Here is a 55477-nt window from a genome sequence, read left to right as displayed (position 1 = left end):
TCGGGGTTGACCTCCCGGGAGACCACGATGTCGTCATCGGTGGGCTCGGGAGACGGGGCCGGCGTCGCCGGCGGGCCGGACGGTGATGCCTTCTCCACCACAGCTCTGGTCTCCTCGCCGACCTGGTCGAGCCTGCCCGCGGAGGCGGCCGCCGCGACTGAGACGCCGGCGATGACGATGGCGCCGATGATGGCCGCGGATGCCCACATCTTGCGGGTCTGGTCCATGAAGGCTCCCTCCTTCTCCCCACTCTGACGCAGCCGCACCTCGTCAGGTTCCTGCTTTCAGCCGTACCAGATCGGTCTTGCCGTTCGGCAGCAGCGGCAGTCCGGTGACCAGGCGCAGCTCGCGCGGGGTGGCGTGAGGGGGAAGCCTATCGCGGCAGTATGCCCGCAATTGGGCAAGCGTGAGTGGCGTGTCGGGGGCGGCGGGGACCACGACCGCGGTGACGAGCTCGCCCCATTCGGGGTCGGGCACGCCGATCACGGCCACGTCGGCGATCGCGGGGTGGGTGCCGAGCACGGCGGCCACGGCGGCGGCCATGACCTTCTCGCCACCGGTGTTGATGACGTCGTCTGCCCGGCCCAGCACCCGCAGCCGCCCGCCGGCCAGCTCGCCCAGGTCGGAGGTGACGAACCAGCCGCCGTCGAACGGGGCGGGCTCGCCGGAGCGGTAGCCGGAGAAGAGCACGGGACCGGCGATCCGGATCAGCCCGTCCTCGCCGATCTTGAGATCTACATTGTAAAGGGGCTGGCCGTCGTACACGCAGCCGCCGCACGTCTCGCTCATCCCGTACGTCGTCACGATCCGGCCGCCGAGGTCCCGGGCCCGCTCCAGCAGGCCAGGACGGGGCGCGGCGCCGCCGAGCAGGATGGTGCGGAACCCCGACAGGTCGGCCTCCAGCTCCACGAGCCGGTGCAGCTGGGTCGGCACCAGCGAGACGTGGTCGGCGCCGGAGTCCAGGACCGCGCGCGGGTCGAAGCGCGGGTGGATGATCGGCTCGCTGTCCGACAGCAGGGCGCGCACCAGGACCTGCAGGCCGGAGACGTGGGAGACGGGCAGGCAGCACAGCCAGCGCTCGCCCTTGGAGGCCTCCACGCGCCGCAGGGAGGCGGCCGCGGAGGCGCGCAGCGCGGTGGCCGAGAGCATCACGCCCTTGGGCGTGCCGGTGCTGCCGCTGGTGGCGATCACGACCGCCACGTCGGCGGGCACGCCGGCGCCGCCGTCCTGGGGCGTCCCGTCGACGTGGGTGGGGCGCAGCGCGGCCAGCGCGGCATCGGCCTGGCCGGGAGGCAGGGGGAGGACGGCGGGTCCGTCGCCGGTCAGCGCGTCGCGGACGGCCGTGAACAGCGCGGGTCCCGGAGGCTGCACAATGGCATGCAGCGGACGGTCCGGATGCGACGGGTTCCTCCACATGCTCGTAAGGTTAATGGCGACACGTCGGACAGCGGCGCAGGGAAGCGGGGAGGGTCGTGGCAGGTTCTCCCGAAGCTCCCGGGGTTCCCGCGGTCTTCCGAATCCCGATGCGCCTGCGTTTCCGGGGACAGACCGTCAGAGAAGGGGTGCTGCTGCGCGGCCCGGCGGGGTGGGGGGAGTTCTCCCCGTTTCCGGAGTACGGCCCGCGCGAGTGCGCCCGGTGGCTGGCGTGCGCCCGCGAGGCGGCCTTCGAGGGCTGGCCGGAGCCGGTGCGCGACAGCGTTCCCGTCAACGCGACGGTGCCTGCGGTCGATCCCGAGCGGGCCTACGAGCTGGTGCGGCGCTCCGGCTGCGGCACGGCCAAGGTCAAGGTGGGCGAGCGGGGGCAGACGTTCGACGAGGACGTGGCCAGGGTGGAGGCCGTGCGTGACGCGCTCGGCCCGGCGGGCAGGCTCCGGGTCGACGTCAACGGCGCGTGGAGCGTCGATGAGGCCGTGCGGCGGCTGAAGCGCCTGGACACCTACGACCTGGAGTACGCCGAGCAGCCGTGCGCCACGCTGGAGGAGCTGGCGGCGGTGCGGCGGGCCTGCGACGTGCCGATCGCCGCCGACGAGTCCATCCGGCGGGCCGAGGATCCGCTGCGGGTCAGGGCGGCCGAGGCGGCCGACGTCGCGGTGGTCAAGGTACAGCCGCTGGGCGGGGTGCGAAACGCGCTGCGGGTGGTGGAGGCGTGCGGGCTGCCCGCCGTGGTCTCCAGCGCCGTCGAAACCTCTGTAGGTCTCGCGGCGGGGCTGGCGCTGGCGGCGGCGCTGCCGTCGTTGCCGTACGCGTGCGGGCTCGGCACGCTGCCGCTGCTCGCGGGCGACGTCGTGGACGACCCGCTGACGCCCGTGGACGGGCGGCTGGCGGTGCGCCGCCCATCGGTGGATGATCAGCAGTTGTCGGCTTTTGAGATTGAATCTCCCCAGTGGCTTCGCCGGATGCAGGAGGCGTCACGTTGAACCCCGCGACCGCGCTGGCCACCGTGCTGGTCGACGAGCTGGTGCGCTGCGGCCTGACCGACGTGGTGCTGGCGCCCGGCTCGCGCTCGGCCCCGCTGGCGCTGGCGCTGCACGCCGAGTCGCGGGTGCGGCTGCACGTGCGCATCGATGAGCGCTCGGCGTCATACCTGGCGCTCGGGCTGGCCAAGCGGTCCGAGCGGCCGGTCGCGCTGATCTGCTCGTCCGGCACGGCCACCGCGAACTTCCACCCGGCCGTGATCGAGGCGAGCGAGTCGGGCGTGCCGCTGCTGGTGCTCACCGCCGACCGCCCGCCCGAGCTGCGCGGCACCGGCGCCAACCAGACGATCGACCAGATCAAGCTCTACGGGACGGCCACGCGCTGGTTCGCCGAGGTCGGCGTGCCGGAGGACCGCCCCGGGCAGGTGGCCTACTGGCGGTCGCTGGCCTGCCGCGCCTACCAGCGGGCCGCCGGCCCGGCGAACCCCGGCCCTGTCCATCTCAACCTGGCCTTCAGGGAGCCGCTCATCCCCGACGGCGACACCACCTGGTGCGAGCCGCTCGACGGCGGCGCCAACGGCCCGTGGGTGCGGGCCAGGGTCGCTCCCCCGCCGATCGCCCTGCACATCCCGCCGACCCGGCGCGGCGTGCTGGTCGTCGGCGACGGCGCCGCGAACGTGCGCCGCTACGTGGCCGCCGCCGGCATGGCGGGCTGGCCCGTGCTGTCGGAGCCGAACGGCGGCGCCCGGTACGGCGACCACGCCATCTCGACCTACCACTACCTGCTGGGGACGCCCGAGTTCGCCGACGCGCACCGGCCCGATGTGGTGGTCACCTTGGGGCGGCCCGGGCTGTCGCGGCCGCTGCTGTCCTGGCTGCGGCGGACCGCGGAGCACATCGTGGTGGCGCCCGACCTGGACCGCTGGCCCGACCCGACCAGGTCGGCCACACAGGTGGCGCAGGCGGTGGAGATCCCGGTGGCCGCGGGCGACGACAGCTGGCTGCACGCCTGGCGACGGGCGGACCTCGCGGCCAGGTCGGCCGTGGACGAGGTGCTCGACGTCTCGGGTGTCAGCGAGCCGCGCCTGGCCAGGGACCTGGTGGACGCGCTGCCGAACGGGGCGCTGCTGTTCTGCGGGTCGTCGATGCCGATCAGGGACCTGGACCAGGCGATGCGGCCGCGGCGCGGCATCAGAGTGATGGCCAACCGGGGCGCCTCCGGGATCGACGGCCTGGTCTCGACCGCGATGGGGGCGGCGCTGGCGCACAACGGGCCCGCCTTCGCGCTGCTCGGCGACCTGTCGTTCCTGCACGATCAGAACGGGCTGATCCTCGGGCCCCGCGAGCCCCGGCCCGACGTGTGCTTCGTGGTGGTCAACAACGACGGGGGCGGGATCTTCTCGCTCCTGCCGCAGGCGGCGGTGCGCGACCCGTTCGAGCGGGTCTTCGGCACGCCGCACGGGGTCGATCTCGGGTATGCGACGGCCGCGACCGGGACGCCCTACACGCTGGTGTCGGAGATCACGGAGCTGCCGAAGGCGCTGCGCGGCGAGGGGCCGCGCGTGGTCGAGGTGCGTACCGACCGCGAGGAGAACGTGCTCGTGCACGCCCGCCTGCGTGAGGCCGCGCAGGCGGCCGTCCGCGCCCTGCTGGCCGCCTAGCGGCGCCCTGCTGGCCGCCTTGCGGCGCGCGGCGGTCAGCCGCCCAGCACGTCGAGGAGGCGGTTGAGCGGGCCGTCCAGGCCGTAGCGGTCGGCCAGGCGCACCAGCGCCTCGGGGTCGCGCGGCTTGGCCGGCAGCGCCAGGTCGGCGGCCGGGAGCGGGGCGTCATGGGCCACCTTGACCACCGCGGGAGCGGCGCTCAGGTAGTCGCGGGCCGCGGCCAGCCTGGTGCGGCTGCCGGCGGGGAAGCCATCGGTCACGCCCCCGTCCAAGGCCTCGAGCAGGGCCTCGAGGGAGCCGAAGCGGGTGATGAGCGCGGCCGCGGTCTTCTCGCCGACGCCGCTCACGCCGGGCAGGCCGTCGCTGGGGTCGCCCCGCAGCGTGGCGAAGTCGGCGTAGGCGCGGCCGGGGACGCCGTATTTGGCGGTGACGAACGCCTCGTCCACGATCTGCAGGTTGCGGATGCCGCGGACGGTGTAGAGCACGCGGACCGGTCGGGCGTCGTCGACCAGCTGGAACAGGTCGCGGTCGCCGGTGACGATGTCGACCGCGCCACCCGACCGGTGGGTGAGCGTGCCGATGACGTCGTCGGCCTCGTAACCGGCGGACTCCAGGCGGGCGATGCCGAGCGCGTCGAGCACCTCCTGGATGACGGCGATCTGTGGGACGAGCGCGTCGGGCACCACTTCGGTGTTGCCGTGGGCGACGCGGTGCGCCTTGTAGGTCGGGATCGCCGCCACGCGGAAGGCCGGACGCCAGTCGGCGTCCATGGTGGCCGCGAGCTCCGCGGGGGAGTGCTTGCGCACGAGAGTGGCGATCATGTCGATGAGGCCGCGCACGGCGTTGACGGGCGAGCCGTCGGGGGCCGTGATCGACTCCGGTATGCCGTAGAAGGCGCGGAAGTAGAGGGACGGGGTGTCCAGAACCATCAGCACGTGTCTATGGTCGCACTCCCGACGGGTCCTCGCTGGTTACGCAAGCTGCCGCTCTCGGACTCTGCTCGTTGCTCCGGTCTATGCGCAGGGATCCCCCAGGATGCCCACTCCCAGGAGACAGGCGTCGTCTTCGGGGTTGGGCCCGCCGATGTCGGACAGCAGGCGGTCGAGCCCGGACTCCAGCTCGTTTCCCCGCACGTCGGCGGCGGCGGCGAGGGCCAGGTCGAGGCCGACGTCGATGTCGCGGGTGCGCCGCTCGACCAGGCCGTCGGTGAACAGCAGCAGCACGTCCCCGGGCCGCAGCCGGGTCGTGGCCAGCTCGTACGGGCGCCCGCACGCGGCGCCGAGCAGCACGCCCCTGGGCTGGCCGAGCCGACTGGCCACCCCGTCGCGGACCAGGATAGGCGCCAGGTGGCCGGCCTGGCTCCAGGCGAACACCCGGGTCCGCGGGTCCAGATGCCCGATGACCGCCGTGGCGGTGGTGTCGTTGAGCTGGTGCAGGACCAGCTCGTTCAGCCAGTCCAGTAGCCGGTTGGCGGGCCGGCCCGTCATGGCGAGGCCCACCAGGGCGTGGCGGAGCTGGGCCATGTGCGCGATGGCGGGCAGGCCGTGGCCGGAGACGTCGCCGATGGCCAGCAGCAGGCGGCCGTCGGGGGAGGGAGCCGCCTCGAACCAGTCGCCGCCCAGGTTCGCGGTCTTCTCGGCGGGCACGTAGCGCACCGCGATGTTGGTGTCCGGCAGGCCCGGATAGCAGGCGGGGTCGGGAAGGATCGCATCGCGCAGCGCCAGCATCACGTGGCGCTCCTCGGCGGCCTGCTCGCGGGCCTCCAGGAGCTGGCGGCGCGATTCCGACATCAGGCGCTCGGCGCGGCGGCGGCCGGTGATGTCCTGGATGACGCCGTGCAGGCCGATGGGGCCGCCGGGAGCCATCAGCGGCTCGAGCACCATGCGAATGTCACGCAGATCCCCGGAGCTCGCGCTGCGTCTGATGCGGAACTCGGCCTGGACCGGCTCGACACTCTGCACGGCGGACCACAGGAGCCGGTCCAGCGCGGCCACGTCGGCGGGCTCGACGTGCTTGGCGAGCTGGGGCAGGGCGATGGGACCCTGGGCCGGGTCGCGGCCGAAGATCGTATACACCTGCTCGGACCAGATCGTCTGGCCGGTGTGGAGGTGCCATTCCGCCCAGCCCATGTTGCCGAGCCGCTGCGCGTGCGCCAGCCGTGCGGCGAGCAACTCCGCATCGGATTTGTGCCCGAGCAGCCCGGCCGCGCCTATGACGTCGACCATAGTCTCACTCTCAAAGTGCAGTGGATCTGAACAATTGTCCCCACACTACGTGATCGTTGTTGAACGGAGTGTAGCGAGTGCTTCCCGTGTTGTGAGAGCTTTTCGCGGATAGTGGGAGACCCGGGGCGGAGTAGATTTGGGCCTGTGACGTCCTCAGACCTGTATCCCGTGTCCCGCCTGGCCGCCGTGCAGGAGGCCACCGCCAAGAGCGGCCTTGACGCCCTGCTGCTCACGCCAGGGCCCGATCTGCGCTATGTGAGCGGCTATGACGCCAAGCCGCTGGAGCGGCTGACGTGCCTGGTGGTGCCCGCGGCGGGGGAGCCGTTCATGATGGTGCCCCGCCTGGAGCTGCCTGCCGCCGAGGCCTCGCCCGCATCGCGGCTCGGGCTGGAGTTCGTGGCCTGGGACGAGACCGACGACCCCTACGCGATCGCGGCGGCCCGGCTGGGGCAGGCCGGCAAGGTCGGGCTGGCCGACCGGATGTGGGCCATGTCGTCGCTGCGCTTCCGCGAGGTGCTGCCGGGCGCCGAGCAGGTGCTGGCCGGGAGCGTGCTGCGGCAGTTGCGGATGCGCAAGTCCCCGGCCGAGGTGGCGGCGCTGTGCGAGGCGGGGGAGGCGATCGACGCCGTCCACCGGCGGGTCCCCGAGTTCCTGCGCGCCGGGCGGAGCGAGCGCGACGTGGCCAGGGACATCGCCGAGGCGATCCTGGCGGCCGGGCACGCGACGGTCGACTTCGTGATCGTCGCCTCCGGCCCCAACGGGGCCAGCCCGCACCACGACGTGTCCGACCGGGTGATCCAGAAGGGCGAGCCGGTGGTGGTCGACATCGGCGGCCAGCTGCACAGCGGCTACTGCTCCGACTCCACGCGCACCTACAGCGTGGGCGAGCCGCCGGCCGACTTCAGCGCCTACTACGAGGTGCTGCGCCGCGCCCAGGAGGCGGCGTGCGCGGCGGTGCGGCCCGGCGTCTCGTGCGAGTCGGTCGACGCGGCCGCCCGCGAGGTGATCGCCGAGGCCGGATACGGCGACTACTTCATCCACCGGACCGGGCACGGGATCGGGATCGAGACGCACGAGGAGCCCTACATCGTGGCCGGCAACGGGGAGCCGCTGGAGCCCGGCTTCGCCTTCTCCGTCGAGCCGGGCATCTACCTGCCGGGGCGGCATGGGGCCAGGATCGAGGACATCGTCGTGTGCACCGACAGCGGAGGTGAGCGGCTCAACAACACGCCGCGCGAGCTCGTGATCGTGTAGGCGCCGTCAGTCGAGGAGCTTGTGGACCTCCGGGTCCACCTTCAGGCCGAGGTCCGGCTGGTCCAGCCAGTCCAGCCGGACCCGCGCGTCCTGCGCGCGCCGGGCCAGCTCCAGCCGCAGCTTGTGGACGCTCAGCAGCAACGCCTGCAGGGAGTCGACCCCGAAGGCCGCCCCGGCCCGCTCCTCGCCCAGCCCCGCGATCTGATGGGGGCAGCGCCAATCCCCGTGTGAGCTGAGCCGGTCCGGCCTCGGCCTGCCGATCCGCACCGTCACGGGCGTACGGGCGCCGTCCTCGGCGACGGCCTCCAGCTGCCGCTCGGCCACGACGTCGCCGAGCTCGTAGGTCATCGTCATGAGGGCAACTGTGGCACAGTCGCTGTCATGTTCGCGGAGGTCACCTACGCCACCCGTCCCGGCTCGGCCGACCGGCCCAACGAGGATCTGGTGATCGCCGGGCCGTCCTGGATCGTCGTGCTCGACGGGGCCACGGCGGCGGCCGGGGTGGACAGCGGCTGCGTGCACGACGTGTCCTGGCTGGTGGCGCGGCTCGGCGGGGCGCTGGCGGCGCGGCTGGCCGCGGACGGTGACACGCCGCTGGCCGGGGTGCTGGAGCGGGCCATCGAGGAGACGGTGGCGGCGCACGGCGGCGGGTGCGATCTGGGCAACCCGGATTCGCCGTCCGCCACGGTGGCCATGGTGCGGATCGGGCGGGGGCGTGTGGAATACCTCGTGCTGGGCGATTCGCCGGTCGTGCTCGCGCGGGCGGATGGCGGGGTCGCAGTGGTCGCCGACGATCGGCTGGAGCGGCTGCCGGGCGGGCGGCCGTACACGGTGGAGCTGGTGCGGCGGATGCGGAACGTGCCGGGCGGCTTCTGGGTGGCCGCCGCGCGGCCCGAGGCGGCCGGCCAGGGCGTGGGCGGGGCGGTGGACGTACGGGAGGTGCGAGGGGTCGGGGTGTGCACCGACGGGGTGGCGCGGCTCGTCGACTGGTACGGCTGGAACTGGGACGACGTGGTGGCCGTGCTGGACGGCGAGGGGCCGGATGCGGTGATCGGGGACGTGCGGGGGCTGGAGGAAGCGCGTGGGCCGGTCCGGGGGAAGCGGCACGACGACGCCTCCGTGGCGTGGGGGCGGGTGCGGCCTGTCGCGGGCTGACCGCATCTGGACAGACCGGCGTGTATCAGGCATTGCCCACCTTGCTCTGACATGGGGGAGGGAGCGGGCATGTTCGTCGGCAGGACGGCGGAGCTGGCCCTGCTGCGCGCCGAGCTGCGCGCGGCGGGCGGGGGCCGCGCCAGGAGGGTCGTGGTCCAGGGCCCTGAGGGGATCGGCAAGACCGCCCTGGTCCGTCACACGCTCGGTGGGGAGGCGGGCGTGCGGGTGCTGGCCGCCGGCGGTGAGGAGGGGGAGCGGTGGCTCGCCCTCGGTGTGCTGCGGCAGCTCGCGGACGATGCGGCGGGCCCGGACGGACGTGCCTCGGCGCTGGAGGGCCTCGAGGCGGCCGGGCTGGAGGCGGCCGGGCTCGATGCGGCCGGGCAGGACCCGTGCGCGGCGGGGCAGGTGATCTGCGAGGTCATCGGGGCGTTACAGGCGCACGGGCCGGTGGTGGTGCTGATCGACGACGCCCAGTGGGCGGACCGGCCGTCGCTGCACGCCCTGGGATACGTGCTGCGGCGGCTGCGGGCCGGGCGGGTGCTCGTGCTGGTCGCCGTCCGCGACGTCGCCGACCCCTGGCTGCCCGACGGGCTGCGACGCCTCCTGACCGATGACGACACGCTCCGCATCACGCTCGGCGGGCTGAGGGCCGCCGACCTGGCCGAACTGTCCACCGCCCTGGCGCCGCCATCGGGAGTGCTCCCCGGCAAGCCGCTGCCGCTGCCGCTGCCGCGGCTCGGCGAGGAGGCGGCCGAGCGGCTGCGCGAGCACACGCGGGGCAACCCGCTGCACGCCTGCGCCCTGCTGGCGACGGTGACCCGGCCCGTCCTCGATGACGCCGCCGTATGCCTGCCGGCTTCCGGCACCTACCTGCGGCCCTTCGCGCGCCGCCTGGACGGCTGCGCACCGGCCGCCAGGCAGCTCGTCGCCGCCTGTGCCGTGCTCGGGGAAGGGTGCCCGCTGCACGTGGCCGCGGCCGTCGCCGGTGGGCTCGACGACCCCCTGGACGCCCTGGAGGAGGCCGTCGCCGCCGGGCTGCTCCGGGAGCTGCCCGGCCGGCTGATCGGCTTCCCCGAGCCTCTCGCCCGGGCCGCCGCGTACGACGGGCTGGGCCCGGGCACCAGGGCCCGCCTGCACCTCGCGGCGGCCGCGCAGGCCGGCGACACCAGCACGGCGCTGCGGCACCGGGCCGCGGCGGCGAGCGGACCCGACGACGTGCTGGCCGAGGAACTGGCCGGGTACGCGGCCAAGGCCGCACAACACGGGCGGTGGCGGGAAGCCGCCGCCCATCTGGAGCCGGCCGCCAGGCTCATCGACGCCGCGCGCGCCCCCGCTCGCCGCGACGAGCTGCGTACGGCCGCGCTGGAGCACGTTCTCATCGGAGGTGACGTGCTCCACGCGGAACGGCTCGCCGGAGCCTTGGCCACACGCGACCGGGAAGACGCGGCGCCGGCGCGCTGGTACGTGCTGGGCCGGCTCGCGCTCGTCTCCGGGCGCTTCGACGAGGCGTCGGTTTTGCTGGACGAGGCGTGGCGGGTTCGGGAGCCCGGCCTGGCCGCCGACGTGGCCGAGCAGCTGGCCTGGCTGCACCTGGTGACGGGGGATCGCGCGGGGGCGGTGCGCTGGGCCCGCCTGGCGATCGAGCAGCCGATCCAGGGCACGATCGCCAGGCCGTACGACGTGCTGGCGCTGGCAGGGGCATCCAGCGTCGGCGCCCCGCCCGGCAGCCTCGCGGCGGCCGTCGCCCACCTTGAGCGGGACGCGCCGGAGCAGGCATGCGCCGTGCTGAAGCAGGTCGTGGCTGAGGCCGAGAAGGCGGGGCTGCCACACCATCGGCTGCCGGCCACCGCGCTGCTGGCCGCCGCCGAGCACACGTGCGCCCGCTGGCACGACGCCGCCGCCCGCGCCGAGCGCGCGCTGGCCGAGGCGGCGGCGCTCGGCCAGCGGTGGCTGCTGCCCTGCCTGGAGGCGGTGTGCGTGGCGCCGCTCGCGGCTCTGGGCGAGCACGAGCGGGCGCTCGCCCACGCCGGCGCCGCGATGACCGCCGCCCGCCGCATGCGCCACGCCCTGGGGGAGACACAGGCGGGCCTGGCCCTGGCGCTCCTCGGCATCGAGGATACGTCGCGGGTGGTAGGCGCTGCGGACGCGTCGTGGGTGGTGGGTGCTCCCGACGCGTCGGCGGTGGTTGGCGCTGCTCACGTGTCGTCGGTGGTCAGCGCTGCTGACGCGTCCAGCGTGGTTGGCGCTGCATACGAGTCGTCGGTGGTCGGCGCTGCCGAGGCGTCGCTGGTGGTCGGCGCTGCAGATGGGTCATCGGTGGTCAGCGCTGCTGAAGCGTCGTTGGTGGTCGGCGCTGCCGATGCGTCGGCGGTGGTGGGCGCTGCGGACGTGTCGTCGGTGGTGGGCCCGTTCATCCCCGACGCTTTTGTGCCCGACCCGCGGCCGCGCCGGATCGAGGCGCTGATCGCCGAGGGCAGGCTGCCCGAGGCCGAGCGCGCCTTCGCCGCTTTCGGCAAGCTCGGCGCGGCGTGGCAGTCCGACAGGGCCGGCGGGGCGGCGGGGCCGCGCCGGCAGGCGGAGCGGATCAGGCTGGGGGCGCTGCTGCTGGCCGCCGGGAACGTTCCCGCGCAGGCCGAGGAGGACTTCGTCAGTGCCCTGGCGCTCGTCGAGCGGGGGGTGTGCCCGCTGGAGGAGGCGCGGGTGCTGCTGGACCTCGGACGGCTCCTACGCCGCACAGGCAGGCGCAGGGCGGCCGCGGAACGGCTCGGCGCCGCCCGCGCGATCTTCGAACGCCTGGGCGCGCGTCCGCTCGTGGACCGCTGCGCGCAGGAGCTGGCGGCGTGCGGGCTCGAACCGCAGGCCACGGTACGGCTGGGGCTGACGCCCCAGGAGCTCAGCACCGCCACGCTGGTGGCCCACGGCCTGACCAACCGTCAGATCGCGACAGAGCTGCTGATCAGCGTCAAGACGGTCGAGTACCACATCGGCAAGATCTACACCAAGCTCGGCATCAGCTCCCGCGTCGCGCTCGCCGCCAAGGTCGCGACCGACGCCCGATCGACGTGACCCGGCTTACCCGCCTGACAGGCGGCCGCGCCGGTCGCGGCCGGACGCCTGCTCGACGGGGCTGCGCCGCGTCCTCCGCCTCGGGCGCGGTGCCAGGCCAGGTTGGAGGGACGACGTGGCGTTCCCAGTCAGAGGAGCAGACTGATCGGCCACGCTGCTGATACCTTGATCGATAGCGCGCGATCATGAAACAATTCTCCAACAGATGTATATATCCGGGTATTGGGGGTCGTCGCCCATGATCCTCGAGTCGATCGAGCGGCCCTAGGATGCCGGACGGCGAGCCGGGCGAGGCGTACGAGCTCGGCAGGACGTGCGCGCTGGCCGCCGAGTGCGGCAGAGACCTGCGACGCTGCGCCCAGATGTACGGCACGCTGTTCCCGCGCGCCGCCTTCGACGCCGAGCTCTACAACACCCTGACCCTCGCCACCGCCTTCAGCGCCCCCTGGGCCGCCGACCGCCTGAAGGTCGTCAACCGGGCCGCCCTGTGGGTCCTGGCCGTCGACCGGCTCGTGGACCACACCGCGACCACCCGGGAGCAGGTGAACCGCCTGACCCGTGAATGCCTTGCCGTCGCCGACGGTGCCGTGCCCCGCTCGGCGGTCACCCGGTTCCTGGCCGACCTGCGCGATGAGCTGGGCACCGTCAAGGAGTTCGACGGCCTGCAGTGGCTCTGGCGCGACCAGCTCGGTATCTGCATCTGCTCGGCGACCTGGCGTCATACCGGCGAGACATGAGTTGGGGCGATCTGAACATTCTGGGGTTCGGCGTCAGCCGCGCCGAGGTGACCGACGCGATGGCCGCGCTCGCGCGCGAGGCGGCGCAGCTGATCGAGCCGGTTCGCGAGCGCAGCCCCCGCACCGCCGCCTACCTGGGCAGACAGCTCGGATTCCAGGCCGGGTTCAACGGCATTGCCGACCCCGGCCACACAGCGTGAAGGGCGGGTCCGCCATCATGACAAGCGGACTTGACTCTGGGGGAGCGGAACCGGCGAATAACAGGGCTCTGAGCGACAAACCGTGACATTTTGATTCTTGCAACAAATTGCGGCTTGAGTGGAAAATGTGGCGTTGCTAGGGTGTCTCGATGCCAGGCATGTGGATCGGCCTTCTCAAACACACCTTGACAGGTACCACTGACCACGGCACCTCAGGGGCGGGCCGCGCATGCGCGGGAGATGTACGGGCGGTGCTGGATGGAATTCGGTCGCTCTGACCATTGGCGGCTACCGACGGCGATCAAGATCCTGATCGCCGGGGGATTCGGCGCGGGCAAGACCACCATGGTCGGCGCGGTCTCCGAGACCCGGCCTCTACGCACGGAGGAGGCGCTCACCCAGGTCGGCACGCACGTCGACGATCTGTCCGGCGTCGAGCGGAAGCTCACCACCACCGTGGCCATGGATTTCGGCCGCATCACCATCCGCAACGACTACATGCTCTACTTGTTCGGCACCCCCGGCCAGGAGCGGTTCTGGTTCGTGTGGGACGAGCTCGCCATGGGCGCGCTGGGCGCCGTGGTGCTGGCCGACACCCGCCGACTGGACGACTGCTTCCCGTCCGTCGACTACTTCGAAAAGCGCGAGCAGCCGTTCATCGTGGCACTCAACTGTTTCGAGGGCACGCAGCCGTTCACCGTCGGCGAGGTGCGTGACGCGCTCGGCCTGGAGCCGGACATCCCCATCGTGCGCTGTGACGCCCGCAGGCGCGACTCAGGCAGGGAGGTCCTCGTCACGCTGGTGGAGCACGCGATGCGCCGGGGGGTCACTCCGGTCGGGACCATGTCGTGACCACGACCGGCTACCTTTGACCGATGGAGGAGATCGACCGCCGGATCGTCACGCTGCTGGCCCGTGACGGCCGCATGAGCTTCACCGACCTGGCCAGGGAGACGGGGCTGTCGGTCTCAGCGGTGCACCAGCGCGTACGCCGCCTGGAAAAGCGCGGCGTCCTGCGCGGATACGCCGCGATCATCGACCACGACGCGATCGGGCTGCCGCTGACCGCCTTCGTGTCGATCAAGCCGATCGATCCCGCCGCGCCCGACGACGCCCCTGAGCGGCTGGCCCACCTGGCGGCCATCGAGGCATGCCACAGCGTGGCGGGCGACGAGAGCTACATCCTCAAGGTGCGCGTCGCCTCACCTGTGGCGCTGGAGGACCTCCTGCAGCAGATCCGCGCCGCCGCGAACGTCTCCACCCGCACCACGGTGGTGCTGAGCACGCCGTACGAGCACCGCGCCCCCGACATGACCGCCGAAGCGGCCCCCGTCCAAGACAACTCCGCCTGACCGCCCCAAGGCGGCACCTGCCCAAGTCCGCATGACCGCCCCACGGCGGCCCCTGCCCAAGGCGCGGCCGTGGGCTCTTGGCGGGCATCGCCGTCACACCTCTTACGAAGTGCGGACGGATCGCGCCGTCGCCGACCGGTCCGGGCGCGGCAGTGCGACGCTGCCCACCATGAGGGCCGCACCACGACAGCACCCGCGCCTCACCGCCGCTCCGCGGGACGGCGCGGCAGCGCAAGCACCGCCCCAGAGCGCACCCGACCGTGTGGCCCGTCGCGTGTGGCCGCGGACGGGCGTGGCCGCGGCACTGATCGCCGCGCAGGTGAGCGTCCTCGCCGTCGTCTTCCACGCTGCCCCCCAGGGCGTCTTCTGGTGGTATGCCGCCGCCTGGGTGCTGTTCGGCGGCGCGGTGTGGGCGGTGCGCGGCGTGCCGGGCCGCCCGGCCGGGCGGCTGGTGCTGGCGGGCGGGCTGGCGGTGATCGCCACGGGCCTGCTGGGCCCGCCGGCCACCAGCACGGACTCCTTCCGCTATGCCTGGGACGGCCGCGTACAGTCGGCCGGCCTGTCCCCCTATGACCGCACGCCGGCCGACCCCGCCCTCGCCCACCTCCGCGACCCCTGGCTGTTCCCCGATTGCGCGCAGGGGCGCTTCTATCCGATCGACGGGGCCTGCACGAGGATCAACCGGCCGACCGTGCACACGATCTATCCGCCGCTGGCGGAGGCGTACTTCCTGCTGGTGGATCGCCTGTCGCCGGAGGGCGCCCGGCACAAGCCGCTGCAGGTCTCCGGCGCGTTGCTGGCCGCGGGCACCACCGCCGCCCTGCTGATCATGCTGCGCAGGCGTGACGTCCGGGCGGCCGCGTACTGGGCGTGGTGCCCGGCCGTCCCCATGGAGGCGGTGAACAACGCCCACGTCGACATGCTTGCCGTGGCGGCCGTGGTGCTCGCCTTCGGCGCCGCCCGCGCCGGGCCGCTCGGGCGGGGCGCGCTGCTCGGCGCGGCGGTCGCGGTCAAGCTGGTGCCCGCCGTGGTGATCCCCGGCGCTCTCGCCGGGACGGCGGCAGGCGCCTGGCGCGCGGCACTGCGCACGCTGGTCCCGGCCGTGCTGGTCGTGGTGCTGGCCTACCTGCCGTACGTGCTCGCCTCGCAGGGGTCGGTGTTCGGCTACCTGTCGGGTTACCTGGCCGAGGAGGGCTACGACGAGGCCGGGGCCCGCGACAGGTACGCGCTCCTGCGCTGGGTGCTGCCCGACTCCTGGGCGTTGCCCGCCGCCCTGGCGATCCTCGCCGCCGTCCTGCTCCACGTCCTCAGGCGCGGCGACCCCGATCGCCCGTGGCGCGGCGCGCTCGTGCTGACCGGTACGGCCTTCCTCGTCCTCACCCCCGGCTTCCCCTGGTACGCCCTGCTGATCGTGGCCCTGGTGGCCCTCGACGGCCGCTGGGAGTGGCTCGGCGTGCCCGTGGCGGGCGCGGTCGCGTACCTGACCTCCGCCGGCACCCCGGCCTACGCCGCGGCCGCCGCCCTCGTGGCTGGCGCCTGGGTTGTACGACAACATAGGATGTCATCATGATGACTTCTGCGGATCGTATTGCCTGGGTGCGTCTGTCCTCCGTTTACCTCCCTCTCGACACGCCGGTCAGCGACGCCAAGGTGCTGACCGGCCGGCAGCGGCCGATGACCGAGATCGCGTTCCTGTTCGCCGAGATCGGCACCGAGCAGGGGCACGAGGGCATCGGGTTCGCCTACTCCAAGCGCGCCGGCGGCCCCGGCCAGTACGCGCACGCCAAGGAGATCGCGAACAACCTGGTCGGCGAGGACCCCAACGACATCGCCCGGCTGTGGGACAAGCTGTGCTGGGCCGGCGCGTCCGTCGGCCGCAGCGGGCTGGCGATCCAGGCCATCGCCGCGCTCGACGTGGCGCTGTGGGACATGAAGGCCAAGCGTGCGAGCCTGCCGCTGGCCAAGCTGCTCGGCGCCCACCGCGACTCCGTACGCTGCTACAACACCTCGGGCGGATTCCTGCACGCGCCCATCGAGCAGGTGCTGGACAACGCCACGGCGGCGCTGGAGCGCGGCATCGGCGGCATCAAGATCAAGGTCGGCCAGCCGGACACCCGGGCGGACCTGTCCAGGCTCAAGGCCGTGCGCGAGCACCTGGGCGAGCAGGTGCCGCTCATGGTGGACGCCAACCAGCAGTGGGACCGGCCGACAGCCGCGCGGATGGGCCGGGCGATGGAGGAATACGGCCTGGTCTGGATCGAGGAGCCGCTGGACGCCTACGACCACGCCGGGCACGCGGCCCTGGCCGCCGCGCTGGACACGCCGATCGCCACCGGCGAGATGCTGACCAGTGTCGGCGAGCACGCCGAGCTGATCAGGGCGCGCGGCGCGGACGTCATCCAGCCGGACGCGCCGCGCATCGGCGGCGTCACCCCGTTCCTGCGGCTGGCGGCGCTGGCCGAGCACGAGCGGCTGCAGCTCGCCCCGCACTTCGCCATGGAGATCCACCTCCACCTGGCCGCCGCCTACGCGCTGGAGCCGTGGGTGGAGCACTTCGAGTGGCTGGAGCCGCTGTTCAACGAGCGGCTGGAGATCCGCGACGGCCGCATGCTGGTGCCGGACCGGCCGGGGATCGGCGTCACGCTGAGCGAGCAGGCGGCCAAGTGGACCGCCGAGCGCTACGAGACGACGTGACCAGCCGCACGCAACAGCTCGTCGACACCCTGACCGCGCGCATCCAGGAAGGTGTGATCAGGCCCGGCGAGCGGCTGCCGACCGAGAGCGACCTGGTGGAGACGTACGGCGTGAGCAGGACCGTCGTGCGCGAGGCCATCGCGCGGCTGAAGGCGGCCGGGCTCATCGAGACCCAGCACGGGCGAGGCAGCTTCGTGCTGGCCCGGCCCAGCACGACCGGCTTCGACCCGGCGCCCGCCAGCACCCGGCAGGAGGTGCTCGACCTGCTCGACTTCCGCATGGGGGTCGAGGTGGAGGCGGCCGGGCTGGCCGCCGGCCGCCGCACCGAGGCCGGGCTGGCGGGGCTGCGGGAGGCGCTGGAGAGCTTCGAGTCGGCGGCCGGGCACCCGAGCGCGGCGGTCAACGCCGACTACCTGTTCCACCTGCGGATCGCGCTCGTCACCGGCAACCGGTATTTCGCCGATCTGCTCGCCTCGCTCGGCCCGTCGATGATCATCATGCCGCGCGACCGGCTGCGTCCCGACCGGCCGGACTTCGCCAGGATCGTCGCCGAGCACGACCACATCTACGCCGCGATCCGGCGGCAGGACGCCGAAGGTGCCCGCGCCGCCGTCCGCGTGCACCTGTCCAACAGCCGCGCCCGCCTCCTCCAGGACGAGGACCCCCGCGCCTGACGGCCGTCGCTACGCGCCATGCGCCCGGCGGTGTCATGCCCCATGCGCCTGCGCAGGCGGTTCTGTGCGGGGTCAGGGGGTGCGGGACGGCTCGAAGTGGGCGCGCAGGCGGGTCCTGGCGGTGTCGGAGGCGCCGAGGTGGTCCAGGCCGAGCAGGGCCGCGCCCATGACCGGCGGCACGTCGGCCACCACCGGCTCGGCCCGCGGCGCCCGCACCGCGAGCTCCGTGTCCAGCAGGGACGTCAGCAGCGGGTCCCGGGCGGTCAGCAGGCCGCCGCCCAGCACCACCTCCGCCGGCGTCTCCAGCAGCCCGAGTCGGCGCAGGCAGACCTCGGCCATGACTGCCACCTCCTCGGCCTGCCGCGCCACCAGCGACCGGGCCACCGCGTCCCCGGCCGCCGCCATCGCGAACACGCCGGGCGCCAGCTCGTGCAGCCGCGCACCGTCCAGCCGGCCGAAGTGGATCTCCAGCACCAGCTCCTCGACCGTCCGCGTGCCGAAGTGGGAGGTGACCAGCCCGGCCAGGGCGGTCGGCACGCCGCGGCCGTCCTCGGCGCGCACGGCGTGCCACAGTGCCTGCTCGCCGAGGCCGTGGCCGCCGCCCCAGTCCCCGCTGATCGGGCCGAGCGCGGGAAAACGGGCGACCTCGCCGGTGGGGGAGACGCCGACCGCGTTGATGCCGGCCCCGCACACGACCGCCACCCCCCACGGGGCCGACGCGCCGGCCCGCAGCAGCGCGAAGGTGTCGTTGCGCACCACCACGTCCGCCCCGAACCCCCGGGCCGTGAACTCCCGGGCCAGGGCCTCCTCCTCCACGGGCAGATCCGCCCCGGCCAGGCAGGCCGAGACGTGGTCGACACCGTCCGCGGACCCCAGCGCGGCGACCGCCGCCTCGACACCGTCCGCGGACCCCAGCGCGGCGACCGCCGCCTCGACACCGTCCGCGGGCGGCAGCGCCGTGATCGCCGCCTCGACGACGCCCACGGCCGCCGTGACCGCCGCCTCGACGACCCCCACGGCCGCGGCGGCACCGTCCCGCTGCGGCACGAACGGGCCCGCGCGGCCCGTCCCCAGCACCTCGCCGTCCTCCGACACCAGCGCCACGTCCGTCTTGCTGTTACCGCCGTCCACGGCCAGAACGAGCCTGGGACGCGCCACTAGTCCACCGTCCAGTGCAGATGCTCCCGGCCCGCCTCGAGCAGCAGGCCGGTCAGCTCCTCGGCGAGCTCGTCCTGCCCGATCAGCGGATGGGCGAGCAGCGCGTCCCGCACCTGGTCCGCGCCGCCGCGCAGGGCCGCCTCCAGGGCGAGCGTCTCGTACGCGGACACGTTCGCGATCAGCCCGGCGTACAGCGGCTCGACGGGCGCGACCGGCAGCGGCACGGCCCCGCCGGCGCCGACGGCCGCCGGGACCTCGATCACCGCCTCGTCGCCGAGGAACGGCAGCGTGCCCGCGTTGCGCACGTTCACCACCTGCGTGTCGCCCCGATCGCCGAGCAACGACGCGATCAGCGCCACCGCCGCCTCCGAATAGAACGCCCCGCCCCGCCGGGACAGCAGCTCGGGCTTTTCCACCACGGACGGGTCGGCGTAGAGCTCCAGCAGCCGTGCCTCCATCTCCGCCACCTCCGCGGCCCGCGACGGTTTCGAGCGCTGCTCGCGCACCACCGCGTCATGGGCATAGAAATACCGCAGATAGTAGGACGGCACGACCCCGAGCCGCCGCAGCAGGCCCGGCCGCAGGCCGAGGCTCTCGGCGATCTCCTGGCCGTGCTCGGCCAGCAGCTCCGGCAGCACGTCCCGGCCGTCGAGGTAGACGGCCCGCTCCCAGGTCAGATGGTTGAGCCCGACGTGGCCGAGGGAGACCCGGGCCGGGTCGGCGCCGAGCCAGGCGGCGAAACGCCGCTGGAACCCGATCGCCACGTTGCACAGCCCGATCGCCCGGTGCCCGGCGTCCAGCAGCGCCCTGGTGACGATCCCGACCGGGTTGGTGAAGTCCACGATCCAGGCGTCCGGGGCGTGCTCGCGTACCGTCTCGGCGATGTCCAGCACGACCGGGACCGTGCGCAGCGCCTTGGCCAGGCCGCCCGCGCCCGTCGTCTCCTGTCCCACGCAGCCGCACTCCAGCGGCCACGTCTCGTCCAGCTCGCGGGCGGCCTGCCCGCCCACCCGCAGCTGGAACAGCACGACCTGCGCCCCCGCGACGCCCTCGGCGACCGAGGAGGTGGCCAGGACCCGCGCCGGGTGCCCGGCGTGCGCCAGCATCCGCCGCGACACCCCCGCCACCAGGTCCAGCCGCGCGGCGTCCGGATCTATCAGGGCGATCTCCGCCACCGGCAGTTCCTCGCGCAGCCGCGCGAACCCGTCGATCAGCTCCGGCGTGTACGTCGACCCGCCCCCGACCACGGCCAGTTTCAACCCTTCACTCCAGTCAAGGTGACGCCCTCGATGAACACTCGCTGGGCGAGGAAGAACACGATGATCACCGGCGCCGTCACCAGGAGCGTGGCGGCCATGGTGAGATTCCACTGCACGCTGTGGAACGCCTTGAACGTCGCCAGGCCCAGCGACAACGTCAGCTTCTCCTGCTCGACGCCGGCGTACAGCAGCGGCCCGTAGTAGTCGTTCCAGCAGTAGAAGAACTGGAACAGCGCCACCGCCGCGATCGCCGGGCGTGCCATCGGCAGCACCACCTGCAGCAGCGTCCGGATATCCGAGCAGCCGTCCACCTTGGCGGCGTCGGTGTAGTCGCACGGGATCGTCAGGAGGAACTGGCGCAGCAGGAAGATGGAGAACGCATCGCCCAGCAGCAGCGGCAGGATCAGCGGCCACAGGCTGTCGGTCAGTCCCAGTCGCGCCCACACGAGATAGATCGGCACCGCCACGACCTGCGGCGGCAGCATCATCGTGGTGATGACGACGAGGAACGCCAGCCGCCGCCCCCGGAAGCGGAACCGGGCCAGGGCGTAGGCCACCGGCACCGACGACACCAGGGTGAAGACCGTGCCGAGCGCCGCGTACATCAGCGTGTTGCCCGCCCACCGCAGCAGCAGCGATTTCTCGAACACCACCGCGAAGTTCTCCCAGTTCCAGCTCTGCGGCCACAACTGGCTGGTCAGTGCCTGATCGTCGGTCATCAGCGCGGTCAGCCCGATGAACACCACGGGCGCCAGGAACATCAGCGCGAGCGCGATGGCCAGCGCGTGGGTGGCGATCCACATCAGCACGCGCCGCCTGCGCGCCCTGGCCCCGTCGTGCCGCGCGCCCCGGGCGAGCGCCGTCCGCGGCGGCGCGGTGATCGTGGCGCTCATGAGACCTCCTCGGCCCGGCGGAACTGCCGCAGCAGGATCAGGGTGAAGATCATGGAGGCGCCGAACAGCAGCAGCGCGAGCACGCACGCGTACCCCATGGTGTAGTCGCGGAAGCCGACGTGGAACAGCCACTGCGGCAGCGTGAGCAGCGACTCGTCCGGGTAGCCGGGGAAGAAGGAGCTGCCGGCCGAGTCGGTCACGCCCGAGGCCACGCGGGAGGCGATCATGGCCTGGGAGAAGTACTGCAGCGCGTAGATGACGTTCGTGACCAGGGTGAACATCAGCACCGGCGCGATCGTCGGCAGGGTCACGCTGCGGAACTGCCGCCAGGCGCCGGCGCCGTCGATGGCGGCGGCCTCGTACAGGTGCTTGGGCACGTCCAGCAGGGCCGCCATGAAGATCACCATGAGCTGGCCGCAGCCCCACAGCGACAGCATCGTCAGGCTGGGCTTGGACCAGGCCGGGTCGCCGAACCAGTCCGGTCCCTCGGCGCCGAACCAGGCGAGCACCACGTTGACCGGGCCGGTGCCCGGGTTCAGCAGGAAGACGAACGTGATCGTGCCCGCCGTCATCGGCACCAGCGACGGCAGGTAGAAGATCGTCCGCAGCAGGCCGACGCCGGCCTTGAGCCTGACCACCAGCTGCGCGAGCGCCAGCGAGAACAGCACGGTCGCCGGGACCATGATGAGCACCAGCCACAGCGTGTTGCGCGCCGAGGTCGCCACCCTGGCGTCCTGCAGCAGGTAACGGTAGTTGTCCAGGCCGATGAACTCGAGGGTGTACATGTCGTAGCGGTGGAAGGAGAAGTACACCGTGGACAGCAGCGGGTAGACGAAGAAGATCGACACTCCGGCGATCCACGGCGACAACCAGAGGAGGGCACGCAGGCCCTCGCCGCGCCGCCATGGGGGCGGCGCGGCGTGGACGACGCTCACATCAGCCTCCGGACAGCTTCAGCTTGTCGTTGATCTGTTTGTCCACGTTCTTCAGCCCGGCGTCCAGATCCGGCACGGAGCCCTTCTCCCACTTGGCGACGAAGGAACCCAGAACCTCCTGGTTGAAGACGCTGTTCACGCTGGCGGGCAGCGTCGAGGTCTTCGGGTGGGCGAAGATGTCGAGGAACGTCGTGAAATTGGCGTCCTTGGCCAGGTCGGGGGACTCCATCGACGCCTTCGTCGTGGGGACGTTGCGCAGCGCGTTCGACAGCGTCACCAGCGAGCTCGTGTCGGTCGTCAGATACTTGATCAGCTCCCAGGCGTGCTGCGGGTTCTTGGCGCCCTTCGGCACGCCGATGACGGTGCCGGCGGTGAAGCCGCTGCCGTACAGGTCGGGCTTGTCGTCGGCGACGGGCAGGGGAGCGGTGCCGTAGTCCAGGTCCTTGGCGTCACTGGCGAGCATGGCGTTGCGCCACTCGCCGTCCAGGATCATGGCGACCTTGCCCTTGTTGAAGGGGTGCTCGGCGCTCCACTCGTCGCCCAGGCTCTTGCGGAACTTCTCCAGCTTGTCGTAGCCGTACCAGTCGACCAGCTCCTTCTGCCAGGTCAGCAGCTGCTTCCAGGCCGGGTCGGAGCCGATGGCCGAGGTGCCGTCGTCGTTGTACCACCTGGCGCCGACCATGGGACCCATGTGGCTGGGGCTGTTCTCGTAGTACTGGACGCTCGGGATGAAGCCGGCCACCTTGATCTCGCCGCCGGCGTCGCGGACGGTGAGCTTCTTGGTCAGCTCGGTCAGCTCGCTCAGCGTCTTGGGCGGTTCGTTGCCCTTCATCAGGGCCTTGTTGTAGTAGAGGCCGTAGGCGTCGGCCAGCAGCGGCAGCGTGCACTGCTTGCCGTCGAAGGCCGTGTAGGAACGTGCCACCGCAGGCAGCACCGTCAGATCGATGCCGTCCTGCCGGATCACCGGGGTGAGGTTTTGGAACGCTCCCGACTTGCACCATTGGGCGACGTTGTCTGTGGTGAACGAGGCCGCGACGTCGGGCGCCTTGCCGCCGCGGATGGCCTGGGTGATCTGGTCGTCCTGCACGCCCTTGGTGGCCTTGACAGTGATCTGCGGGAACTTCTTGTTGAACCCGGCGATGGCGTCCTCGAACGCCTTGACCTCGGCGTCGGTGGAGAAGCCGTGCCACAGTTCGATCGTGGCGGCGGGAAGGGCCTGGGAAGCGGATCCTGAGGGTTTGGGCTGGGCGCCGAGCGAGGGCCCGGCCTCCTTGCCGGCGGTGCAGGCGGTCAGCGCGAGAGCCGCGGCGACCGCGAGGGGGACGAAGCGCACGGGGGGTGCCTCCTGCCAGGTTTCATGTGGGAACAGTGGAGCTGAAGACCTCCTCGCGCACGGTGTCGAGAGCCAGGTCGAGGGCGCCGGCCAGGACCGGGTTGCCTTCGACGCTCGACAGCCGCACGCGGGGGCGGGGGATGGTGAGCGCGTGCAGTTCGTGCTCGACGAGCTCGCGCAGGGTCTCGCCGCCGGACAGCACCACGCCGCCGGTCAGCACGATCAGGCCGGGATCGATGACGGAGGTGATGGCGGCCAGGCCCACGGCCAGGCGGGCGGCGATGTCACGCAGCCCCGCCCTGGCGTCGTCGGCCTTCTGCCCGGTGCCTTCGGCCGCCTGTACGGCGTTCGCGACCGCCTGGCGGAAGTCGGCGCCGCGCACGCCGTACGAGCGCAGCAGTTTCAGCACGGCCGGGCCGCCGGTCAGCGCCTGGTAGCCGTGATCGCCGAGGCGGCCGGCCTCGCGGGCCGTCGGCGCGCCCGGGGTCGGCATGTAGCCCACCTCGCCCGCGCCGCCGCTCGCGCCCCGGTGCATGCGCCCGCCCATGACGATGGCCGAGCCGATGCCCGAGTCCGCCCACAGCAGCACGAAGTCCCGGCTGTCCTGGGCGGCGCCGTGCGCCTGCTCGGCGAGCGCGACGAGGTTGACGTTGTTCTCGACGTCCACCGGCACGCCCAGCCCGGCGCTGAGCGTGGGCACCAGGTCGGGGATCTGCCAGCCGGGCACGTCCTTGGTGGCGGCGTACCCGAGCCTGCCGGTGGTCGGGTCGATCGCGGCCTGCACGCCGATGACGACCCGGCGTAGCTTGTCCGGCGGGTTCGCGCCGAGGATCGCCGTGTTGAGCCGGTCGACCAGCTCGCCGTGGGGGCGGCGCGGCGTGGGCAGGGTGTGCTCGCCCACGATCGCGCCGGTGATGTCGGCCACCTTGACCTCGATACGGTCGGGGGTGACGTCGAGGGCGCCCACGTAGGCGGCCGCCGGGTTGATCCGGTAGACCTCCGCGGTACGGCCCGGCAGGCCCTCCCTGATGCCGTCCAGGACCACCAGCCCTGCCTCCTGCAGCCGGGCGAGAAGCTGGGATGCCGTGGGCTTGGACAGCCCGGTGAGCGCGCCGATCTCGGGGCGGGTCAGCGGGCCGCGTTCGAGGAGTGCCTGCAAGGCCGCGCGATCGTTGATGGCGCGTAGCAGACTGGGTGTCCCCGGCACGGGACCGCTCACGGTGACTCCTTCGTTCGAAGTTAGGAAACTTTCCTAACTTAAGAGGAACGTAAGGCGGAGCCGCCGGAATGGTCAAGAGCCGAAATGAAGACGTAACCGAACGCCTGGGAAGGAAAGAAAAGAGGGGCGGAGTACCTCGACAGGCATGCTAATGTCGTCGTTTGTCGTAACAACAAGCAGAATGGCCCGGAGTGTCCCATTAACCACATTAATGGTCAGGCGGCAACTCGTCAAACGGAGCTCGCCAGAGAGCAGGCGTACGTCACCCGCCTCTACGATCGGCTCGACACGCTGCGCGAGCGTACCCAGCACCAGCTGAAGGAGGTGCTGGCCTCGGGCGCCGTCGGCACGATGCAGAACCGGTCGGAGCGTGACACGTTCGCCGACATGTACGCCTCCAAGCTCGCGCGCCTCTGGGCGGTCGAACGCGGCCTGGTTTTCGGACGGCTGGATCACGTCGAGGAGGGCCGGCTCTACATCGGAAAGCTCGGCATGACCGACGACGACCAGCGGCGGCTGCTCATCGACTGGCGGGCCCCAGTGGCGCAGCCGTTCTACCGCGCCACCCCGGCCGCCCCGATGGGCGTGACCAGGCGCCGCCACCTGCAGACCAAGGGCCGCACGGTCGTCGTCGTGGACGACGACCTGCTCGATCTCGACTCGCTCAGCGACGCCGACCGCGCCACGCTCAACGGCGAGGCCGCGCTGCTCGCCGCCCTCGACGAGCGGCGCACCGGCCGCATGCGCGACATCGTCGCCACCATCCAGGCCGAGCAGGACCGCGTCATCCGCAGTGACCTGAACGGCGTGCTGGTCGTGCAAGGGGGACCGGGCACGGGCAAGACCGTCGTGGCGCTGCACCGCGCCGCCTATCTCCTCTACACCCACAGGGAACGCCTGGAGCGCCGCGGCGTGCTCATCATCGGCCCGAACCTCACGTTCCTGCGCTACATCGAGCAGGTCCTGCCCTCGCTCGGCGAGACCGACGTGCTGCTGTCCACGGTCGGCGAGCTGTATCCGGGGGTGACCGCCACCGCCAGGGAGCGCCCCGAGGTGGCCGCGCTCAAGGGTGACCTGCGCATGGCCGAGGTCATCGCCAAGGCCGTGCGCGAGCGCCAGAAGGTACCGCGCAAGCCCATCGAGCTGCCCATTGGGCGCATCACGCTCACCATCGACGCTTCCATGCTGGAAGCGGCCAGGAACAAGGCAGCCAGGTCGCGCCGGCCGCACAACCAGGCCCGCACGGTGTTCGTCAGGTCGCTGCTCAACGCGCTGGCCAGGCAGCAGGCCCGCAAGATCGGTAAGGGGCTCATCGACGATGAGGAGCTGGCCGACCTGCGCGAGGAACTGCGGACCGAGCCGGTGGTCAAGTCGGCGCTCAACCGGCTATGGCCGTATCTGACGCCGCAGCGGCTGCTGCTCGGCCTGTACGGCTCCCCGGAGCGGCTGGGCTATGCGGCCTCTCAGCTGACGCCCGAGGAACGCGCGCTGCTGCGCCGCGACGGCGGGGACTGGACCGAGTCCGACGTCCCGCTGCTGGACGAGGCCGCCGAGCTGCTCGGCGAGATCGACGAGCAGGTGCTGCGCGCCACCGCGTTGCAGGCGGAGGAGGAGCTGGCCGCGGCCCGGCAGGCCGAGGAGCACCAGCGCGAGGCCGAGCTCGCCTACGCCCGCGAGGTCCTGGAGCTGACGGGCCTGTCCGACGTCATGGAGGCCGAGCGGCTGGCCGAACGCCAGCGCGGCGAGGGCCCCTACCTCACCACCGCCGAACGCGCCGCCGCCGACCGCACGTGGGCCTACGGGCACGTGATCGTGGACGAGGCGCAGGAGTTGTCCCCGATGGCCTGGCGGGCGGTCATGCGCCGCTGCCCGACGCGGTCGATGACGATCGTCGGCGACATCGCCCAGACCGGCTCGGCCGCCGGGGCGCGGTCGTGGTCGTCGGTCCTGGATCCGTACGTGGCCGGGCGCTGGCGTCAGGAGCGGCTCACTGTCAACTACCGCACGCCGGTCGAGCTGATGGCCGTGGCCGCCCGCGTCCTGGCCACCGTGGACCCCGCTCTCCAGGCGCCCACGTCGGTGCGCGAGCTGGGCGTCGAGCCCTGGTCGGCGCCGCTGTCGGCGCTGCCCGAGCTGGCCAAGGACGAGGTCGGCGAGGGCGGCAAGGTGGCCGTGGTGGTGCCGGACGCGCTGCTCGCGTCGCTGGGCTCGGAGGTCGCGGCGAGCGTCGCCGGAACCGTGGTGGTCACGCCCGGGGCAGGGCGGGCCAGGGGAGCGGAAGCGCTTGACGCGCCGGTGGCCGTCATGGGAGTGGCCGACGCCAAGGGGCTGGAGTTCGACTCGGTGATCGTGGCCGAGCCCGACCTCATCGCCGCCCAGTCACCACGAGGGCCCAGCGACCTGTATGTTGCTCTCACCCGGGCCACGCAGCGGCTCGGCGTCGTTCACGAGCGGCCGCTTTCCCCGGCGCTGCAGGGCTTGCCGAGCCGCTCGCCGGCACCGGCAAGTGGGCTTTGATCTGCATTGCGGCGGCAGGTCATACATGTCCCACCTGCGGAAACTTGATGTTTCTGCTGATCGGGACACGGTTGACATCTGAGGTGGAGTCGGTAGTTTGCTGCGCAGTCCAGCACGGGACTTGGCCGGTTGGCCGTCTCTGACATCGCCGGATCCTGCGTCCGTGACGGAGCGTGGCTTCGTCCACACAGCCAGGTGCAGGGCCGTCGGTCCGTCGAGTCGGGGCACCCCAACCGGGCGGGGGGTTGGACCCGGGACGGGTCCGGGAGCCCAGTAGACAACGGAATTCCGAGCTCGCCGCCGACGAGACGGGTCCGGTCCGAAGGGTTTCCGGGCCCTCTTCCCGCTCTCGTGCGCAGGATCGTCAGTGCGCCGGGTGATCCCGTGGGTCGCGGGATCACCCTGCCTCGACGTCGATTCATCGATCTTTCTTGTGCCCGCGCTGGCTCGAGCGCGGCCGTGGGGCGGTAGCGTTTTCGCAAGCAGGCGTTCGACGGTGGCGAGGAGATCCCGGAGTGGTTCAGGACAGAGCGAGCCTACCGCCCGAAACCGGGCACGGCTCATCTCCTACTGCCGGGGCCGACCCGCGCTCGCCTGACGCGCCGTCGAGTCGGCCCATCAGGGACACCGCTCCCGCCACGTCCACCCGTGACGGGATCAGCCCTCCCGAGATGGGCCGGGAACGCGATCGCACGCAGGTGGACGGGCAGACGGTCGGCTCGGAGCGCGTGAATGCGTCCGTGGCCGCCCCGGCCCGTGAGGTGTCGGCAGGCGGCAGGGCGACCAGCGACCCCGGCCTCTCGACGGCCGATGCGCCGCAGAAGGCGACGGGAGTCGCAGACGAGGCCCGGGACACGCTGCTCGGAACGGATGACGTGGCCCCTGCGACGGGGCAGGACGCGACGGGGCAGGATGCGGTCCGGCAGGACGCGACGCGGCAGGATGCGGTCCGGCAGGACGCGACGGAGCAGGACACAGCGCGGCTGGATGCGGCGCGGCTGGATGCGGCGGAGCAGGACGCGGTCCGGCAGGATGCGGCGCGGCAGGATGCCGCACGGCTGCACGCGGCGCGGCTGGATGCGACGGAGCAGGATGCGGCGCGGCTGGATGCCGTCCGGGAGGACGCGGCGCGGCTGGATGCGGCCCGGGAGGACACGGCGCGGCTGGACGTGACGCGGCAGGACGCGGTCCGGCAGGACGCGACGGGGCAGGATGCGGCGTCCGGGACACCGGCCGGCGGGGGAGCGGCGCCGCCTACGGCGGCGGCCGCGCCGGGGCGGGGCGGGCGGGAGACGCGGAAAGTGCTCGCCGCCCGTGTCGTGGCCGCCGTGGCCGGCGGGATCACGCTGTTCGCCGCCTTCCCGCCGCTCGGCTGGTGGTGGTGCGCCCCTCTCGGCATCGCCCTGATCGCCGGCTCGCTGTACGGCGCCCGTCCCAGGCGGGCCGCCTGGCTGGGTTACCTGAGCGCGGCGGTGTTCCTGTTCCCCGCCCTCGCCTGGGTGCGCACCATCGGCGACGACGTCTGGCTCATGCTGGTCGGCACCGAGAGCCTGTTCTACGCCGCCATGGCCGCCCTGGCCGCGCTGGTGTTCAGGCTGCCCGGGTGGCCGGTGTGGTTCGGCGGGCTGTGGGTGGCCATGGAGTGGGCCCGCGGTCTGGTGCCCATCGGCGGCTTCCCCTGGGCGCGGGTGGCCTTCAGCCAGGGTGAGTCATTGTTCACCCCCTACGCCGCGTTCGGCGGCGCGCCGCTGGTGTCGTTCGCCGCCACCCTGAGCGGCGCCCTGCTGGCCCACTCCGTCCTGGTACGGAGCCGGGCGTGGCGCAGGGCCGTCCCAGTGGGGCTGGCGCTGGCCGTGCCCGTGCTCACCCTGGCGATCCCGCGGCCCGGCGACGAGGGCCGCAGCATCAACGTCGGCGTCGTGCAGGGCAACGTCCCGGGCCGCGGCATGTACGCCCTCGGCGACGAGCCCGCCGTTGTCCTGAAAAATCATGCCAACGAGACGAAACGCCTTGCCGAGGCCGTCCGGGCCGGCAAACTCCCCAAGCCCGACATCGTCATCCTGCCGGAAAACTCCACCGACATCGACCCCTACCAGGACGAGGTCGCCCGCCAGATCATTCATGACTCGGTACGCGACGTCGGGGTGCCGACGCTCGTCGGCGCCGTCGTCGCGATCGGCGAGGAGCACCGTGCCACCCGCAGCCTGGTGTGGGACCCGGTGACGGGGGCGGGCGCCTACTACGACAAGCAGAACCTGGTGCCGTTCGGCGAGTACACGCCGTTCAAGGACATCGTGCTGGCGCTGTGGGAGCGGGCCGGTCTGGTCGGCAGGCAGTCGGTCCCCGGTGGCAAACCGGGCGATCTAAAGATGGGTCCGGTCACGGTCGGCGCGGTCAACTGCTACGAGGTGGCCTACGACGACACCGTACGCCGCACCGTGCGCGCCGGCGGCACTCCGCTCGTGGTGCAGACCAACAACGCCAGCTACGCGCTGTCCAATTTGCCGCCGCAGCAGCTGGCGATGTCGCAACTGCGTGCCGTCGAGCACAACAGGGCCGTGGTGACCGCCGCCACGACCGGAATCTCCGCTTTCGTCACGCCTGACGGTAAGGTCGCATGGCAGACCCGCGAGCTGGTCGCGGACATGAACGTGGTCAAGGTGCCCGTACGCACCCAGGAGACGCTCGCCACCAAGGTGGGAGCACTTCCTGAGTGGGCATTGATGGTGATGGGAGCGGCGGCCGCCGCGGTCGCCGCGTGGCGCGCCAGGCGGCGAGGCGACCAGGTGAGGAACGACTGACAATGGAGACTCTTGGCCGGGTGCTGGTCGTCGTACCGACCTACAACGAGCGCGACAACCTGCCCATGATCGTCGGGCGGGTGCGCGCGGCCGTGCCGGAGGCGCACGTGCTCGTGGCCGACGACAACAGCCCCGACGGCACCGGCGAGGTGGCCGACGAGCTCGCCGCCGCCGATGACCAGGTGCACGTCCTGCACCGTCCGGGCAAGCAGGGTCTCGGCGCGGCCTACATCGCCGGCTTCCGCTGGGGGCTGAGCGAGGGCTACGACGTGCTGGTGGAGATGGACGCCGACGGCTCGCACCAGCCGGAGGAGCTGCCGAAGCTGCTGGAGGCGCTGGTGGACGGCGCCGACCTGGCGATCGGGTCCCGCTACGTGCCCGGCGGCAAGGTGGTCAACTGGCCGCACCGGCGTGAGCTGCTGTCCAAGGGCGCCAACGTCTACACCCGCGTCATGCTGGGCCTGCCGGTACGCGACGCGACCGCCGGGTTCCGCGCCTACCGCGCCGCGACCCTGGAGAAGGTGGGCCTGTCGGGCGTGGAGTCGCAGGGCTACTGCTTCCAGGTCGACCTGACGCTGCGCACGTCCAGGCACGGGCTGCGGGTGGTGGAGGTGCCCATCACGTTCGTGGAGCGTACGGTGGGCAAGAGCAAGATGAGCGGCAAGGTCATGTCCGAGGCGCTGTGGCGGATCGGCATGTGGGGCGTCACCGGCCTACCGAGGCGGCTGCGCCGCAAAGGCGAGCCAGGATAGGAACGCTTGCGGGGCGCCGGGCGTTGTTCCTGGCGTACGCGTGTGTGCGGAATCGAGGAAATGATGCGGCTCCTGCTCTTCCTGGCCTTCCTGGTCGTTCCCGTTCTGGAGATCTGGCTGCTGATCCAGGTCGGCTCCGTGATCGGCGGCCCGGCGACCGTGGCCCTGCTGATCGCCGACAGCCTCCTCGGCGCGTGGATCGTGCGCCGTGAGGGACGCCGGGCCTGGCGGGCGCTGCAGGAGGCGCTGCAGTCCGGCCGGATGCCCAACCGCGAGCTGGCCGACGGCGGCCTGGTCCTGGTGGGCGGCGCGCTGCTGCTGACGCCGGGGTTCTTCACCGACGTGTTCGGGTTCTTGTGCGTGCTGCCGTTCACCCGGCCGATGATGCGCCGCCTGGGGGCGTGGTTCTTCGAGCGCCGGGTCAAGAAGATGGCGGCCGCGTCGCCGTACGCGAACCTCTTCCCGCCGTCTCCCGGCGCCGGCGCTCCGCAGGGCGAGGCTCCGCACGGCGGCAGGGTGGTGCACGGCGAGGTCATCCGGGAGGAGCGCGACTGACGGGCCTTGGCCGGCTCACGCGAGCCGGCGGGCGCGCATGAAGAACCCCCGGGCCGCCGGCCCGGGGGTTTCACCGTGAGAAGAGGTCAGGCGCTCTTACGACGCTGGGCCCGCAGAACGGCGAGCCGCTCGTTGAGCACCTCCTCAAGGTCTTCGATGGAGCGCCGCTCCAGGAGCATGTCCCAGTGCGTCCGCGGGGGCTTCGTCTTCTTGGACTCCGGCTGCTCGCCGTCCACGCGTACCGCGGTCACGCCGCACATGCGGCACTCCCAGGTTGCGGGGATCTCGGCCTCTGCGGCAAGCGGAACCTCGAATCGATGGCCCTTCGGACAGGTGTAGGACACCTCCTGGCGCGGAGCCAGATCCGTGTTACGGTCGTTCTCGTAGCTGGTTGCCCCGAGCCGGGTGCCACGAAGCGCGCGCTCGCCCATGTCTCAATGCCTCCTACAGGGCCCCCTTGAAGTGGGGGGTCTGTCTCCCACGGTGTCTAACGCTTGATACCGTGATGGGATTCCCACCTGCGGGGTGATCCAATCGCGGTTGGGGCCACGGTTATTCAGGCGGGTGCCGATTCCGCTCCGGTCCGGGCCGTCGCCAGGGCTCCGGCCAGCCAAAGCCCGCCGATCATGATGAGCGCGCCGTGCGCGATCCGCAGCGGATACGGGCCGAAGAACTGCGGGATGAAGAGCACGAACCCGAGTGCCAGCGCCGTCCCGCTCCACCGGGGCAGCGTGCGCGAGCGCCACACCGAGACGGCCGCCATGACCGTGCTGGCGCCGAGCAGCAGCAGTCCGGCGGCGAACATCGTGACCGCGAGCCCTCCGTACCTGAACTCCTGCGCCAGATCCATGAGCGCGGGCGCCTGGTCGCGCAGCGAGCGCTTGGCGATCACGTTCAGCCCGAAGTCCTCGGCGCCGTAGTACGGCAGCGTCAGTCCGGCGCCGATCCACGTCACCACAGCTGCCCGCAGCGACAGCCGATCGCCGAGCACCTGGTGCAGGCCGAGCACCGCCAACCCGAGCAGAATGAAACCGACCATCGCGGCGGCGTGCCCGATCACCCATTCCGTGGAGGCCATAGCGGCGGCGTCGTCGCCGGAGGGGCGGATCGCCGGATAGACGAGGAACAGGATGCCGCCGGTCGCGAAGGCGGCGGCGGTGAGCCGGGTTGACATGGGTACTCCTGAAGAGGGCGTCGCTCTGTTGTGAGAGCAATGCTCTCGGTATGGCGCACTGATGTCAAGAGCACCGCTCTCGTTCCGGAGCGACGGCCGTGCGCGGCCCCGGCGCGGCGCAGGGGCCGGGCACGATGCTGCTCGCCGCGCGGGTTTAGATCTTCTCGGGCACCTGGTTGCCCGCGGCGCGGATGGCCTTGGGCAGGTTCACAGCGGCCAGGATGGCGCCGCCGAGCACGAAGAAGGCGATCAGCGAGATGATCGCCAGCCGGTAGCTGCCCGACATCTGGAAGGCCATGCCGAGCGTGAACGAGCCGAGGAACGTCGAGCCCTTGTCGCTGATCTCGTAGAGGCTGTAGTACTCGGCCTCCTTGCCCTTCGGGATGACATGCGAGAACAGCGAGCGCGACAGCGCCTGCGTGCCGCCCATGACGATGGCGATGGCGAAGCCGAGGCCGTAGAAGGCCAGAGCCGAACCTGCGGGCAGGAAGTAAGCGATCGTGACGACGATCGTCCAGGCCACCAGGGCGCCCAGCACCACCCGCTTGGCGCCCACGCGCGAGGCCAGCCAGCTGAGCAGCAGCGCGCCGAAGAAGGCGACGAACTGCACCATGAGGATGGCGCCGATCTGCACGGTCTTGCCGAGCTGCAGCTCCTTCTCGGCGAAGGTCGCGGAGAACGAGATGACCGTCTGCACGCCGTCGTTGTACAGCAGGTAGCCCACCAGGAACGCCAGCGTGAGCGGGTAGGCGCGCAACCCCGCGGCGGTACGGCCGAGCTGACGGAACGTGCCACCGATCGCCTGCCCCGCGGACTCGGAGCGCGGCGCGAGGGCGTGCCGGTTGCGCAGCCGCAGCAGCGGAATGATCGTGAATCCGCCCCACCACAGCCCGGCTGAGCTCAGCGCGATGCGCACCGCTGTCCCGGAGTCCAGACCGAACGACTCGGCCTGGAGGAACAGCACCAGATGGACCGCGAGCAGCAGCCCGCCGCCGAGGTAGCCGAACCCCCACCCCATCCCGGAGACCTTGTCGCGCTCATCGGGCGTGGCGATCTCAGGCAGGAAGGAGTTGTAGATGACGAAGGCGCACGCGAAGCCCACGTTGGCCACGAGGAACAGCGCGCCGCCCAGGATGTAGCGGCCGTCGCTGACGAACCAGAAGCAGACCGTGGCCAGCGCGCCGAGCAGGGCGAAGAAGCCCATCAGCTGTTTCTTACGCCCGGTGTGGTCGGCCAGCGCCCCGGCCACCGGCATGAACACGATCTGCAGGATCGCGGCGACCCCGACGACGAAGGAGAAGTATGCGCCCGGCCGAACGTCGAAGCCGATCACGTCCACGTACTGTCCGCCGCCGGCGGCGTTCTCCGCGATCGTGATGAGATACGGGCCGAGGAAGACGGTCAGCACCGTGGTGGGGAAGGCGGAGTTGGCCCAGTCGTAGAAGTACCAGCCCCACTGCTCGCGTTTGCGCGCGGCGGGCGAGTCGTCGAAGAGCGCGGGGGGTGAGGGGAGGGTCATGCTGCTCCTCTTATGCGGCCAGGTTGCCGGGGTGCCACCGGCCGCGGCGTTCGAGCACGTCGCGCAGGCCGGTGACGTTGTCGGTCATGCTTGACGCACGGCCTATTTTCGCAGGTCGTCGTTGAAATCCGCGTGTCGCGCCCATGACCATACAATGATCACCTTCCCGGCGAAAGGACTCTAACCCATGATCCAGCGATGCCGTGGAACCATCAAGAAGGTACAGGGCAACGGCAAGCCGTGTCCCCACGCCGCCAAGGCATGCTGGGGTAAGTGGCGGCTCCTGTACCAGGACGAGAACGGTCGGTGACGAGAGCGCCGGTCGCATGGTCCGGCGAGTCGGCCGCCGAGCGTTTGATGGCCTACTGGCACGCGATCGTCGACCGCATGGAGCGGACGATCGCCGCAGGCCTTGCGGACGGCTCGCTCTCGATCGACGGTGACCACCCCCGCGCCGTGGCCCAGGTCCTGTAGGACATGTGGCTCGGCGCGAGCGTCATGGTCAAGATCCACCGCAATCTCGCGGCGCTGTGGGATCTGGCCGAGGACAGCGACTCCGCGCGGCTGATCGAGACGACCCTGCGCTCGGGCAAGCCGCTCGCTCTGGTGTGCCACGCCCCCGGCGGCCCGCGCCCTCATCAAGCTGGTCACCACGGCCGGCGCGTAAGCGCGTACGTGGTCATTCTCCGTGGGCGCCTGATCGCCCCGGATGGTCTGTCAGGCCGCCATTCCGTGGGGATGCCACTGGCCGCGGTGTTCGAGCACCTCGCGCAGGCCGGTGACGTTGTCGGTCATGATGCCGTCTACGCCCAGGTCGAGCAGGCGCTCCATGCGGGCGGGGTCGTTGATGGTCCATACGTGCACCTGCATGCCGATGGCGTGCGCGGTGCGGACCAGGCGGCGGGTGGTGACGCGTAGGCCGCGGAAGCCCACGGGCACCTGGGCACAGGGGATGCCGACGCGGGACAGGCGGGCCAGCAGCCGGCCGTAGCCGGAGGTGGTGGCGGCGGCGCGCAGCGCGGCCACGCCGCGCGGCCCGAGCGCCGAGCACACCTCCCTGCCGATCGCCGCCCTGGCCAGCATCAGTCGCTCATCGGAGAAGGAGGTCAGGCAGATGCGATCGTAGGCGTTGGTGCGCCTGACCGCCTCGGCCAGCGGGGCGATGGCCGCTGCCTCCTTGACGTCGATGTTGAAGCGGATTTCTGGCCAGGTGCCCAGGAGGTCCTCCATGAGCGGGATCTCGTGGACGCCGCCGATGCGGGCCTGCCTGACCGCCCGGTAGGGCAGCTCGGAGATGCGGCCGCGCTGGTCGGTCACGCGGTCGAGCGTGTGGTCGTGGAAGGCGACCAGGACGCCGTCGGAGGTGGCGTGCGCGTCGGTCTCCAGGTAGGTGTAGCCGAGCCCGACCGCCCGCTCGAAGGCGGCGACGGAGTTTTCCGCGCCCTCCGCGGCGCCTCCGCGGTGGGCGAAGGCGAGCGGGCCCGGATGGTCGAGAAAGGCGAAGTGGCGGCTGAGCACGTCCAGAAGTATGCCCTTCCGGGATGAAGGCTGCAGTTACGAATCAGCAAGATTCTCCCACTCCTGGCGGCGGGCCTCCGCCAGGGCGATGGCGGCGGCCACCGCGACGTTGAAGGAGCCGACCCGGCCGACCTGCGGGATGTAGCAGACGCCGTCGACGGCGTCGAGCAGGGCGGGGGAGCAGCCGTGGTCCTCGCTGCCGACCACCAGGCACAGGTCGCGGTCGAGGCCGGCCTTGTGCAGCGGCATGGCCTCGGCGGTCAGCTCGACGGCCAGCACCGTGTAGCCGCCCGCCTTGGCGGCCTTGACCGCCTCGGTGGCCGGGACCGGCTCGTGCCAGGTGACCAGCCGGTCGGTGCCGAGCGCGGTCTTGCCCGCCTTGGGGTTGGTGGGCGGGGTGGCGTTGCCGGCCAGCCAGATCTCGTCCACCCCGAACGCGGCGGCGCTGCGGAAGATCGAGCCGATGTTGAACGGGCCGGTGACCGACTCGATGATCAGGCCGAGCCGGTTTTGCGTCTGCCTGCGCCAGGTGCGGTTGAGCCGTTTGACGTCGGTGGGGCGCAGCTGCCTTCTCATCGGGTCACCTTCAGTATGCGATAGGCGGCCCGGCTGGCCTCGCGGGAGGCCTGCCAGCCCTGCTCGCCGAGCCAGCGTTGCAGGGAGTCCGAGCCGAGGTGTTTCTGGACGACCAGGTAGGCGACGCCGTCGGGCGTCAGCCGGGTCAGCCACCTGGTGAGCATGTCGTGCAGGGCCTGCTTCCCAATACGGATCGCAGGATTGGACCAGATAGCCCGAAATTTCACGTCATCTGGCATTTCATCAACATGGACTGACCTTACTTTGTAAAGGCCAGCGGCTTGCGCGTTCCGCTCGGTCAGCTCCACGCTGCGCCGATTCACATCGACGGCCCACACCGTGGCCTCGGGCGCCCGTGAGGCCATGGTCAGCGCGATCGGCCCGTAGCCGCACCCCAGGTCGAGCAGGTCGCCCTCCTGCGGCGGCGGCGGGACGGTCTCCAGCAGCACACGGGTGCCGACGTCGACCCGCTCCGGCGAGAAAACGCCGCTGTCGGTCTCCAGCCGCAGGTGCAGGTCGGGCAGGACCAGGTCGACCGAGCCCGGCCGGCTCGCGCTCTCCGGCCGCTCGGAGAAGTAGTGGGCCCCGTTACCTTTGCTCACGTGGCAAAACGTTACGGGATGCGCGAGCCGAACATGACCGCCGCACCGGCCACCAGCAGCCCGGCCAGGATCGCGGCCACGATGAACCACTGGGTGATCTCCTGGTTGACCAGCTTGTAGCCGAGCGAGGTGCCGATCTGCTCGTAGACCTCGCGTAGCTCGCTGCCGGACTCGGCGGCGTAGGCGCGGCCGCTGGTGCCGTCGGACAGCGACTGCAGGGTCTGCTTGTTGACCGGCACGTTCACCGGGCGGCCGTCGATGTTGACGGTGCCCTCCTGGGTGCCGTACGCGATCGTGGAGACCGGGACGCGGGCCTGCTGGGCCGCTTCGATGGCCTCGTTGACGGACCTGCCGGAGGTGTTGTCGCCGTCGGACAGCAGCACGATGGCGGCGGGCGGCGGGTCGGTGGCGGCTTGCTGGTCGAACGAGCGCAGTGAGTCGAGCGAGTTGAAGACGGCCTCGCCGATCGCGGTGCCCGGGCGGGTGGTGAGGTTCCCGATCGCGGCGACCACGGCCTGGTGGTCGGTGGTGGGGGAGATGACGACGTTGGCCGAGCGGGCGAAGGACACCAGGCCGACGTTGAAGCGGTCGGGCAGCTCGCGTGCGAAGGCCTGGGCGGCGGCCTTGGCGGCGGTGATCCTGTTGGGCTGGACGTCGTCGGCGTCCATGGACAGCGACACGTCCAGGGCGATCATGATGGTGGCGCGGTCGCGGGGGACGCGTACCTGGTCGGCGGGCTTGGCGGCGCCGATGACCAGGAACGACATCATGACGAGGAACAACGCGGGGGCGACGTGGCGGCGCCAGCCGGGTCCCGCGGGGGCGACGAGGTTGAGCAGGGCCAGGTTGGTGAAGCGCACGGTGTAGCGGCGGCGGGCGAACATCGCCGCGACGTACCCGGCCACGAGGAGCACGACCAGGAGGAACAGCCACAGCCACGAGGGGGCGAGGAACGTCATGTCACCTTCCTGTGGGCATGGGCGAGGTGAGCCGTGCGGCGCTGGCGCAGCACGAACTGCGCGACGTCGAACACCCAGTCCCGGTCGGTACGCAGCACCAGGTGGGCGATTCCGGCGCGGCGCAGCGCCAGGCGGGTGCCCTCGCGCTGCAGTGCGGCCGCTTCGGCGTACGCCTGCCGGACTTGGGGCGAAAGGTGCACTTCGCGTACCTTCCCGGTCTCGGGGTCGGTGAACGCGACCCGCCCCACATCGGGCAGTTCGAGCTCGCGCGGGTCGATCACCTCGACCGCCAGGACCTGGTGGCGGGCGGCGAGCCGGCGGATGGGGCGTTCCCAAGGGCGTTCGGCGTCGGGGTCGAGGTCGGGGTGGGCGTCGAGGAAGTCGGAGACGACCAGGCGCATGCCGCGGCGCCGGCGGCTGGCCGACAGCACCTCGATGCCCTCGGCCAGGTCGGGCGCGTCCGGGACGACGCGGCCGCGGGGGGCGTCCATGAGGGAGTGGAGCAGCCCGTACAGGGCGGGGCGGCCGGTGCGGGCGGGCATGCGGTGGATGTACTCATCATGCAGGACCAGCGCGCCGAACCGGTCGCCCAGGCGGCTGGACAGGAACCCGATGGCGCCGACGGCGGCGATCACCAGGTCGCGCTTGTCGGTGTCGGCGGTGCCGAAGTCCATGCTGGGCGACAGGTCGGCCAGGGCCCAGGTCTCCAGCTCGCGGTCAGCGATGAGGTCGCGGACGTGGGGGACGGTGGTGCGGGCGGTGACGTTCCAGTCCATGCGGCGCACGTCGTCCTCGCCGGGCACGTACACGCGGCTGTCACCGGCCTCGCTGCCGGTGCCGGGCAGCAGTCCCTGGTGCGCGCCGTGCAGCAACCCGTCCAGCCGGCGGGTGACGGTCAGCTCCAGCCGCCGGAGCGCTTGCTCAGCTGTGCCCGGGCTCAACGGTTCTGGTTCCAGACCACGAGAGGCGGGGGTACGGCGTGCAGGATCTGCTTGACGACCTGCTCCGGGTCCACGCCGTCGGCCAGGGCGTCGAAGGTGAGCATGAGCCGGTGGCCCATGACGTCCACGGCCACGTCGCGCACGTCGTCGGGCAGCAGGTAGTCGCGGCCGCGCAGCAGGGCCAGGGCCCGCCCGGCGGCGACCAGGCCCAGCGTGGCGCGGGGGCTGACGCCGATCTCGATGGTCTCCGCCAGGTCGGCCAGGCCGTACTCGGCGGGGGCGCGGGTGGACATGACGAGCCGGACGACGTAGTCGGCGACGAGCTGGTGGACCGAGACCTGCTCGGCCGCCTCCTGCAGGGCCAGCAGCTTGTCGGGGTCCAGGACGCGTTCGGGCACGGGCGGGGTGACGCTCATGCGGTGCAGGATCTCCAGCTCCTCGTGGGCGCTGGGGTGCGGGACGCGGACCCGGAACAGGAACCGGTCGCGCTGCACCTCCGGCAGCGGATAGACGCCCTCGGACTCGATGGGGTTCTGGGTGGCCAGCACGATGAACGGCTTGGGCAGCGGGTGGGTGACGCCCGCCAGGGTGACCTGGCGCTCGGCCATGACCTCCAGCAGCGCGGACTGGACCTTGGCGGGAGCGCGGTTGATCTCGTCGGCGAGCAGGAAATTGACGAACACGGGGCCGAGCTCGACGTCGAACTTCTCGTTGGAGGGGTGGTAGACGCGGGTGCCGATGATGTCGCTCGGCACGAGGTCGGGGGTGAACTGGATCCGGGCGAACGTGCCGCCCACGACGGTGGCCAGGGTGGAGGCGGCAAGGGTCTTGGCGACGCCTGGGACGCCTTCGAGCAGGCAGTGCCCGCGCGCCAGCAGGGCCACGATGAGCCTTTCGACCATGTGGTCCTGGCCGACGATGACTCGCCGGACCTCGTCGAGACTTTGACGCAGCAGTGCCGCGTCTCCTCTGCCTGGCAACTCTTCGGCGACGCTCATGACCTCATTCCACCAAACACGCCGCAAACGTGCACGACGCCACGTCTGTGCTTTCATGGCAAACGTGGCAAGTCCGCTGCAGTACGGCGATCCGCCCCGGCTGGGGCGGTACGTGGTCCAGGCGCGCCTGCATCAGGCGCCCGCCGGTTTCGTGTACCTGGGCCAGGGGCCCGACGGCCGCGCGGTGTCGCTGGCCGTGCTGACCCGGGGGGCCGCGTTCGACGCCGCGGCGCGTGAGCGGTTCGTGACCGGGATCAGGGAGGCGGCCGGCGGGCGGTCCGGCGTGCGCAGCTGGCTGGCCCGCGGCTCCCGGCAGCGGGGCGCGGTGCTGGACGGCATGCCCGCGGTGCTGGACAGCGACCAGGGGCGCGCGCCGTGGGTGGCGGTGCCGTACACGCCCGGCCAGCCCGGGGCCGAGCGGTTCCTGGAGCCGGTCATGGTGGGCGGCACGCTGATCGGGCAGGCGCACGGCCCGGACTTCGTCCCGTACTGGCTGACCGACCGCGCGCCCGCCTTGCCGGGGCCGACCAGGCAGCGCCGGCCGCTGACCGAGACGCGCCGGCGGGTGCTGATGGCCGCGCTGGCGCTGGCGCTGCTGTTGCTGCTGGTCACGGCCATCTTGTTGCTGCTGCTGTTCGGCAGGCGCGACAGCGAGCCGCAGCCCAGGCAGCTGCCGCCGACGGTGTTCGTACCGACGCCGCCGCCGACCCCGGAGACGCCGGAGCCGCGGCCCTCGCCGTCTCCGTCGCCCTCGCCGACCGAGAGCGGGCAGGCCACGCCCGGTCGCACACCCGGGGACGAGCCCGGCGAGGAGTCGCCGCTGTAGTCATGTATGGCGCCATTGGGTGACACTATTGTTACTTAAGGCGATGGGCGGCGTTGAATGCACCCGGGCGATGGGACCGGCGTGAAATGCGCTTGAGCCTCACGTGGCGTGAGGCTTTAGCGTCCGGCGCATGGAATTCATCGTTCACGACACGCTCACGGTGATGGCCGGCCTGCTCGAGAAGCCGCTGGAGGACCGGCCCGAGGCGCTGCGGGAGATGCTGACGCCCATGCGTTCGGCGATCCCCGTGCCCGGCGACATCGTCGACATCCACCACCAGGGCGGCGGCTTCCGGGCCGACGCCGACGATCCACGCTACCTGCCCGCCGTCCGGCGCATGATCGAGGCCGACGTGCTCGGTCAGGTGCGGCGCGAGCTGGAACGCGCCTCCGAAGCGCTCCGCGAGGCCAAGCAGGCGGACTCGCTGCAGGTCATGTTCGTACTGGGCAATCCCGACGACGAGCACCTGATGAAGATCACCGGCGGCTACTACGGCATGGGCGGCTCGCCCGGATGGCTGTATCTGCTGGCCTGGCCGTCGGAGGAGGTGATCGGCAGGATCGCGCACTGCGCGGTGCACGAGTTCCACCACAACGTGCGCTTCACCAACGTCGAGTGGAACCCGGCCACGGTGACCGTGGGCGAGCACGTGGTGGCCGAAGGGCTGGCCGAGGCGTTCGTGCGGGAGCTGTCGGGGCCCGAGGCCATGGGACCGTGGTCGTCGATGGTGACGGGGGAGGCGTTCGACCGGGCGTTCGAGCTGATCATGGCGGACTTCGACCTGGAGGGGATGCGGCACACGGCGGCGTACGTGCTGGGAGACACCGCTGTGCGGAACTTCGGGCAGGAGCCTCGCGGCATTCCCGACATGGCGGGGTACGCGGTGGGGCTGCGGCTCGTCGACCGCGCGCTGGCCGCCACCGGCCTGACCGCCGCCGAGGCCACTCTGCTGCCGGCGGCGGAACTCATGCGCCGCGGCGGCATCCGCTGACCGTCCCGGCACATCCGCGATTGCGTGTCGAGAGAAATTCGCTCTCGGTGGAATGCGCCGTTAGAGAAATGCGCCGCCAGCGAAAAGATTCCTTCATTCATCGCGTCCCGGTCTAGCGTCTTTCACAGAAATACCCGCACAGAAAGGCGACCGTCATGACGGAGACCCAGCGCGCCGCCTGGCCTGACCAGCTCAGCCAGCGTCTGCTGAAGGAACGCATCGTCGTCCTCGGCCAGGAGGTCGACGACGAGATATGCAACCGGCTCTGCGGGGAGCTCCTATTGCTGGCGGCCGAGGACCCTAAACGGGACATAACCCTTTACATCAATTCCCCCGGCGGCTCGGTGACCGCCGGGATGGCGCTCTACGACATGATGCAGTTCATTCCGTGTGACGTGGCGACGGTGGCGATGGGGTTCGCCGCGTCCATGGGACAGCTGCTGCTGACAGCGGGCGCGAAGGGCAAGCGTTACGCGTTGCCCAACTCCCGCGTCGTCATGCACCAGCCGCTGGGCGGCATCGGCGGCTCGGCCAGCGACATCCAGATCCAGGCCGACAACATGATCTACACTAAGCGGCGGATGGCCGAGATCATCGCCCGCCACACGGGCCAGCCGCTGGAGCGGATCCAGGCCGACTCCGACCGCGACCGCTGGTTCACCGCCCAGGAGGCCCTGGACTACGGAATCGTCGATCACATCGCCGAGGGGATGAACTGAGATGAGCGGGCGTTACGTGCTTCCGTCGTTCACGGAGCGGACGTCGTACGGGATCAAGGAGATGAACCCGTACAACAAGCTGTTCGAGGACCGGGTGATCTTCCTGGGCGCGCCGATCGACGACACTGTGGCCAACGACGTGATGGCGCAGCTGCTGACACTGGAGTCGATCGATCCCGACCAGGACATCAACCTCTACATCAACTCGCCGGGCGGGTCGTTCACCTCGATGACCGCCATTTACGACACGATGCAGTTCGTCCGGCCGGAGATCCACACGGTCTGCATCGGCGAGGCGGCCTCGGCGGCCGCCGTGCTGCTCGCGGCGGGCACGCAGGGCAAGCGGGCCGCGCTCCCGCACGCCCGGGTGCTGTTGCACGAGCCGGCGACCGAGGGCGGGCGCGGGCAGGGCAGCGACCTGGAGATCCACGCCAGGGAGATCCTGCGGATGCGTGACCAGCAGGAGGAGATCTTGTCCCGGCACACGGGGCGGTCGCCGTTGGAGATCAGGAAGGACATCGAGCGGGATCGCATTTTCACCGCTGAGCAGGCGCGGTCCTACGGGCTGGTGGACGACATCTACGCCTCGAGGAAGCGCACGCTGGCTCCGGCTCACTGACCTCGTTCCCGCCGAAGGCGGCGCGCCCGTGCTCCGGGCGCGCCGCCTTCGCCACGGTGCGGCGCCTTCGCCACGGTGCGGCGCGTACGCCACGGTGCGGCGCGTACGCCGCTCGGATCGCGGCGGGCACCGTGCGTGGTGCCGGTGGCATGATGAGCGGCTCGCATGGGCGTGGCGCCGGTGGCTCGGGATCGGTGGCTCGGATCGGTCGCTCGGCAGGTGCGGAAGGCGTGGCCAGGCCGTGCCCGGTTGTGCGGCCGTGGGTCGTGGGTCTGCTCGGGTCTAGTCGGGGGCCCGGAGCGGGTATGACAGGGGGCGACGGATCGTCCGGCGGCGTGGCTGCGTACCCTGCCGAAGGATTCCGGCGTCATCTGGCGCGACATCGTCGTCCGCCGCCCTCCCGTCCGATTCCACCCCCCACCGCGCCCGTCTTCGCCGAGGCCGAGGCCGCCGGGGCCGGCGCGCTGCCGTCGTGCCGCCCGGGCCGACGTCCAGGCCGGGCGCGGACCGATGGGCGAGCCTCGCCTCGCCGACCTGGAGGTCGTCTGATGACCGTGGAGCACGAGGTAGAGGCCGGGGAACTGCGCGCCTGGATCGGCGGGTGCCGTGCCGAGATGCTCGCCGATCTGGCCGCGTACGTGTCGCTCGAGACGCCCAGCAACGACAAGGCGCTGCTGGATGCGGCCCTGGACTGGCTCGATGGCTACCTGGAGGCCCGGCTCGGCCCGCCGACGGCCACCCGGCGGATCGACGGCGGTGTGCTCGGCGACGTCGGCGGCCGCGGTGACGGCGGCGTCTACGGGGACGTCCGCATCAACGACTACCCGGGCCGGGGCGGCGCCCCGGTCCTGCTGCTGGCCCACTACGACACGGTCTGGCCGGTGGGGACGCTGCGCTCCTGGCCGTTCACCCTCGACGGAGACCGGGCCACCGGGCCCGGCGTCTTCGACATGAAGGCGGGCCTGGTCCAGCTCGTGTGGGCGGTGCGCTGGAGGCCGCGGGGCTGCCGCGCCCGCCGCTGCGGCTGCTGCTCAACGGCGATGAGGAGATCGGCAGCCCTGCCTCACGGCCGTTGATCGAGGAGGCGGCTCGGGATGTGGCCGCCGTGCTGGTGTTCGAGGCCAGCGCGGAGGGGGCGTTGAAGACGGCGCGTAAGGGGGTGGGCATCTTCCATCTGACCTTCACCGGCGTGGAGGCGCACGCCGGGCTCGAGCCTGCCAAGGGCGCCAGTGCGATCGACGAGCTGGCCAGGGCCGTGCTGCGGCTGCACGACCTGGCCGGCCCGGGGGCGGGCACCACCGTCAATGTGGGCGTCGTCTCGGGCGGCACCGGCTCCAACGTGGTCGCCGGCGCGGCGCGCGCCGAGGTGGACGTGCGTGTCGCCAGCCGGGCCGAGGCCGAGCGGGTGGACGCCGCCCTCGCCGGCCTGCGGCCGCATGATGCCAGGGCGTCCATCGAGGTGCGCGGAGGATGGAACCGTCCTGTCATGGAGCGCGGGCCGGGCACGGCTCGCCTGTTCTCCCTGGCTCGTGCGGTGGCTGTGGACATGGGCCTGGATCTGCGGGAATGCGCGGTCGGCGGGGCCAGCGACGGCAACTTCACCGCCGCGCTGGGACTGCCCGTCCTCGACGGCCTGGGCGCCGTCGGCGCCGGGGCGCATGCGCGGCATGAGCACATCAGCGTGGAGGGCATGATCGAACGTGCCGCCTTGACCGCGGGTCTGCTCCGGGCCCTGGCCATGGAAGGCTGATCGGCCCCGTCGAGGGCGGGAAATAGCGGCGAATGTGGCACTTGTACACTCTTGAGGTTTCTTGGGGGAATCGGGGGAGTGGCGTGCCGCTGGAGCAGGTCCTGGTGTTGCTGGTCGCAGCGGCGGGCGCCGGGTGGGTCGATGCCGTCGTGGGCGGCGGCGGGCTGTTGCAGCTGCCCGCCATCATGATCACGGGGATGCCCCCCGTCGAGGCGATGGCCACCAACAAGCTGTCGTCCGTCTTCGGCACCACGTCGGCCGCCGTCGCCTACGCTCGCTCCACCAAGCTCGACCGCCAGGTGGCGATCCCCGGCGCGGGAATGGCCGTGCTGAGCGCCGGCCTGGGGGCGTGGGCCGCGGCGGCGATCTCGGCCGAGGTGCTGCGGCCCGCCGTCATGGTGGTGCTGCTGGCGGTGGCGGCGTTCGTGACGTTGCGCCCGTCCTTCGGGGCGGTGCCGCAGCCGCACCTGCGTACCAACGCCAGGGTGGCGGTCGCCGTGGTGGCGGCCGGCGTGGGGATCGCCTTCTATGACGGCATCATGGGGCCGGGCACGGGAACGTTCCTGATCATCGCCTTCACCACCATCCTCGGGCTCGACTTCGTCTCGGCGTCGGCCTCCGCCAAGATCATCAACATTGGGACGAACGTCGGCGCGCTGGTGGTGTTCGGGCTGCAGGGGCACGTGCAGTGGGCGCTGGGCCTCGGGATGGCGGTGTGCAACGTGGCCGGCGCTCAGGTCGGCGCGCGGATGGCGCTCAAGCGGGGCGCCGCCTTCGTACGGATCGTGCTGTTGTGCGTCGTGGCGGCGATGGTGGTCAGGCTGGGCTGGCAGCAGTTCGGCTGACAACGGCGAGGGGGGCCGATGATCGCGCGATCATCTGATCCAGCTCGGGAACGCCTCACCGGTGATTGCCTCGTACTCGGCGACCACCCCTTCGGGATCGCCCCGGTAGGCCACCGTCAGATCGTTGATGAGGGCCGGAAACAGAGCCTGGTCGGCGTCGGGCAGCTGCTGGCCCACGCCGAACGCGGCCACCAGCGGCATGACCGCCTCTCGATGGTGCCCGGCCATGACCAGCACGGATCCGTACGCTCCGAGGCTTTGCGCATACTCGAAGACGTGCGCGTCAGGATCGACCTCCATCAGCGCTTCGTAGAGCCGTGCGGACTCCTCGCCGACGGGCAGGGCCTCGTCCGGGCGGCCCGCCTGTGCCAGGTGGACCGCGAAGTTGAACAGCGAGCCAGCCAGAAATGGCAGCGAGGCGTCCAGGTCGAGCCCCGCCAGCTCGCGGTGGAGCCGGACGGCCTCCTCATCGGCGGACAGCGCCTCGGCGATCCTGCCGGTGTCGGCCAGACGCAGAGCGAGGTCGTTGAGGGCCATGGCAAGGTCGCGGAGATGGCGGGTGCGATCGTTGCCGGCCAGCCCGCGGTGGAGGCGTACGGCCTCCTCGCCCGCGGCGACGCCCTCGAGAAGGCGGCCCGCCTCCGCCAGCGAGTTGGCGTGGTTGCTGAGCGAGGTGGCCAGGTGGGGAAGGTACGTGCCGGGGTCGAGCTCGGCCAGCTCCCGGTAACAGCGGACGACCTCCTCGCTGACCGCGGGGACGTCGCCGGGACGATCCGCCCCCGCCAGGTGGCCGGCCTGGTTGTTGAGCGCCGACGCCAGCTCGGCCAGGTAGGCGACCCGGTCGGGCTCGGCCATCTCACGCCGGAGCCGCACGGCCTCCGCGCCGGCCGAGACGGCCTCGGCGAAGCGACTGACGTCGGCGAGCCGGTTCCCGTGGTTGTTCAGCGCGATGGCCAGGTCAGGGGGCTGCGCCATCTCGCGGCAGAGTCGCACCGCTTCCTCGCTCACAGCGAGGGCGTCGGCGGGACGGCCGCCGTCGGTGAGCCGGGTCGCGTGGTCGGTCAGGGCGCGGGCCAGGTGGGGCAGGCCGGTGGCGCGGTCCAGCTCGGTCAGCTCGCGGAGCCGTTCGATGGCCTCTTCATGGTGGTCAGCCTTCGTCAGGAGGGTGGCGAGTCTGCGCAGGGACCTGGCGAGGTCCGCCGGTACGGCCAGCTCGCGCTGGATCCGCACGACCTGCTCACCGGCGGCGACGGCCTGGGCATGGCTGTCGGTCCTGGAGTAGCTGGACGCGAGGTTGCCGAGGGAAATGGCCAGGTCAGGGAGGTTCGCGTCCCGGTCCTGATCCACGAGCTCCTGCCAGAGCCGGACCGCCTCTTCGCCCTGGGGGACGGCCTCGGCGTACCGTCCGGCGCCGGCGAGGGCGATCGCGAGGTTGCCGAGCGAGATGGCCAGGTCGGGAAGGTAGCGATCACGGTCGCGGTCGGCCAGATCCCGGCGGTGCCGGACGAGCTCTTCGCTGATCGCGAGTCGCTCCTCCGGCTTGGCCAGATCGTCGAGGTAGAACGCGAGCGCCAGGACGAGATCGGCGAGGAAGGCTTCGCGGTCCACCTCGACCAGCTCCCTGAACAGGCGGATCGCCTCCTCGGCGCTGGCCGCCGCCTCCCCGGGACGGCCGGCCTCGGCCTCGTGGCCGGCCTGCCTGGCCAGCGAGCCGGCCAGGTCGGTGAGGAACCCGTCGCGGTCGATCGCGGTCATCTCGCGGAGATGGCCGACGGCCTGCCGGCCGACCGCCACCGACTCCTCCGTCCGTCCGGCCGCCATCAGCGAGTCGGCCTGGTTCATCAACACCTTGGCCAGGCGGTGGAGATAACCCTCCCGGTGGAGCTCGACCAGCTCGCCGTAGATGAGGATGACCTCCTCGCCGACGGTGATGGCCTCGTGGGGGCGATCGGTCTCCGCGAGGCAGCTGGCGTGATTGCTCAGTGTCATGGCCAGCTCGTCGAGGAAGACGGAGCGGTTGAGCTCGGCCAGATGGCGGAAGTGGCGGGTGGCCTCGTCGAGGTCGGAAAAAGCCTCGCCGGACCGGCCGGCCCCCATGAGGGCGATGGCGTGGTGGTTCAACGCCCTCGCGAGGCTGGGCAGGAAGACGTCCTCGTCGGCGGGGACCAGCTCGCGGTAGACCCGGACGGCCTCCGCGCTGGCGGAGCCGGCTTCGGCGAAGCGGCCGATGCCCGTCAAGGTGATGGAGTGCTCGCTGAGCAGCGAGGCCAGCTCGGGGAGGTACCGGTCGCGGTCGCGCTCGGTCAGCTCCCGCCGGAGCCGGAGGGCCTCCTCGGCGAGAGGAAGGGCCTCGGTGAAACGCCCGACCTCCGCCAGGTAGGCCGTGTGATTGCTCAGCGCGAAGGTCAGGTCGAAGAGGTCGCTGTCGAGTCCGCGGCCGGCCAGCTCCCGGCGGAGCCGCACTGCCTCCTCGCTGACCGTGAGCGCTTCGGCCCTGCGGCCGTTGTTCGACAGGTGGCTGGCGTGGTTGAGGAGTGCGACGCTCAGGTCGTGGAGATAGGCGGAGTGGTCCAGCGCCACCAGCTCGCGGCAGTGCCGGACGGCCTGCTCGCTGACGGCGAGCGCTTCGGCGTGCTGGCCGGTGTTGCCGAGCCGGGAGCCATGATTGATGAGCGAGCGGGCCAGGTCGGCGAGATAGGTGTCCCGGTCCGTCTCGGCCAGCTCGCCGAAGAGGAGGCTCTGCAGCTCCGCGAGGTAGAGGCCGCCCCACAGCATGCTGACCGCGCCTGTCGGGAAGATATTGGCGACCGCCCACAGCCGGCGCTTGAGCTCGGCGGGATCCCTGTCGCCGAGCCTGGCCAGCCCGCCGAGCAGAGGGTCGGGGCGGTCGACGTAGAGGGCGACAAGCTGCGCCTCCTCTGCGTAGGGCGCCGGGAGGTCCATGATCAACTGCTCGATGCGGGCGTCGGTCGCCGGGCGGAAGAGCGGGCGCTCGGCCGTGCGGGCGAGCACGTGCAGCACGTCTGCGGCGCTCTCGCCGTCCTCGGCCAGGGCGGCGATCCGGGTGAGCAGCTCGTCCTGCGACTCGGCGAGGATTTGACCGAGGAGGCGTTCGGCCAGGCGGTCGGGCTGGACCGGCCCGAGCACCTTGCCATCGCTCCGGTCCTGCTCGGAGGGCGGGTAGAGGGCGGCCAGCCAGCGCACCACCTCCTCCGCGTACGGCTCGCTCGCCAGGGCGGCGACGGACGATGCCCGGCCGGGGTCGCATCCGGACTGGCCGATCAGGATGATCCCGGCGACGGCCCGGTCCAGCGCGCGCAGTGACTCGGCTCGGCGTTCGTCGTCGTCGAGACGGGCGGACAGGATCCCCGGCCGGAGCAGGTTGCGTCTCGCGGCGAGCCGGTACAGGTAGGCACGCTCGTGGTGGGCCAGTTCGTGCTCGGGATCGGCAGCGGGCGCCCCCTGCGAGGCCGCGCGGAGCAGGGCGTTCATTGCCGCCATATGCACGGTGAGGGCGTTGCCGAATGTCTCCGCGGCCAGGTCGGGCGGGGCGGCGCGGACCCGGTCGGCGAGGGCGGGCCAGTCGGCTTGCGGCAGGCCGGGCAGGCGGAGGAGGTGGGTCGCGAAGGCCGCCGCCGCCCGGTCGAACTCGGCGTGCCGTTCCTCGCGATCCCCGGCCAGTTGCGTCAGCCGTACGGCGGGCGTCAGCGCGTGCGGAGCCTCGCGTTCGAGCTGGCCGCGCAGGCTGTCCCACCAGGCGCCATCCGTGCGGGCCAGCAGGAGGAGCCGGACGTTACGCCTGGGCGGGGTCTGGAGCAGCGTGCCGAGCAGGGAGGCGACGCGGTGCGCGGTGGCCTCGGCGTAGTCGGCCACGATGAGCGCCGGATGGTTGCTGCGGGTCAGGACGCGTGTCGCGTCGTCGTCGGAGGAGCCGAGGAACCCGGTGATCCAGTGGGCGGGGGTGCGCCTCAGCAGCTCGCCGGCGAGCCTGGTCTTGCCCTGCCCGCCCTCCCCGGTGATCAGTTTGAGGGAGAACGGCCGGTCGTCGTCGCGCCAGCTGGCGAGCTCGTCGAGCAGCTCTCCCCGGCCGTGGAACGGCACCGTCTCGCGGTCGGCGGCCAGCAGTGAGCCTGGGGTGCCTGCGCGGGGCTCGATCGGCTCGCCGCGTAACAGGCCGTGCAACTCGACCGATTCGAGCGCTGGGCGCAGACCGGTCTCGGTCTGGAGCAGCCGCCCGAACTCCGGGTCACGGAAGAACGCCGTCACCGGGATCATGTGCAGGCGGCGGTTGGCGAAGGCGGTGTCGTCGTAGACGACCACGCCGATGAGTAGCCCGGCGGACGCGCCGAACACCGCGGCCCCCGAGACGCCGCGCCAGGGATGTCCGGGGGTGTCGGGGAAGGCGCGCTGGTCGACGGGGAAGCCGCCCTTCGCTCCGATCGAATCGGGGTTGATCACACCGGAGAGCTGTTCCACGTGCCGGTCGTCCGTTCCGTACCCGGCGAACTGCGGGAACCCCCATCCGGTGTAGTCCACCGGGTCGAATCCGGTCATCCGGCCCCAGCGGACCGGGCTCGCGGGCCCGGCGGGCCCGTCGATGAGCAGCAGCGCCACGTCGGCGTCGTCCGGGGCGCGCCAGTCCAGCAGGGTGGCGTCGTGGCGGGTCGGCGGCTGATCTCGCGGGTGCCCCAGGGACACCACGATCTTTGGAAGCGCCACGCCGTCGGCCACGACGGTGTGCCGTGCGGTCAGGATCAGCCGCGGTCCGATCCGGTAGCCGGAGCCGGAGCGCGTGACCTCCTCGGCGGTCCCCGCGCGGATGTCGGCGAGGCACCGCCGGTCCATCAGTCGCCCCAGCCGCGGGGAGCCGCGTCCGCCACCTCCGCGTTGCGGCCGGTCTCACCGTCCTTGACGGCGAGTTTCAGGGTGATCCGGTGGGTGGTCTCCTTGGCGAGCTTGCCGTCCGCGCCCAGCTCCACCCCGCCGACCGCGACCACCTCGAACTTGATCTTCCCTCCGGGCGTGGCCTCGCGGGACACCGCCACCTGGAACTCCACTTCGGCTTCGGCTATCTCGAAACGCAGGCGCTCGTCCGCCCCTTTCGCCTGCGCTTCGGCCAACTCCGCCCGCAGTTGCCCGAGGGTCTCGGCGAGGCCGATCCGTGATCGCCCGCTCATGCCGTCTCCGTACGCCGCATTCGCACGGACACAGGGTAAACGTGGGATGCCCGGCTGGATAGGCGTGTCATGCGCCTGTGACGATGCCGTGCTCGAAGCGGCAGAGGACGGCCGGGTCAGTGGGTGCCTTCGGGTGGTCCCTTGACGGGGTCAGCGCACGGTCTCGCCCGCAGGGGTCCGCAGGGCCGCGGCGGTCAGGGCAACGAACGCGGCCAGCAGCGCCGGCACGGCCAGCGCCCGCGGCAGACCGGCCACCTCGCCGGCCGCGCCGATGAGCACGGGCCCTGACAGGAACCCCAGGTAGCCGATGGAGGCCACCCGCGCCAGCGCCCGTCCGGCGAAGGCCGGATCGCGGTGCCCCGCGGCCGAGAACACCTGTGGCACGATGCACGACAGTCCCGCCCCGAAGCAGCCGAACCCGGCCACACCCGCCAGTGGATGACCGCCGAGCAGCGCCAGCCCGAGCCCGATGGCGGCGAGCAGCCCGCAGCAGCGCACCAGCGGCACCGGCCCGAATCTGGCCGCCAGCCGGTCGCCCATCAGCCGGCCCGCGGTCATCATGAGGGAGAACGCGGCGTACCCGGCGGCGGCGAACCCCGGCGAGGCGCCCAGGTCCTCACGCAGGTAGACGGAGCTCCAGTCGGCCGCCGCCCCCTCGCCGACCAGGCAGCAGAACGCCAGCACGCCCAGGAACAGGGTCCCCTTGGGTAGCCCGCTCCCGCCCGCCGAGGCCGACGCACCAGAGGGGACCGGCCGCAGCGCCCACCTCGCGGCCCACCACGCGAGCGCCGCGATGACCAGCCCCAGTGTCCAGAACGTGGCCGCGGGCGTCAGCGCCAGGTGCGCGAACAGGCCGCCGGTGGTGGCGCCGGCGAACCCGCCGATGCTGAAGACGGCGTGGAAGGACGACATGACCGGCCGCCCGCAGGCACGCTCGACCTCGACGGCGTTGGCGTTCATGGACACGTCCAGCACCCCGTGCGCGATCCCGAACAGCAGCAGCGTCCCAGCCAGCACGGCGAGGTCCGGCGCGTATGCGGACGGGACCAGGACCAGGCCCTGCACCAGGGCCGCGGGGATCATGACGCGGTGGCTGCCGTGGCGGTCCACCAGGCGGCCCACCGCCGTCATGCCGATCATCGCGCCCGCGGCGATGGCCAGCAGGGCGAGACTGAACTGGCCTTCGCCGAGGCCGAGGCGTTCCTTGATGGCGGGGATGCGGGCGGTCCACGTGCCGACGGCGGCGCCCGCCAGGAAGAACAGCAGGTAGACAGCCGTGCGCTCGCGCCCCATCGGGCCGCCGCTGAAGCGGCTCATCCGGCCGTCCTGCGGACGTCTCACCCGGTCTCCCCGGCGGCGGCGACCTCCCTGACCGCCACGCCCGCCGCCACCAGAGCGTCCCGTTGCTCCCGGGGGATGCCGGAGTCGGTCACCACCACGTCCAGCCGCGAGATGGGGCACACCGCGCCGAACGCCGTACGCGAGAACTTGCCGGAGTCGCACACCACGATCACCCGCCTGGCCGCGGCGATGGCCGCCTGCTTGACCGCGACCTCGGGCAGATCGTGCGCCGTCAGGCCGTGCTCGGCCGACAGCCCGCAGCAGCCGATCACCGCCGTGTCGAACCGCAGCGCCTTGATGGAGCTCTCGGTCAGCGGTCCCATGACGTTCAGCTCGCCCTTGCGTACCTCGCCGCCGGGCAGCACCAGCCGCACCCGGGGCGCGGCAGCCAGCAGCGAGACCGCCTGCAGGGCCAGCGGCAGCACGGTCAGCCGGCGATCGGCCAGGGCGCGGGCCACGTCCAGCGCTGTCGTGCCGCCGTCCAGCACCACGGCCTCGCCGTCGGCGATCAGGGCGGCCGCCTCGGCGCCGATGCGCCTCTTGGCCTCCATGGCCTCGCGCTCGCGCACGCCGAACGGCGGCTCTTCGCCGCGCAGCAGCAGCGACAGCGCGCCGCCTCTGACCCGCCGCACCACCCCTTGCTGGGCGAGCTCGTCGAGGTCACGCCTGATCGTCATCTCCGACACGCCGTGTTCGGCGGCCAGTTCGGCGACCGAGACGCTGTCCTGCGCGCGCAAGGCGTTCATGATGGATTGCAAACGTTCCATGTGTTCATACAAACATGACTTATGTGCGCAATACAATGGCGGGTATGCGCGCCAGCCGTCTGCTCTCCCTCCTCTTGCTGCTTCAGACGCGCGGCCGCATGACCGCGCCCGAGCTGGCCGCCGAGCTGGAGGTGTCGGTCCGTACGGTCTACCGCGACGTGGAGGCGCTGTCGGCGGCCGGCGTGCCCGTCTACGCCGATCGCGGGCCGGTGGGCGGATATCAGCTGCTGGACGGCTACCGCACCCGGCTCACCGGGCTGACCGCCGAGGAGGCGTCGTCGTTGTTCCTGGCCGGGTTGCCGGGGCCGGCGGCGGAGCTGGGGCTGGCGGAGGTGGCGGCCACCGCGGAGCTGAAGCTGCTGGCCGCGCTGCCGCCCGAGCCGCGCTCGCACGCCTCGCGCATCCGGGAGCGGTTCCTGCTGGACGTGCCCAGCTGGTATCGCTCGGGCGACGACGTGCCGCATCTGAGCGAGGTGGCCGAGGCGGTGTGGGAGCAGCGGCCGCTGCACATGACCTACCGCCGCTGGGGGCAGCAGGAGGTCGACCGGGTGATCCACCCGTTCGGGCTGGTGCTCAAGGGCGGCTCCTGGTATCTGGTGGCCGCTCCGCCGGACGGCTCGCCGCGCACCTACCGGGTGGCGCGCATCTTGACGCTGCAGACGCTGCCCGGGCACTTCCCGCGGCCGGAGGGGTTCGAGCTGGGCGCGTTCTGGAGCGCGTACGCCAAGGAGTTCCGCGAGCGGATGTACACCGCCGAGGCCGTGGTCAAGCTCGCCCCGGGACGGGAGGAGTTGCTGGCGTACACGATGGGCCGCGACGTCGTCGACGCCGCCCTGGCGGCGGCCGGGAAGCCCGATCCGGAGGGCTGGGTCACGCTCACCCTGCCGGTGGAGTCGATCACGCACGCGCGCTGGCTGCTGCTGCGCATGGGGGCGGACGTCGAGGTGCTGGAGCCGCCCGTGCTGCGCACGTTGATGCGGGAGGCGGTCGCCGAGCTGAGCAAGCTCTACGGCTGAAAATCCGGGCGCGTTCCGGGGCGGTGTTCTGCCAGGATGCCCGGCATGTATCTTCTCGCGTTCGCGGGCGCGTGCGTCCTGGTGGCCATGGTGCCCGGGGTCAGCACCGCCATCATCCTCCGCCAGACCCTGCGGTCCGGCCGCGGCAGCGGCCTGGCGGCCACGCTGGGCAACGAGACCGGCATCCTGCTGTGGGGCCTGGCCGCAGCCTTCGGGTTGTCGGCGCTGCTGGTGGCCTCCCAGCTCGCCTACGACGTCATGCGGGTGGTCGGCGCCGTGGTGCTGGTCGTGATGGGCGTGCAGGCGCTCTGGCAGGCCCGCAAGGGCGCGCCGCCTGCCGAGGTGGCCACGGCGCCGGGGTGGCGCGGGGCGTACCTGGCGGGAGTCGGGACGTGCCTGGCCAATCCGAAGGCGGCGGTGTTCGCGATGTCGTTCCTGCCGCAGTTCGTCCCGGCGGGGCAGAACGTGCCGGTCACGCTGGTGACGCTGGCCGTCGTGTGGGTGCTCATCGACCTGCTGTGGTACGGGCTGCTCATCTGGGCGGTGGCCAAGGCCAAGGACTGGCTGGGCCGCCCGGCGGTGAGGCGCCGGCTGGAGCAGATCTCCGGCGTGGTGCTGATCGGGCTGGGCGTGCGGCTGGTGGTGGAGTCGCGGTGACGATCTGGCACGCAGAGCACGGCGCGGGTGAGCCGGTGGTGCTGCTGCATTCGACGGCGGCCGACTCCGGTATGTGGCAGGGGCAGGTGGAGGCCCTGGCCGAGCGGTTCCGGGTGATCACAGTGGACTTGCGCGGGTACGGCCGCACCCCATACCGGGCCGAGGCCCCTTACAGCGACGCGGCGGACGTGGCCGAGGTCCTGGCCGGTCTGGGCGTGCGCCGGGCGGCGCTGGTCGGCTCGTCGGGCGGCACCCGGGTCGCGCTGGAGCTGGCGGCGGCCGGGCTCGCCGACCGGCTGGTGCTGCTCAATCCCGTCGCCGGCGTGCCGCCGACCTCCGACGTGCGGGCGTACTGGTCGGAGGAGGGGCGGCTGCTGGAGGCGGGCGACCTCGACGGTGCGGCCGGGCTGACCGTGCGCACCCTGCTCGGGCCGCATGCGCCGGCCGCGGCCCGGGAGCGGCTGGCGGCCATGCAGCGTAAGGCGTACGCGCTGCAGCTGGCCGCCGATCCTGAGCCGGAGCAGGTGGAGACCGAGTTCACGCCGGCGGCGATCGACGTTCCGGCGCTGGTGGTGGTCGGGGCGCACGACCTGGAGTGGTTCCGGCGGTGTGCCCGCCACCTGGCCGGCGAGCTGCCGCAGGGGCGGCTGGTGGAGCTGGATTGGGCCGGGCATCTGCCCGCCCTGGAACGGCCGGAGGAGATCGCGCGGCTGCTGCTGGATTACCTTTAGTGCATGACGAACGACCTGGCGACCTTGATGCGGCAGGCGCAGGACGATGATCCGCTGCTGGCGCTGCAGGCCACGACCGCGCTGCGCCGCGAGATCGAGCGCCTGGAGGCGGTCCAGGTGCGGCGGGCCCGCGTGGCGGGGCTGGCGTGGGCGCAGATCGCCGACGCGGTCGGCGTGAGCAAGCAGGCCGTGCACAAGAAATACGGCCGCCGCTAGCCCACCCACTGGTCGGCGTACCAGCGCAGGACGATGTTCCAGGAGTAGCCGCGCCGGATCCGCCCGGCCACGTCGGGCGGCAGCGTGTCGAGTCCGCGGTGCTCCAGGGTGACTTCGGTGCCGCCGTCGACCGGGCTGAAGGCCACTTCGATCTCCATCCGGCCGGTCTCGTTGATCAGGTCGGCCCAGACGAGGCGGTGCGGCGGCTCCCAGGCGAGGATCTTGCCGGTGTCGACGTGGCCGCCGTCGGACCACAGCTCGCGCAGGTAGCCGTCCTCGAACCGGATGCCGACCGCGCGGGCGGGGTCGACCCAGCTGTGGCGGCCGCGGACGTACCAGCTGTCGATCTCGTCGGTGAAGATCCGGAACGCGGTCGCCGGGTCGACCGGGACGGTGACGCCGGCCCGGACCGTGTTCACGGGGTGTCCTTCCGTGTGCGTTCGACGTGTTCCTTGAACGAGCCCAGTTGCTCGGCCCAGAACGCCTGCACCTGGTCCAGCCACGCCTGCAGCGCCGCGAACGGCTCGGGGCGCAGCGTGTAGAGCCGCAGCCTGGCGTCCGTCCCGCCGGTCTCGGCCTGCACGAGCCCGCCGGCTCTCAGCACGCGTAGGTGCCTGCTGAGGGCGGGTGCGCTCATCTGGATGGCCTGGGCCAGCTCGCCGGCCGGGCGCGGGCCCTCGC

The 55477-nt window shown here is 72.0% G+C and carries 54 protein-coding genes (2 of these 54 only partly in view); 28 read left to right on the top strand and 26 right to left on the bottom strand.

Annotated elements, in window-relative coordinates; genetic code table 11:
* Together Q9G87_RS24810 and Q9G87_RS24805 are read right to left on the bottom strand one after the other, a co-directional pair.
* A protein-coding gene (locus Q9G87_RS24810; protein ID WP_305918844.1) for a hypothetical protein crosses the window boundary here: on the bottom strand, positions 1–227 show its 5' portion. The gene continues 103 nt to the left of window position 1, outside the view; only the first 227 of its 330 coding nucleotides appear in the window; its start codon is at positions 225–227; its stop codon lies beyond the left edge, outside the window.
* A 43-nt stretch (positions 228–270) separates the two neighbouring features.
* The gene (locus Q9G87_RS24805) at positions 271–1416 is read right to left on the bottom strand and encodes an AMP-binding protein (protein WP_305918843.1); all 1146 of its coding nucleotides are present in this window, start codon (positions 1414–1416) and stop codon (positions 271–273) included.
* Between the two features lie 56 nt (positions 1417–1472).
* On the opposite strand from Q9G87_RS24805, the gene Q9G87_RS24800 reads away from it, so the two are divergent.
* Together Q9G87_RS24800 and menD are read left to right on the top strand one after the other, a co-directional pair.
* Positions 1473–2417, top strand: a complete 945-nt coding sequence (locus Q9G87_RS24800; protein ID WP_305918842.1) for an o-succinylbenzoate synthase — start codon at positions 1473–1475, stop codon at positions 2415–2417.
* Positions 2414–4075, top strand: a complete 1662-nt coding sequence (menD, locus tag Q9G87_RS24795) for a 2-succinyl-5-enolpyruvyl-6-hydroxy-3-cyclohexene-1-carboxylic-acid synthase (RefSeq protein ID WP_305918841.1) — start codon at positions 2414–2416, stop codon at positions 4073–4075. The genes Q9G87_RS24800 and menD overlap by 4 nt, the downstream gene beginning before the upstream one ends.
* 35 nt (positions 4076–4110) lie before the next feature.
* On the opposite strand, the gene Q9G87_RS24790 is transcribed toward menD, so the two are convergent.
* Both Q9G87_RS24790 and Q9G87_RS24785 read right to left on the bottom strand, forming a co-directional pair.
* A complete protein-coding gene (locus Q9G87_RS24790) occupies positions 4111–5004 on the bottom strand; it encodes a 5'-3' exonuclease (protein ID WP_305918933.1) in 894 nt (297 codons plus the stop codon).
* A gap of 84 nt (positions 5005–5088) precedes the next feature.
* A complete protein-coding gene (locus Q9G87_RS24785) occupies positions 5089–6300 on the bottom strand; it encodes a PP2C family protein-serine/threonine phosphatase (protein ID WP_305918840.1) in 1212 nt (403 codons plus the stop codon).
* Positions 6301–6444: 144 nt separating this feature from the next.
* Between Q9G87_RS24785 and Q9G87_RS24780 the strand changes: the two genes are divergently transcribed.
* Positions 6445–7554, top strand: coding sequence for a M24 family metallopeptidase (locus Q9G87_RS24780; RefSeq protein ID WP_305918839.1), 1110 nt, complete (start codon positions 6445–6447; stop codon positions 7552–7554).
* A gap of 6 nt (positions 7555–7560) precedes the next feature.
* Here the strand turns inward: Q9G87_RS24780 and Q9G87_RS24775 are convergent, their stop codons facing one another.
* Positions 7561–7908 (bottom strand): DUF6968 family protein, encoded by a 348-nt coding sequence (locus Q9G87_RS24775; protein ID WP_305918838.1) that lies wholly within the window; start codon positions 7906–7908, stop codon positions 7561–7563.
* Positions 7909–7935: 27 nt separating this feature from the next.
* On the opposite strand from Q9G87_RS24775, the gene Q9G87_RS24770 reads away from it, so the two are divergent.
* The 9 genes from Q9G87_RS24770 to Q9G87_RS24730 all read left to right on the top strand — a co-directional run bounded on the left by Q9G87_RS24770 (position 7936) and on the right by Q9G87_RS24730 (position 17432).
* On the top strand, positions 7936–8709 hold the full coding sequence (locus tag Q9G87_RS24770; protein ID WP_305918837.1) for a protein phosphatase 2C domain-containing protein: 774 nt from the start codon (positions 7936–7938) through the stop codon (positions 8707–8709).
* A gap of 69 nt (positions 8710–8778) precedes the next feature.
* Positions 8779–11775, top strand: a complete 2997-nt coding sequence (locus Q9G87_RS24765; protein ID WP_305918836.1) for a helix-turn-helix transcriptional regulator — start codon at positions 8779–8781, stop codon at positions 11773–11775.
* Positions 11776–12044: 269 nt separating this feature from the next.
* Entirely contained in the window at positions 12045–12512 is a 468-nt protein-coding gene (locus Q9G87_RS24760) for a hypothetical protein (RefSeq protein ID WP_305918835.1), read from the top strand.
* A complete protein-coding gene (locus Q9G87_RS24755) occupies positions 12509–12712 on the top strand; it encodes a hypothetical protein (RefSeq protein ID WP_305918834.1) in 204 nt (67 codons plus the stop codon). The genes Q9G87_RS24760 and Q9G87_RS24755 overlap by 4 nt, the downstream gene beginning before the upstream one ends.
* A gap of 258 nt (positions 12713–12970) precedes the next feature.
* Entirely contained in the window at positions 12971–13564 is a 594-nt protein-coding gene (locus Q9G87_RS24750) for a GTP-binding protein (RefSeq protein WP_305918833.1), read from the top strand.
* A gap of 23 nt (positions 13565–13587) precedes the next feature.
* Entirely contained in the window at positions 13588–14064 is a 477-nt protein-coding gene (locus tag Q9G87_RS24745) for an Lrp/AsnC family transcriptional regulator (RefSeq protein ID WP_305918832.1), read from the top strand.
* A 169-nt stretch (positions 14065–14233) separates the two neighbouring features.
* Positions 14234–15634 carry a glycosyltransferase 87 family protein gene (locus tag Q9G87_RS24740; RefSeq protein WP_305918831.1) on the top strand — a complete coding sequence of 467 codons (1401 nt, stop codon included), beginning with the start codon at positions 14234–14236 and terminating at the stop codon, positions 15632–15634.
* Positions 15631–16758: an L-talarate/galactarate dehydratase gene (locus Q9G87_RS24735; RefSeq protein WP_305918830.1), complete on the top strand. Its 1128-nt coding sequence runs from the start codon at positions 15631–15633 to the stop codon at positions 16756–16758. Before Q9G87_RS24740 ends, Q9G87_RS24735 begins: the two co-directional genes overlap by 4 nt.
* A complete protein-coding gene (locus Q9G87_RS24730; protein ID WP_305918829.1) occupies positions 16755–17432 on the top strand; it encodes a FadR/GntR family transcriptional regulator in 678 nt (225 codons plus the stop codon). The genes Q9G87_RS24735 and Q9G87_RS24730 overlap by 4 nt, the downstream gene beginning before the upstream one ends.
* 72 nt (positions 17433–17504) lie before the next feature.
* Here Q9G87_RS24730 and Q9G87_RS24725 read toward each other — a convergent pair whose 3' ends face one another.
* The 6 genes from Q9G87_RS24725 to Q9G87_RS24700 are packed head-to-tail and all read right to left on the bottom strand — an operon-like array spanning position 17505 to position 24229.
* On the bottom strand, positions 17505–18590 hold the full coding sequence (locus tag Q9G87_RS24725) for an N-acetylglucosamine kinase (protein ID WP_305918828.1): 1086 nt from the start codon (positions 18588–18590) through the stop codon (positions 17505–17507).
* A complete protein-coding gene (locus tag Q9G87_RS24720) occupies positions 18590–19849 on the bottom strand; it encodes a 6-phospho-beta-glucosidase (RefSeq protein WP_305918827.1) in 1260 nt (419 codons plus the stop codon). Before Q9G87_RS24720 ends, Q9G87_RS24725 begins: the two co-directional genes overlap by 1 nt.
* Complete coding sequence (locus Q9G87_RS24715; protein ID WP_305918826.1) at positions 19846–20742, bottom strand: carbohydrate ABC transporter permease; 897 nt, start codon at positions 20740–20742, stop codon at positions 19846–19848. Before Q9G87_RS24715 ends, Q9G87_RS24720 begins: the two co-directional genes overlap by 4 nt.
* Complete coding sequence (locus tag Q9G87_RS24710) at positions 20739–21677, bottom strand: carbohydrate ABC transporter permease (protein WP_305918825.1); 939 nt, start codon at positions 21675–21677, stop codon at positions 20739–20741. Before Q9G87_RS24710 ends, Q9G87_RS24715 begins: the two co-directional genes overlap by 4 nt.
* A 1-nt stretch (position 21678) precedes the next feature.
* A complete protein-coding gene (locus Q9G87_RS24705; protein ID WP_305918824.1) occupies positions 21679–23010 on the bottom strand; it encodes an ABC transporter substrate-binding protein in 1332 nt (443 codons plus the stop codon).
* Between the two features lie 22 nt (positions 23011–23032).
* Entirely contained in the window at positions 23033–24229 is a 1197-nt protein-coding gene (locus tag Q9G87_RS24700) for an ROK family transcriptional regulator (protein WP_305918823.1), read from the bottom strand.
* 324 nt (positions 24230–24553) lie between these two features.
* On the opposite strand from Q9G87_RS24700, the gene Q9G87_RS24695 reads away from it, so the two are divergent.
* The 4 genes from Q9G87_RS24695 to Q9G87_RS24680 all read left to right on the top strand — a co-directional run bounded on the left by Q9G87_RS24695 (position 24554) and on the right by Q9G87_RS24680 (position 30854).
* Positions 24554–26746: a HelD family protein gene (locus Q9G87_RS24695; RefSeq protein ID WP_305918822.1), complete on the top strand. Its 2193-nt coding sequence runs from the start codon at positions 24554–24556 to the stop codon at positions 26744–26746.
* 671 nt (positions 26747–27417) lie between these two features.
* On the top strand, positions 27418–29547 hold the full coding sequence (lnt, locus tag Q9G87_RS24690; protein WP_305918821.1) for an apolipoprotein N-acyltransferase: 2130 nt from the start codon (positions 27418–27420) through the stop codon (positions 29545–29547).
* Positions 29548–29549: 2 nt separating this feature from the next.
* Positions 29550–30299, top strand: a complete 750-nt coding sequence (locus Q9G87_RS24685) for a polyprenol monophosphomannose synthase (protein ID WP_305918820.1) — start codon at positions 29550–29552, stop codon at positions 30297–30299.
* A 60-nt stretch (positions 30300–30359) separates the two neighbouring features.
* A complete protein-coding gene (locus tag Q9G87_RS24680; protein ID WP_305918819.1) occupies positions 30360–30854 on the top strand; it encodes an FxsA family protein in 495 nt (164 codons plus the stop codon).
* An 86-nt stretch (positions 30855–30940) separates the two neighbouring features.
* On the opposite strand, the gene Q9G87_RS24675 is transcribed toward Q9G87_RS24680, so the two are convergent.
* The 3 genes from Q9G87_RS24675 to Q9G87_RS24665 all read right to left on the bottom strand — a co-directional run bounded on the left by Q9G87_RS24675 (position 30941) and on the right by Q9G87_RS24665 (position 33547).
* Positions 30941–31285: an RNA polymerase-binding protein RbpA gene (locus Q9G87_RS24675; protein ID WP_125637410.1), complete on the bottom strand. Its 345-nt coding sequence runs from the start codon at positions 31283–31285 to the stop codon at positions 30941–30943.
* A gap of 125 nt (positions 31286–31410) precedes the next feature.
* Positions 31411–32028 (bottom strand): hypothetical protein, encoded by a 618-nt coding sequence (locus Q9G87_RS24670; RefSeq protein ID WP_305918818.1) that lies wholly within the window; start codon positions 32026–32028, stop codon positions 31411–31413.
* Between the two features lie 154 nt (positions 32029–32182).
* The gene (locus Q9G87_RS24665) at positions 32183–33547 is read right to left on the bottom strand and encodes an MFS transporter (RefSeq protein WP_305918817.1); all 1365 of its coding nucleotides are present in this window, start codon (positions 33545–33547) and stop codon (positions 32183–32185) included.
* A 306-nt stretch (positions 33548–33853) separates the two neighbouring features.
* Here Q9G87_RS24665 and Q9G87_RS24660 point away from each other — a divergent pair, with 306 nt between their 5' ends.
* Positions 33854–34021: a hypothetical protein gene (locus Q9G87_RS24660; RefSeq protein ID WP_305918816.1), complete on the top strand. Its 168-nt coding sequence runs from the start codon at positions 33854–33856 to the stop codon at positions 34019–34021.
* A gap of 243 nt (positions 34022–34264) precedes the next feature.
* Here Q9G87_RS24660 and Q9G87_RS24655 read toward each other — a convergent pair whose 3' ends face one another.
* Genes Q9G87_RS24655 through Q9G87_RS24630 form a run of 6 tightly spaced genes read right to left on the bottom strand, consistent with a single transcriptional unit; the run spans position 34265 to position 39141 of the window.
* Positions 34265–35065, bottom strand: a complete 801-nt coding sequence (locus Q9G87_RS24655; RefSeq protein WP_305918815.1) for a glycerophosphodiester phosphodiesterase family protein — start codon at positions 35063–35065, stop codon at positions 34265–34267.
* A 36-nt stretch (positions 35066–35101) separates the two neighbouring features.
* Positions 35102–35641, bottom strand: a complete 540-nt coding sequence (locus tag Q9G87_RS24650) for a TrmH family RNA methyltransferase (RefSeq protein ID WP_305918814.1) — start codon at positions 35639–35641, stop codon at positions 35102–35104.
* Positions 35638–36243 carry a class I SAM-dependent methyltransferase gene (locus tag Q9G87_RS24645; protein ID WP_305918813.1) on the bottom strand — a complete coding sequence of 202 codons (606 nt, stop codon included), beginning with the start codon at positions 36241–36243 and terminating at the stop codon, positions 35638–35640. Before Q9G87_RS24645 ends, Q9G87_RS24650 begins: the two co-directional genes overlap by 4 nt.
* Positions 36244–36254: 11 nt before the next feature.
* Positions 36255–37202 (bottom strand): VWA domain-containing protein, encoded by a 948-nt coding sequence (locus Q9G87_RS24640; protein WP_305918812.1) that lies wholly within the window; start codon positions 37200–37202, stop codon positions 36255–36257.
* Entirely contained in the window at positions 37199–38143 is a 945-nt protein-coding gene (locus tag Q9G87_RS24635) for a DUF58 domain-containing protein (protein ID WP_305918811.1), read from the bottom strand. Before Q9G87_RS24635 ends, Q9G87_RS24640 begins: the two co-directional genes overlap by 4 nt.
* Positions 38140–39141, bottom strand: a complete 1002-nt coding sequence (locus Q9G87_RS24630; RefSeq protein WP_305918810.1) for an AAA family ATPase — start codon at positions 39139–39141, stop codon at positions 38140–38142. The genes Q9G87_RS24635 and Q9G87_RS24630 overlap by 4 nt, the downstream gene beginning before the upstream one ends.
* 55 nt (positions 39142–39196) lie before the next feature.
* Between Q9G87_RS24630 and Q9G87_RS24625 the strand changes: the two genes are divergently transcribed.
* From Q9G87_RS24625 to Q9G87_RS24600, 7 genes are all read left to right on the top strand, one after another.
* Positions 39197–39967 carry a hypothetical protein gene (locus tag Q9G87_RS24625; protein ID WP_305918809.1) on the top strand — a complete coding sequence of 257 codons (771 nt, stop codon included), beginning with the start codon at positions 39197–39199 and terminating at the stop codon, positions 39965–39967.
* Positions 39968–40097: 130 nt separating this feature from the next.
* The gene (locus Q9G87_RS24620) at positions 40098–40958 is read left to right on the top strand and encodes a DUF2268 domain-containing protein (protein ID WP_305918808.1); all 861 of its coding nucleotides are present in this window, start codon (positions 40098–40100) and stop codon (positions 40956–40958) included.
* A 155-nt stretch (positions 40959–41113) separates the two neighbouring features.
* Positions 41114–41677 (top strand): ClpP family protease, encoded by a 564-nt coding sequence (locus Q9G87_RS24615; RefSeq protein WP_305918807.1) that lies wholly within the window; start codon positions 41114–41116, stop codon positions 41675–41677.
* A gap of 1 nt (position 41678) precedes the next feature.
* Entirely contained in the window at positions 41679–42296 is a 618-nt protein-coding gene (locus tag Q9G87_RS24610) for an ATP-dependent Clp protease proteolytic subunit (RefSeq protein WP_305918806.1), read from the top strand.
* A 548-nt stretch (positions 42297–42844) separates the two neighbouring features.
* Positions 42845–43372: a M20/M25/M40 family metallo-hydrolase gene (locus Q9G87_RS60770; RefSeq protein ID WP_371825814.1), complete on the top strand. Its 528-nt coding sequence runs from the start codon at positions 42845–42847 to the stop codon at positions 43370–43372.
* A complete protein-coding gene (locus Q9G87_RS24605; protein WP_371825813.1) occupies positions 43273–44046 on the top strand; it encodes a M20/M25/M40 family metallo-hydrolase in 774 nt (257 codons plus the stop codon). Before Q9G87_RS60770 ends, Q9G87_RS24605 begins: the two co-directional genes overlap by 100 nt.
* Positions 44047–44129: 83 nt before the next feature.
* Positions 44130–44891, top strand: coding sequence for a TSUP family transporter (locus tag Q9G87_RS24600; RefSeq protein WP_305918805.1), 762 nt, complete (start codon positions 44130–44132; stop codon positions 44889–44891).
* A 30-nt stretch (positions 44892–44921) separates the two neighbouring features.
* On the opposite strand, the gene Q9G87_RS24595 is transcribed toward Q9G87_RS24600, so the two are convergent.
* The 4 genes from Q9G87_RS24595 to Q9G87_RS24580 form a co-directional block, all read right to left on the bottom strand.
* The gene (locus Q9G87_RS24595) at positions 44922–49736 is read right to left on the bottom strand and encodes a tetratricopeptide repeat protein (protein WP_305918804.1); all 4815 of its coding nucleotides are present in this window, start codon (positions 49734–49736) and stop codon (positions 44922–44924) included.
* The gene (locus Q9G87_RS24590) at positions 49736–50068 is read right to left on the bottom strand and encodes a trypco2 family protein (protein ID WP_305918803.1); all 333 of its coding nucleotides are present in this window, start codon (positions 50066–50068) and stop codon (positions 49736–49738) included. Before Q9G87_RS24590 ends, Q9G87_RS24595 begins: the two co-directional genes overlap by 1 nt.
* Positions 50069–50218: 150 nt before the next feature.
* Complete coding sequence (locus tag Q9G87_RS24585; RefSeq protein WP_305918802.1) at positions 50219–51409, bottom strand: MFS transporter; 1191 nt, start codon at positions 51407–51409, stop codon at positions 50219–50221.
* On the bottom strand, positions 51406–52176 hold the full coding sequence (locus Q9G87_RS24580) for a DeoR/GlpR family DNA-binding transcription regulator (protein ID WP_305918801.1): 771 nt from the start codon (positions 52174–52176) through the stop codon (positions 51406–51408). Before Q9G87_RS24580 ends, Q9G87_RS24585 begins: the two co-directional genes overlap by 4 nt.
* Before the next feature lie 44 nt (positions 52177–52220).
* Here Q9G87_RS24580 and Q9G87_RS24575 point away from each other — a divergent pair, with 44 nt between their 5' ends.
* Genes Q9G87_RS24575 through Q9G87_RS24560 form a run of 4 tightly spaced genes read left to right on the top strand, consistent with a single transcriptional unit; the run spans position 52221 to position 54796 of the window.
* Complete coding sequence (locus Q9G87_RS24575; protein ID WP_305918800.1) at positions 52221–53192, top strand: helix-turn-helix transcriptional regulator; 972 nt, start codon at positions 52221–52223, stop codon at positions 53190–53192.
* Between the two features lie 45 nt (positions 53193–53237).
* Positions 53238–53849, top strand: coding sequence for a LysE family translocator (locus Q9G87_RS24570; protein WP_305918799.1), 612 nt, complete (start codon positions 53238–53240; stop codon positions 53847–53849).
* A complete protein-coding gene (locus Q9G87_RS24565) occupies positions 53846–54580 on the top strand; it encodes an alpha/beta fold hydrolase (RefSeq protein ID WP_305918798.1) in 735 nt (244 codons plus the stop codon). Before Q9G87_RS24570 ends, Q9G87_RS24565 begins: the two co-directional genes overlap by 4 nt.
* A 3-nt stretch (positions 54581–54583) precedes the next feature.
* Entirely contained in the window at positions 54584–54796 is a 213-nt protein-coding gene (locus Q9G87_RS24560) for a hypothetical protein (protein WP_305918797.1), read from the top strand.
* Here Q9G87_RS24560 and Q9G87_RS24555 read toward each other — a convergent pair.
* The gene (locus Q9G87_RS24555) at positions 54793–55215 is read right to left on the bottom strand and encodes an SRPBCC domain-containing protein (protein WP_305918796.1); all 423 of its coding nucleotides are present in this window, start codon (positions 55213–55215) and stop codon (positions 54793–54795) included. The genes Q9G87_RS24560 and Q9G87_RS24555 overlap by 4 nt on opposite strands.
* A protein-coding gene (locus Q9G87_RS24550; protein ID WP_305918932.1) for an ArsR/SmtB family transcription factor crosses the window boundary here: on the bottom strand, positions 55212–55477 show its 3' portion. It continues 49 nt past the right edge of the window; only the last 266 of its 315 coding nucleotides appear in the window; the start codon falls outside the window, past its right edge; it ends in the stop codon at positions 55212–55214. The genes Q9G87_RS24555 and Q9G87_RS24550 overlap by 4 nt, the downstream gene beginning before the upstream one ends.

Origin of the sequence: Nonomuraea turcica (assembly GCF_030718205.1) — a bacterium.
Lineage (GTDB): Bacteria > Actinomycetota > Actinomycetes > Streptosporangiales > Streptosporangiaceae > Nonomuraea.
This window is presented reverse-complemented; position numbering and strand designations above follow the sequence as displayed.

What these genes read in the sequence shown, in the direction of transcription:
- Q9G87_RS24715 (WP_305918826.1), bottom strand. Translation starts at nt 20,742, where the DNA reads ATGAGCGCCACGATCACCGCGCCGCCGCGGACGGCGCTCGCCCGGGGC.
- Q9G87_RS24595 (WP_305918804.1), bottom strand. Translation starts at nt 49,736, where the DNA reads ATGGACCGGCGGTGCCTCGCCGACATCCGCGCGGGGACCGCCGAGGAG.
- Q9G87_RS24680 (WP_305918819.1), top strand. Translation starts at nt 30,360, where the DNA reads ATGATGCGGCTCCTGCTCTTCCTGGCCTTCCTGGTCGTTCCCGTTCTG.
- Q9G87_RS24755 (WP_305918834.1), top strand. Translation starts at nt 12,509, where the DNA reads ATGAGTTGGGGCGATCTGAACATTCTGGGGTTCGGCGTCAGCCGCGCC.
- Q9G87_RS24745 (WP_305918832.1), top strand. Translation starts at nt 13,588, where the DNA reads ATGGAGGAGATCGACCGCCGGATCGTCACGCTGCTGGCCCGTGACGGC.
- Q9G87_RS24570 (WP_305918799.1), top strand. Translation starts at nt 53,238, where the DNA reads ATGTATCTTCTCGCGTTCGCGGGCGCGTGCGTCCTGGTGGCCATGGTG.
- Q9G87_RS24620 (WP_305918808.1), top strand. Translation starts at nt 40,098, where the DNA reads ATGGAATTCATCGTTCACGACACGCTCACGGTGATGGCCGGCCTGCTC.
- Q9G87_RS24760 (WP_305918835.1), top strand. Translation starts at nt 12,045, where the DNA reads ATGCCGGACGGCGAGCCGGGCGAGGCGTACGAGCTCGGCAGGACGTGC.
- Q9G87_RS60770 (WP_371825814.1), top strand. Translation starts at nt 42,845, where the DNA reads ATGACCGTGGAGCACGAGGTAGAGGCCGGGGAACTGCGCGCCTGGATC.
- Q9G87_RS24685 (WP_305918820.1), top strand. Translation starts at nt 29,550, where the DNA reads ATGGAGACTCTTGGCCGGGTGCTGGTCGTCGTACCGACCTACAACGAG.
- Q9G87_RS24580 (WP_305918801.1), bottom strand. Translation starts at nt 52,176, where the DNA reads ATGGAACGTTTGCAATCCATCATGAACGCCTTGCGCGCGCAGGACAGC.
- lnt (WP_305918821.1), top strand. Translation starts at nt 27,418, where the DNA reads ATGGGCCGGGAACGCGATCGCACGCAGGTGGACGGGCAGACGGTCGGC.
- Q9G87_RS24770 (WP_305918837.1), top strand. Translation starts at nt 7,936, where the DNA reads ATGTTCGCGGAGGTCACCTACGCCACCCGTCCCGGCTCGGCCGACCGG.
- Q9G87_RS24560 (WP_305918797.1), top strand. Translation starts at nt 54,584, where the DNA reads ATGACGAACGACCTGGCGACCTTGATGCGGCAGGCGCAGGACGATGAT.
- Q9G87_RS24735 (WP_305918830.1), top strand. Translation starts at nt 15,631, where the DNA reads ATGATGACTTCTGCGGATCGTATTGCCTGGGTGCGTCTGTCCTCCGTT.
- Q9G87_RS24650 (WP_305918814.1), bottom strand. Translation starts at nt 35,641, where the DNA reads ATGAGAAGGCAGCTGCGCCCCACCGACGTCAAACGGCTCAACCGCACC.
- Q9G87_RS24610 (WP_305918806.1), top strand. Translation starts at nt 41,679, where the DNA reads ATGAGCGGGCGTTACGTGCTTCCGTCGTTCACGGAGCGGACGTCGTAC.
- Q9G87_RS24665 (WP_305918817.1), bottom strand. Translation starts at nt 33,547, where the DNA reads ATGACCCTCCCCTCACCCCCCGCGCTCTTCGACGACTCGCCCGCCGCG.
- Q9G87_RS24785 (WP_305918840.1), bottom strand. Translation starts at nt 6,300, where the DNA reads ATGGTCGACGTCATAGGCGCGGCCGGGCTGCTCGGGCACAAATCCGAT.
- Q9G87_RS24740 (WP_305918831.1), top strand. Translation starts at nt 14,234, where the DNA reads ATGAGGGCCGCACCACGACAGCACCCGCGCCTCACCGCCGCTCCGCGG.
- Q9G87_RS24625 (WP_305918809.1), top strand. Translation starts at nt 39,197, where the DNA reads ATGGCAAACGTGGCAAGTCCGCTGCAGTACGGCGATCCGCCCCGGCTG.
- Q9G87_RS24790 (WP_305918933.1), bottom strand. Translation starts at nt 5,004, where the DNA reads ATGGTTCTGGACACCCCGTCCCTCTACTTCCGCGCCTTCTACGGCATA.
- Q9G87_RS24590 (WP_305918803.1), bottom strand. Translation starts at nt 50,068, where the DNA reads ATGAGCGGGCGATCACGGATCGGCCTCGCCGAGACCCTCGGGCAACTG.
- Q9G87_RS24765 (WP_305918836.1), top strand. Translation starts at nt 8,779, where the DNA reads ATGTTCGTCGGCAGGACGGCGGAGCTGGCCCTGCTGCGCGCCGAGCTG.
- Q9G87_RS24750 (WP_305918833.1), top strand. Translation starts at nt 12,971, where the DNA reads ATGGAATTCGGTCGCTCTGACCATTGGCGGCTACCGACGGCGATCAAG.
- Q9G87_RS24775 (WP_305918838.1), bottom strand. Translation starts at nt 7,908, where the DNA reads ATGACGATGACCTACGAGCTCGGCGACGTCGTGGCCGAGCGGCAGCTG.
- Q9G87_RS24575 (WP_305918800.1), top strand. Translation starts at nt 52,221, where the DNA reads ATGCGCGCCAGCCGTCTGCTCTCCCTCCTCTTGCTGCTTCAGACGCGC.
- Q9G87_RS24615 (WP_305918807.1), top strand. Translation starts at nt 41,114, where the DNA reads ATGACGGAGACCCAGCGCGCCGCCTGGCCTGACCAGCTCAGCCAGCGT.
- Q9G87_RS24675 (WP_125637410.1), bottom strand. Translation starts at nt 31,285, where the DNA reads ATGGGCGAGCGCGCGCTTCGTGGCACCCGGCTCGGGGCAACCAGCTAC.
- Q9G87_RS24630 (WP_305918810.1), bottom strand. Translation starts at nt 39,141, where the DNA reads ATGAGCGTCGCCGAAGAGTTGCCAGGCAGAGGAGACGCGGCACTGCTG.
- Q9G87_RS24640 (WP_305918812.1), bottom strand. Translation starts at nt 37,202, where the DNA reads ATGACGTTCCTCGCCCCCTCGTGGCTGTGGCTGTTCCTCCTGGTCGTG.
- Q9G87_RS24805 (WP_305918843.1), bottom strand. Translation starts at nt 1,416, where the DNA reads ATGTGGAGGAACCCGTCGCATCCGGACCGTCCGCTGCATGCCATTGTG.
- Q9G87_RS24670 (WP_305918818.1), bottom strand. Translation starts at nt 32,028, where the DNA reads ATGTCAACCCGGCTCACCGCCGCCGCCTTCGCGACCGGCGGCATCCTG.